This window comes from Cupriavidus sp. DL-D2 (assembly GCF_039710735.1).
Classification (GTDB): domain Bacteria; phylum Pseudomonadota; class Gammaproteobacteria; order Burkholderiales; family Burkholderiaceae; genus Cupriavidus.
In genome coordinates, this window is sequence record NZ_JBDKXK010000021.1 from 1 (window position 1) to 56,858 (window position 56,858).

The following is a 56,858-nucleotide window of genomic DNA, read 5'->3' on the forward strand; positions in this document are numbered from 1 at the left end:
GTTTGCAGCGCGGTTTGTGTTGCGAGGGGGCGAATATTAGATGCGTTCCGGAGATTGCGCAAGCCCTTGTTCGCAAAAAATTTAACTGACATGAAAAGATGTTTATGAGGCACTCGCAAGCCTGTATTTGCACATGCTGTATAGAATCATCTGTCCGGCCTGGGCTGCAGGCTACCTACAGAGGAAGACTCCATGACAATCGAAGCGACCTGGCGGGCCGATTCCGGCTCTAGTGTTTGTGACCTGGCCAATGGCCATGCGCGCTGGCAAGCCGACCTGGATGCCCCGATGGGGAATCCGGAGATTCCGAATCCGCACGACCTCCTCGATTCGGCATTGGCTGCCTGCACGACACTCACCGTTCAGATCTATGCGAAGCGCAAAGGCTACGCCGTCGAGGGTGTGCGGGTGACGGTAAAGCATGAGGAAACGCCGGGGTCGTACAAGCTGGTCCGTACTGTGGAACTCCAGGGTGACTTGCCCTCCGACGTGCGGGAGGATCTCCTTCGGGTAGCCAACAAGTGCCCGGTGCACAAGGCGCTGTCTGCAACGATCACTATCGAGACCACGTTGGAAGGTTGAACTGCAAAGATCTCGATTGACGCCTCAAATGATAATGGTTATCATTTTGTTTCTCCGGTTTTGACACGACCAGAGTCAGCAAATGGGTTACCGGACACTTATGTGTCCGGCCTTTTTTCCTCCAGACCCAAACCTTGGCGCGCAGTTCTTGCACGTCATCTTCCTGCCCTGAACCCTCAGCAAGATGAACCATCCTTAAGCGATGGCCTGTAAGCGCTTTGGCGAAATTCCATCGCCTGTGTTCGATGTCCCACGAATCCGTCGATTCCAGGCGACCGATAGATCGCTCGCATGTTTTGTCGCCGGGTAGCCGAGGCTTAAGATGAACCCAAACGAAAAGATTGGCGTGACGCGACAGGGAAGCATCGAGGGCGGGGAAATCTTGGCGAATTACATGGAAGAGTATTGTTCGCGCATCCGACGCGACGGGGTGCGCGGCATTGGGTCGAAGCCGGTCGTTGTCGATCAGGATGGGACGTATGTCATGACTTACGTCCCATCCGAGCATCGTAACGACGAGGCACGGTTGATCCTGGTAAGCACGACGCCAGGCCACACCCATGTGCGGCTGGCAGCAACCGTCACCGAGGAGTTACTCCGGCTTCATACACCGGGGCGCGTCATCCAACGCGAACACAAGCGCCGCGTGGAACTTGGGGGCAGGATGGTCAGACCCAACCTGATCCGCATGCTCGATCATTTCCGGGTGCCCGACCTGATTGCGCAATCCAGCGCGGAATCGCTCTGGAAAGAGGCTTTTCCCAGCCTCCAGCCCCTCGCCGTCCTCCCGTACGCCACCACACGTCGCGGCCTGACGTTCGACGGCGCGCTCGACGACATCCTGGACACGCCCATGCTTCGTCTCGTCTTCGAACGCCTGTTCCTGGACCGGCTCGGACAGTTGCGCGACAACGCCCTCTATATAGGACTTGGCCGCACGGCATGGTCGGCGCTGCAGCATTCCGTGTCCCTCGGGTTGATCGGCCGCGAGCAACTTCTGGGGATGATGCCCGTGCCTACCCGCGCCGGCAGCATGGTGCGTTATTTCCTCCGCGAGATGACAGAAGCCGACCTGTCGCCTAACGATCCTGTGCGACATCGCATTGGATGGCTGGACGCCGCGCATGCAGAGATGGAGGCAGGCGTGCGTCGGATCCGGGCCGCAGCCGCGCCAGCCAGCCAACCCGATCGATTGATCGCCTGATCGAAGTGTGGCATCCCCCACTACGGTAGGGGTCAACAGTCTTCAGAAGTGCCGATAACACTCCTTGAGGAATCTGACCTCCTCGCATTCCCGATTCGCGACCCCCGTGTGCATACGGTGGGTCGCAATTTTTTTGCCCAGATGACGTGAAGATTCGATCTGGCTCAGAAATCGGTCAAGTGGGGAAATTTCCGCCAGCAATTGCAGAATCGTCGCATTTTCTGCGGCGCGCGCACTCCTATACTGCCTCGTCTGTGAAACGCCCTCGCCACGGTGTGGCAATGCGAACGAGGCATGACAACCATTTTGATCGTTGACGATCACCCCGCCCTGCGGATGGCCCTCCGCGCCCATCTGTCCCAACTGACAGGCGTCAAGCGAATGTACGAAGCCGACAATGGACAGGCGGCTGTCGATTCCGTTCGCCAACACAAACCAGACCTCGTCGTGCTGGATCTCGATATCCCGAGAATGAGCGGACTCGACGCAATGCCGCGCATGCTGGCCGTGCACCCCCAAGTGCGCGTGCTGGTACTCACCGCCCAGGATCCGATACCGTTTGCCACGCGTGCGCGACATGCCGGCGCTCAGGGCTTCGTCAGCAAAACAGAAGACATGGAGGCCATCGCCCGTTGCGTCGAGACCGTACGTAGCGGCTTCACGGTGTTCCCCACCAGCGATCCCTGTGACATATCGTATGAAGGGCGGATCGTCACGGACGACGAAGGCCTCCGCAAGCTTTCCGACAAGGAAATGAAAATCTTGCGCATGCTCTCGCGCGGGATGAGCAACAAGGCGATTGGCAACGCCCTCTTCATCAGCAACAAGACCGTCAGCAGCTACAAGAGCCAGATCATGGACAAACTCGGCGCCGAATCCCTGGTCGACCTCGTCGACTTTGCACGCCGCTGCCGACTGACTCCATGACATCCGTCGGTGCCCGGCACCGATTGCCTCCCGACGAGCGCGACATCATCGGCGCCGCAGTGGCCCATGCAGCGCGACAAGACCCCACGATGCAGGCGATGCTGGTGGCGCGGCTGATCGAAACCAATGCGACCGATCTGCAAGATCTGCGGCACGCGGTAACCCGGCGCGACTGGCCCGGTGTGCGCCGCACGGTCCACCGGATCAAGGGAGCCGCCGCGCTGGCACGCTGCGCATCGGTGATCGCCGCCGGCAAGTCTATCGAATCCGCTGCGGGGCAAGGCAACGCTGCGGTGGTCAACACACTGTTGCCGCGTTACGTCGCCATCTTGGGCGCGTTCAATGACACACTGGCGGCGTTGGAGTCGAATGGCCTGTCCCAAATGGTGGAGACAGGGACCATGAGGATGCCATTCGACGCATTTGACGTACGCCAGCCCGAATTGCCGATGCAGACGGCCCGCCGCGCTGGCACACTATCATCCGGAACCGACGGCGCCCCCCGGATTTCAATCGCCGCCGGCCAAGACTAATTTGGCGGAGACATGTCGTGGGTGATTTGCAGTCCTTGCTCGATGGCCACGGGCTGACGCTGGTATTCCTGAGCGTGCTGGCCGAGCAGGCGGGGCTTCCAGTGCCCGCCTATCCGATGCTGTTCGTGGCTGGCGCCCTGTCCATGCAGGAGACCGGGCCGTCAATCGGCGCCGTGCTGTTTGCCGTGGTCGCCGCATGCCTGATCGCCGACACCGCCTGGTATTTCGCTGGCAAGCGCCTGGGGCAGCCGATGCTCCGCACGATCTGCCGCGTATCGATCTCGCCGGACACATGCATCCGCCAGACACAATCCCTCTATATTCGTGTGGGGCCGCGCTCTCTGGTCTTTGCGAAGCTGCTCCCCGGTGCCGGCGCACTCTCCACGGCCATGGCGGGCATGACCGCCACGCCCTTCCTGACATTCCTGTTCTACGATGCGCTCGGTGCGCTGGTCTGGGCGGGCGGTGCGCTGCTGGCCGGCGTGGTATTCAGCGATTTCGTCGATGACATCCTCGCCGCCTTCAGCGCCTACGGCCATATCGCATTCATGGTCATTGTGGGCGCGTTCGCATTGTTCATCGCCTGGCGCTTCTGGCAGCGCTGGCGCCTACTGCGCCGCACGGGACGGATTCCCCGCATGACCGTGATGGAACTCGAGCAGCGGCGGCGAGAGAGCGAGCGCGGCCTGGTGGTGCTCGATGTCCGGGCCAATGGCGTCGCGCCAATCGAGCGCATTCCCGGTGCCATGGTCATGGAGTTGCACGCGCCCATCGACACGCTGGCGAACCAGCGCAACGACAGCGATTTCGTGGTGTACTGCGCCTGTCCCAACGAGATGTCCGCTGCCGTGCTGGCGGAGCGGCTGCGTGCGGCGGGTTATCCCAACACGTGGGCACTCGCGGGAGGATTCGACGAGTGGAAGCGTCTGCAAACCCCGCTTGGGGCTACGTCCGTCGAACCGGATGCCGCGCCTCGGCCGGCTGGTCACTAGCTTACACAAGGCACCGCATGCCCGCCGTCGTGATTCCCCACAGGCGGCAGGGCTTCTATCTGGCGGCCAGCAGGATCTGGCCGGGGTGACTACCATAGCCCGTCCCCCGAATTGAACGCGTGCGGCCCGAGCCGCCCGCGGCACGCCATGCTTCCCTATTCCCTGCTTGACCTTTCGCCCATTGCGGAAGGCAGTGACGCCGCGCAGGCCATGCGCAACTCCCTCGACCTCGCCCAACATGCGGAGCGGCTCGGCTATCGCCGCTTCTGGCTGGCGGAGCACCACAACATGCCCGGCATCGCCAGCGCCGCCACGGCGGTGCTGCTGGGCTTCGTGGCGCAGGGCACCTCGACGATCCGCGTGGGGTCGGGCGGCATCATGCTGCCCAACCACTCGCCGCTGGTGGTAGCCGAACAATTTGGCACGCTCGCCGCGCTGTACCCCGGCCGTATAGACCTGGGGCTGGGCCGCGCACCCGGCACCGATCAGGCGACGGCGCGTGCGCTGCGGCGCCATCTCGGCCACGACACTGCCGACTCCTTTCCGCAGGATGTGGAGGAACTTCAAGCCTACTTCGACGAAGTGAGGCCAGGCCAGCGGGTACGCGCCGTGCCGGGTGCCGGACTCAAAGTGCCACTGTGGCTGCTCGGCTCCAGCCTGTTCAGCGCGCAACTGTCGGCCGCGATGGGATTGCCGTTTGCGTTTGCCTCGCACTTCGCGCCGGGTTTCATGCGCCAGGCCGTCGATCTATACCGGCGCACGTTCCGCCCTTCCGAACAGCTCGACCGTCCGCACGTGATGCTGGGGTTGAACGTGTTCGCCGCCGAGACCGATGACGCGGCGCGCCGCCTGTTCAGTTCGCTGCAACAGCAATTCCTGGCGCTGGTGCGCGGCACCCCCGGGCAACTGAAGGCGCCGGTCGATGACATCAGCCGCCTCTGGGATGCCAGCGAGGCCGATCACATCAACCGTTCGCTGTCTTGCTCGGTCGTGGGCTGCCGTGCAGGCGGGCATCCAGCGCTTTGTCGACGACCTGCGGCCCGACGAACTGATGCTGACCGGTCAGATCTACGACCATCGGGCTCGGCTACGCTCGTTCGAGATTGCTGCCGAGGCGATTCGCGCCTTGAAGCTGGGTTCGACGATCTAATCACGCAACAACAAAAAAAGCCGCGGGAATTCCGCGGCTTTTTTTCTTCGAAGATCGGAAATCCGTCACACGTGCGCGAGACGGAACGTCGATACGGCGCGCAGCATCGACTCTGCCTGCTCTGCCAGGGACTGGGCTGCCGCAGCGGCTTCCTCCACCAGCGCCGCGTTCTGCTGGGTGACCGAATCCATCTGCGTGACGGCTTGGCCAACCTGCTCGATGCCGGTGCTTTGTTCGGCGGAAGCCGCGCTGATCTCGCCCATGATGTCGGTCACGCGCTTCACCGCCTGCACAATTTCTTCCATCGTCGTGCCGGCCTGGCCCACCAGCGTCGCGCCGGTATCCACCTGCGCCACCGAGTTGTCGATCAGCGTCTTGATCTCCTTGGCCGCGTTGGCGCTGCGTTGTGCCAGGCTGCGCACCTCGCCGGCCACCACTGCAAAGCCACGGCCCTGCTCGCCGGCGCGTGCCGCTTCCACCGCAGCGTTCAGCGCCAGGATGTTGGTCTGGAACGCAATGCCCTCGATCACGCCAATGATGTCGACGATCTTGCGCGAGGCGCCGTTGATCTCGCCCATCGTCGTCACGACCTCGCTGACCACGCGTCCACCACGGTTGGCAATCTCGGAGGCATTGACGGCGAGCGCGCTTGCCTGACGTGCGTTGTCGGCATTCTGGCGCACGATACCGGTCAGTTCTTCCATGCTCGAAGCGGTCTGCTCCAGTGCCGAAGCTTGTTCCTCGGTCCGTTGCGACAGGTCATGGTTGCCCGCCGAAATCTGGTTAGTCGCCGTGGCGATGGAACCCGCCGCGCCGCGGATATCGCCCATCGTCGCGGCCAGGCGCTGCTGCATCGCCTGCATGGCCGCCAGCACGCTGTGCTGGTCGTTGGCGCGCACTTGCACCGGCACGGTCAGGTCGCCGCCCGCGATGCGCGTCACGGCTTCCACCGCGTAGGCCGGCTCGCCGCCCAGGCTACGCTTCACGGTACGCATGATCACGCCCATTACGCCGGCAATCAGTGCGCCAATCAGCAGCGTACTCAGCAGCGCGTTGATCAGATTGGCACGGAAGGCGTCCTCGATGTCGATCAGGAACACGCCGGTGGCCACGAACCAGTCCCAGTCCGGCACGTAGCGGCCATAGGTCAGCTTGCGCTGCGGGTTCTCGGTGCCAGGCAGCCGGCCGCGATACATGGAGAAGCCGGCGTCGTCGCCAGTGGTACGGCGCGCGCCTTCCAGGATGGCGCGGTAGACATAGACGCCATCGGGGTCCTTGAAGTCGCCAACCATATTGCCTTCGGTCTGCGGCAGGCCGGGGTTCAGAATGACCTGCGGCTTGGAATCGACGATGAACAGATAGCCGTTCTGGCCAAAGCGCATGGCACGCAGCGCATCCTTGGCGGCCTTCTGTGCGTCTTCCTTCGACATCGTGCCCTTGGCCGCGCGCTCGGCGAACAGCTTGACGATGCCTTCGCCTGTCTGCACCAGCGACTTCAGCCCCTCGCGGCGTTCGGCCATCATGACCGATTTGGCGTGAAAGGCGTTCCAGGTGCCAAGCGCGAGCAGCAGCACCCACATGACGGCAAGCGCCGCCCAGAGTTTGGAGTTGAGCGTGAGACGGTTCATGATCCGACAGGCAGAAGTATTCAAGGAACGCGCGAACAGCCGCGCAGAGGTCCTCAGGGATAACGGTCACCCCTGCCTGTTTTTTTAGCACCAACGTGGCGCACGCCCCGTTAGCCGTGGAAAAATGCACCATCCGCCGCGTGCGCATCACTGGCGGCAACCTGCCTGCGAGGAAGCGACATGAACATCGCGCCGACACCCCGGACTTTCTCCTTCATCGATCCCGACCCTGCCGAGGCCGACCCGGTACAGGGCGAACTGTCCCTGCTCGACCACGCGGCACGGAAAGGCCCCGTGGCACAGCTTTGGGAGGCGCCACTGTCCTTGGTCATTCCACGCAGTTACCTGCGCCAGCCCGGCATCGAAGCCGCTCGAGCCGACTTCGCGGCAAAGGGATGCCCAGTCTGGCTGCGCATGTCGGGCGGCGGACTCGTGCCGCAGGGTCCGGGCATCCTCAATGTCAGCCTGGCCTACGCGCTCCCACGCGGCGCAGCCTCATGGATGGAGCCCGTCTACCTGCATCTGTGCGAGGTCATTGCGGCCGGCTTGCGCGAACTCGGCGTGGAGACGCACTGGCAAGCCGTGGAAGGATCGTTCTGCGACGGCCGCTACAACCTCGCCTGGGGTCCGGGCGACCGCGCGCGAAAGATCGCCGGCACCGCTCAGTACTGGCGGCGCGCACCTGCCGACGCGCAGTCGCCGGATGGGCAGCGGCACCTGGTGCTCGCCCACGCCATCCTGCTGGTGGATGCTGACCCGGAGGAGATCAACGCGCGCGCCAATGCGTTCGAAGCAGCCATCCAGAGCGGGCGCCACTACGATCCCGCAAAGGTGGTAAGCGTGAGGGAGGCAAGCGGTGCGGAGGCCGGCGGCCTGACGACCCGTGTGTCGGCCGCGATCCAGGCTGCAATCCTCTCGACGCCGGTGCCGGGGCACTAGCAGCTTCGCTATTTGGCAGCGCCGAACTTGATGTCGCCGTACCACGCGCGAGCGGTGGCGCCAGTGTTGTCCGTATCGGTCAGGATGCCGTAGGCGGTCAGCTTGCCCGGCACCTCCTTGAAGACCTTCTGGAAATCGCTCGCCACATTGCGGCGCACGGTTTGCCATTTGCCAGCCTCACCGCCCACCACGATCATCTGCACGCGGCTGGTGTGTGGATTGGCGATGACGGTACCTACCGGTGCGCTGTTGGTCCAGATATACATCAGCGTGGCGTAGGGCAACTTGTCTCCCGCCGCGCTGGCCGCGAGCATTTCGGCACGATCACCAATCGACAGCTTGTTGCTCGCGCCATCGAAGAAGAACACGAGGCGCGCGGGCGCATCCTCGCGATCGCCCACACTGTTATCTGCATTCGGGATCGGTCCCGCCACCTTCCAGCGCCAACTGACCACCGGGGTCCTGGCAAGGTCCACATCGCCTTCATGCACCAGGCCGGAGGCCGAGCCGCTGGCGTCGGCCTGCAGCACCGTGGTACCTTGCTCGGCCACCAGCGCGTAACGCGTAAGCTTCTTCCCAGACACCACGGGCTTGTTCTGCCAGCCATCCGGCAGCGACGCGCCCGGCTTGACGGCGGAAAACGCCGCCCCGGGTTCGGCACCCTGCGCCAGCGCGCCGCAGGTCAATGTCAGGGGAACCAGTAGCAGGCTCGAGGCCAGGGTGCGGAACGTGGGCATGGTCTTCTTGTTGTAAGCGGTTCAAGAGATTTCATCATTCTAGAAACGAGACCCGCAGTCTGCCGTGAGGCGCTGGCTGAATGGCAGATCGGACGGGCGCTGACAAACTCTTGCGGGGAACAGGCGGATGGCGGAACTGCTGCTCGGGGCGATTGGCTGGATCTTCGTGGAACTGATTGTTTCCACCGTGTTCTATGGAATCGGCTGGGTTGTCATCAGCATCGTCACATTCGGCAAGCATCCCGGGCCGTGGCGAGGGCTGGAGAACCTGGTCGGTGTTCAGCTAGTGGCCTTTGTCGGATTGCTGACCACCGTGGTAACTATCGCTTCCTATTTCACTTTCGTGCGCTAAGCATCACCCATTGAGCCGCCCCTACATAGTTTTCCTGCTCACCGCCGTGCTGACGTTGGCCGGCTGCGCCCTGGGTCCCGTGACGCCGCTCGCGCCCGACACCGCCGCGAAGCTCGCACCTGTGCGATTCCTGCTGACGTTCGACGATGGCCCAGATACCGGCCCCTATGGCGGCACGCCGTTCATCCTCAGGCAGTTGGCGGACAACCCGGTCACACCAGGCATCAAGGCGCTCTTTTTCGTCCAGACCGAGCACCCCTTGCGTGGCGGCGGCCCGGAAGGACGCGTCCAGATGCACGATACTTGCGCACAGGGACAACTGATGGCCGTACACAGCGGCATGGTCGAAGGCCATACCTCGCACACCCGCCTGCCGTCCGACGTACTGGCCGCCTCGCTGCGCCGGGGGGCCGCCGATATCGCCCTGCAATGCGGCACGGCGTTGCCTGTGGTGCGGCCGCCCACATGGCGCCACGACACGCGCACGATGGATGTCTATCATCAGGTTGGCATGGAAATGATGATGGCCGACGCCAACGCGCGCGACGGCAAGATCTATGGCTGGAATATCAGCCTGCGCCGACGCCCGCACATGCGCCACGAACTGGAACGCGTGGGCCAGGCCATGGTGGCGCAGCGGCTGCAGCCGGTGGAAGGCGTGACACCGATCATCGTCGCCTTCCACGATCCGAACGGTTTCACAGCCATGCACATGACCGACTACCTGCAGATCCTGGTGGATACGGCACGCGACAACGGCTTGCCATTGGCCGACCCGCCGTTCTATACCGATACACAGGCGGCCGGGCGCGCGGCGCTGGCACGTGCCCGGGCCGGCGTCTACGCACGCGAAAGCTGGCCCTGAACGACGATCGTTCTCCTGCGAAGCCATATGCAGCGCGGGGAAATACGGAAGATTGGCGAAAGTGCTACGCTTTACGCCCCGTGGTGCCCTAACCAGGAGAATCACCGTGCCCCGCAAGACCCCCATCGAACGCTATCGGAATATCGGCATCAGCGCGCATATCGACGCTGGCAAGACCACGACCACCGAGCGCATCCTGTTCTACACCGGCGTGAACCACAAGCTGGGCGAGGTGCACGACGGCGCAGCCACCATGGACTGGATGGAACAGGAGCAGGAGCGCGGCATCACGATCACGTCCGCCGCCACCACTGCGTTCTGGAAGGGGATGGCCAACAACTATCCCGAGCACCGCATCAACATCATCGACACGCCGGGCCACGTCGACTTCACGATCGAAGTCGAACGGTCCATGCGCGTGCTGGACGGCGCCTGCATGGTCTACGACGCCGTAGGCGGTGTGCAGCCACAATCCGAAACCGTCTGGCGCCAGGCCAACAAGTACCGCGTGCCACGCATCGCGTTCGTCAACAAGATGGACCGCGTGGGCGCGGACTTCCTGCGCGTGCGTGAACAGATCCAGAGCCGCCTGAAAGGCAATCCCATCCCGATCCAGATTCCGGTCGGCGCCGAAGATCATTTTCTCGGCGTGGTCGATCTGGTCAAGATGCGCGCAATTGTCTGGGACGATGCGAGCCAGGGCGTGAATTTCGAATACGTGGATATTCCGGCCGATCTCAAGGACGTTGCGCAGGAATGGCACGACAAGATGATCGAGGCGGCCGCCGAAGCCAGCGAGGAACTGCTGGAGAAATACCTGGGCGGCGAGACGCTGACCGAGGACGAGATCAAGACCGCGCTGCGCAAGCGTACGGTAGCGGGCGAGATCGTGCCGATGCTGTGTGGCAGCGCGTTCAAGAACAAGGGCGTGCAGGCGATGCTCGACGCGGTGATCGACTACCTGCCGTCGCCGGTGGACGTGCCCGCCATCCTGGGCCACACCGAGGACGACAAGGAAGCGGAGCGCCATCCGAGCGATGACGAACCGTTCTCTGCACTGGCGTTCAAGATCATGACCGACCCGTTCGTGGGCCAGTTGATCTTCTTCCGCGTCTACTCGGGCGTGGTGAACTCGGGCGACACCGTCTACAACCCGGTGAAGGCCAAGCGCGAACGGCTGGGCCGCATCCTGCAGATGCACGCCAACGTGCGCAACGAGATCAAGGAAGTGCGCGCCGGTGACATCGCCGCCGCCGTGGGTCTCAAGGAAGCCACCACCGGCGACACGCTGTGCGACCCTGCCAAGGTCATCATCCTGGAGCGGATGACGTTCCCCGAGCCCGTGATTTCGCAGGCCGTGGAGCCGAAGACCAAGGCCGACCAGGAGAAGATGGGTATCGCCCTGAACCGCCTGGCGCAGGAAGATCCGTCTTTCCGTGTGGCCACCGACGAGGAATCGGGACAAACCATCATCTCGGGCATGGGCGAACTCCACCTGGAAATTCTGGTGGATCGCATGAAGCGCGAGTTCGGCGTGGAGGCATCGGTCGGCAAGCCGCAGGTAGCGTACCGCGAAACCATCAAGACCGCCGCCAAGGATGTGGAAGGCAAGTTCGTCAAGCAGTCGGGCGGGCGCGGTCAGTACGGCCACGTCGTGCTGAACGTGGAGCCGTTGCAGCAAGGCGGCGGCTATGAATTCGTCGATGCCATCAAGGGTGGCGTGGTGCCGCGCGAGTTCATTCCCGCAGTGGACAAGGGCATTCGTGAGACGCTGGAGAACGGCGTGCTGGCCGGCTACCCCGTGGTGGACGTCAAGGCCACGCTGGTCTTCGGTTCCTACCACGACGTGGACTCCAACGAAAACGCGTTCCGCATGGCTGGGTCGATGGCTTTCAAGGAAGGCATGCGCCGCGCCAAGCCGGTGCTGCTGGAGCCGATGATGGCCGTCGAGGTGGAAACGCCCGAGGAATTCACCGGCAACGTGATGGGTGACCTGTCGTCGCGCCGGGGTATCGTCCATGGGATGGAAGACATTGCCGGGGGCGGCGGCAAGATCGTGCGTGCCGAGGTGCCGCTGGCGACGATGTTCGGCTACTCCACGTCGTTGCGCTCACTGACGCAAGGCCGCGCCACGTTCACGATGGAGTTCAAGCACTACGCGGAAGCACCGGCCAACGTTGCCGAAGCCGTCATTACCGCGCGCAAGCATTGATCCCGACTGCCAGTTGCCGGGCATCGCTTGACCGCGTTCAAGCGGCGATCTGAAAATTTTCAGATCGCCGCCGACACGCTGCCGGCAGCCTGGCATGGCATGATCGTGTCGTCAGTCTTTGTTCCGTCTCCGTCCTTTTTTCGGCCAGCAAGGAGCGCATCATGATGGCATTTCTCGGCACGATTCTCGTGGGGTTGATCGTCGGACTCATCGCACGGGCCATCAAGCCCGGCGACGACAAGATGGGCTGGATCATGACCATCCTGCTCGGTGTACTCGGCGCGCTGGCGGCTGGCTACGTGGGCCGCGCGATGGGGTTCTACCAACCGGGCGAGGCCGTGGGCTGGATTGCTTCGATCATTGGCGCGCTGGTGCTGCTATTCATCTACGACGCTGTGCGGCGCAAGCGTTGATACGGCGGCTCCTGACGGGGCATTGAGCACCGTCAGGGTCGGCGCGGCCGTGTCGCGGCAGCGCAGCAGCGTGGCTTCGCTGCCCGGTGCCGCCATGGCCGTGATCTGCGGCGCCAGCGCCCGCAGTACACGCACGGCAATCGCACTCGTGAACACGTAGCGTGCCGCGTAGGGTTCTCCCACATGCACGGTCACCGTGCCGAAGTAGCGCTCCCCAATGACAAACACGAACGTCGCTGACCGGTTCACCGCGCGCGACGCAATCACGCGCCCGCCCGACCCATAGGTCTGATAACGCTGGTCGCCTGTTCCTGTCTTGCCGCCCACCGCCAGCGGCGCGCCTTGCGGCTGTCCCTTGCGATTCACGGGCACGAACGCCCCGTTGATCGACTTGGCCGTGCCCGCCTGCACCACGTCCAGCATCGACCGCCGCACAAGCACGGCGATCTCTGGCGCGACCAGCGGCTTGCCCGGTTGCGGATGCAGGCCGTAGGTGGTGGCATACGGCGTGTTGCTCGCGAAGGCCAGCGTGCGGACGGCAGACGGTTGTGCATCCACCCCATTGCCGAGGAGGATGCCAGCCAACTCGGCCAGTGCCGCGGGCCGGTCGCCCGATGCGCCCACCGCCGTGGCATACGACGGGGTCAGCGAATCGAACGGATAGCCGAGCCGCTGCCACCGCACCGCAATCTTGCCGAACGCCTCGCGCTCCAGCAGCGTGCGGATGCGCGCATCCTGACCCAGTTTGCTGCGCGTCTTGAACAGCCACGCGTACACGGTCTGGCGATCAGGCTCGCTGGCTTGCAGGATTTCCTTGAGCGTCGCATCGGGATGCTTGCCGAGGTATTCCACCATCCACAGTTCGAGCGGGTGGATGCGCGACAGGTAACCGCGATCGTTGAGACTGAACTTGTCGTGGCCGTACTTCACAAACAGGGCCTGCAAATCCTCATCCGACAACTTCGGCATCTGCTTGGGCATGCGCGCGCGCAGCGTACGGGCGAAGGTATCGAAATCCGTATCGGGACGCGCGCTGAGCAGCGTCACGGACAACCGCACCGCCGCCAGCCTTGCCGTGGGCAACTTCACGCGATCAAGCAGTGTGTCGATGCGCTGCGCGTCGGTCTTGCCCCGGTAGCGTTGCCAGAACGTGGTCATGAAGGCCGAGCCTTCCTCGTTGGCGAACTGCACAAGGTAGGCGCGGCGGCGAGGCTCGTCGCGATCCTCGAAGATCTGCGACGCATCGGGGTGCGCCTGCCAGACCTCGTAACGCACGATGTCGCGCATCATGCGGATGAACACCAGGTTGACGGAGTGCTGGAACGCCACGCGCACCGTCATCTGCCGCTCGCCTTCCCATTTCTCGAAGTTCGTGAACGCCTGCATGCCACCGCCGGTGAAGAAGGCTTCCCCGGCATTGCCCGAGTACTTGCGTTCCATCGCGGCATCGAGCACGGCCTTGCGCTCGCGCTCGGCGGGCGTCTTCGCCTTGATCAGGTAATCCACGGTCCAGCGGGTCAGCGCATCCTGGCGCGGCACCTGCAGCGCGGTCAGCTCGGCGCGGCTCGCATCCTTGTAGCGATCGTAGATCTCGTTGATGACTTCGAGGTACGTCACCATCGTGCGCAGCTTGGCCGTCGACCCCAGATTGATGCGCGCGCCATTGTTGATATCGAAAGGCTTGTCCACGTTGTCGGCCTGCACGCGCACCACGCTGGCATTGCCCGACCGTTCGAACAATGTGAAGCTGGCCACGAGCCGCGACGGGTCATCGCCATCACGCAGCAGGTTCTTGCCGTAGAGACCCATCTGCCGCGCGTCGTCCTTGTTGCGGATGCGTTGCAGCGTTTCCGTCACCACGCGCTGTGCCTCGCGATTGATCGTGCTGTCGACCGTCAGGTCGAGGCGATCCAGGTCATAGCGGCTATCGACATGGAGCAGCCGCGAGACATCGTTGCGCACCTGGTTGATGGCCTTGCGCGTGACCCATGGCTCTGGCTGCGGCCGTGGCGGCGGCGGCGCCTTGTCCAGCGATTGCGCCAGCGCCGCGTCGCGCAGTTCGGACGTGATCGCATTGGCCGAGGCCAACAGGCGCAGATAGCTGGCCGTCAGGGCATCGAGGTTTGTATCGTCGCGACGCAGATGGTACGAGGGCCGCCGCTGCGAGATGATCAGCGACAACGCGCGCTTGTACGCCTGTGCCTGGCGCGGCGTGGGGTTGCGCGGGTCCATGCTGCGCAACAGCCCGTTGATCTCGGCAAAGTCCTCGCCATACCAGACGTAGAGCGCGTCGCCCAACCCGTCGATCTCACCGTGGCCGGCCCGTGCAGACATCGGCACGGTATTGAGATAGTCGACGACGATGTTCTCGCGTGCCCGCAGCGTGTCAGGTCCATCGCGATAGGCGCGCAGTGAAGCGGAGGTCATCTGCCGCAGCTTGTCGGGAATCGACTGCGTCTTGCCTTCCGGCGAATGGCGATACTTCTCGATCTGCGTGGCCAGCGTGCTGCCGCCCGGCGTGCCGTGGCTGCGGTCCGCCAGCCTGATACCCTGGTCGAGCACGGCACGCGACAGCCGGCGCCAGTCCAGCGCCGGATTCATCATCGGGTATTCGGGATTGAGAAGGTTCTGATTCTCGACGAACAGCAGCGAGGTCACCAGCACCTTGGGGATGGCCTCGAAATCGTCATACTGCCGTTGCGGGAAGCGGTCTTGCGACATGGTCATCGCGTTGCAATCCCGCACCAGCAGGCCGGCCTGGCTCTTCTCGCGATAGGGCGGGAAGATACCTTGCTCCATCAACCGCACCATATCGGGCGACATGCGCGACTGCGAGATCGTGAGGTACCCCTCTCTCAGCAAGCGTTCGCCAAACTCGCCCAGCCGTTCATAGCCGAGCCGCAGGTCGTAGGGCCCGGAGTGGGGATAGCGGATGCTGTCGCTGGCGCCGGGCTGGATTTCATACGTCAACGTGCTGCCCAGCCGGCTCATGTAGCGAGCCTGCCATTGGGAGGTGCGAGCCTCGCTAGCGACGACGCTCACGACGATGTAAGCACCACCGCATACGACCACCGCCATCCCTGCGAGAATCCAGCCACGACGTGACACGTTTCGCATCCGGTTGCGCCGGCCCCGCCGTTTCGGCAGGCGTCGCCGACTCCAAGCCCACGTCCGGCGACCGTCATCCAACAGCCGCCGCGTGTTTTTATATTACGCGTATCGGCAGCCGTTTGTGGGGGAGAAGTTGGCTGCCGCACGCATTCAAACATACCCGCGTGGGCATCCGCGCAACAGGTGCGGCTCAGGCCGACCGGGCGTCACACTTGCGGTGTCAACACCGCGTGTAAATGTCGCACCGGTTTGTCATCGTTACGCGTCCTGCACAGGCCGGCCACCGAACGGGTAGTTCGGATCGCTATAGCCGTGCGTGGACGCATGCCCGCGCGGCACGAGGTCATCGACCATCGTCTCTTCCTGCGCCGAGATGGCCGCCCCGACTGCACCAAAATAGTCCTCGAACTGCGCCAGCGTACGCGGCCCCGCGATCACCGAGCTGATGATGGGATTCGCCAGTACCCAGGCGGTGGCGAACTGGCCTGCGCTCAGGCCGCGCGCTTCCGCATGGGCCTTCAGCGTCTGGGCGATCACCAGCGACTCCTCGCGGAATTCGGTTTCCATCATGCGACGGTCGGCACGTCCCGCGCGCGTGCCTTCGGCGGGCGCCTGGCCGGGCAAGTATTTCCCGGTGAGCACGCCGCGCGCAATCGGGCTGTAGGGCACCACGCCCAGGCCGAAATGCTGGCACGCGGGCAGGATCTCCACCTCGGGCATGCGGTTCAGCAGGTTGTAATACGGCTGGCAGGCCACCGGACGCGGCACGCCGAGCTTGTCGCACAACCCGGCGATCTCGGCGATGCGCCAGCCCCGGAAATTGGAGACGGCCCAGTAACGGATCTTGCCCGCGCGAATCAGGTCGCCCATCGCGCGCACGGGCTCCTCGAGGTTGGCGCCAGCAAAATCGCGATGCAGGTAGAGGATGTCCACATAGTCCGTGGCCAGGCGGCGCAGGCTGTCTTCCACTTCGCGCATGATCCACGTGCGCGAGTAGTGCTGCTGGTTCGGCCCCTTGCCCATGACGTTGCCCAGCTTGGTGGCCAACACCCAGTCGGCCCGGTCGCCCTTCAGCAAGCGGCCCACCATCTCCTCGGAGGCGCCTTTTGTGTAGACATCCGCCGTGTCGATGAAGTTGACGCCGTGCGCGCGGGCGCTATCGACGATGCGGCCGGCTTCGGCATCATCGGTCTGGTCCCCGAACATCATCGTGCCCAGGCACAGGGTGGAGACGTTCAGGTTGCTGGCGCCGAGGCGGCGGTACTGCATCGCGAAATCTGGCATGGTGATCCCCGTTTGACTGAGCCAGCATTGTGCCGCGATGCGGCGATGCGTGCTGGCACGCCACTGGCTTGCGCAGGACGAAAAAAAACCGGCACGATCGCTCGTGCCGGTTTCTTGTTTCAGGCCGATGCCGCTCAGTCTTCGAGCTTCGGCAGCGCGGCGCTGGTCTGCGTCGACAGCAGGCCGGTCTTGGCATACGTCTGCAGCTTTTCGCGCGTATCGACGATGTCCAGCGTGCGCATCGTCAGTTGGCCGATACGATCCAGCGGCGTGAACATCGACTCGCCCTTTTCCATCGTCAGCCGTTCCGGCTTGTAGGTCAGGTTGTCCGAGGTCGTGTTCAGGATCGAGTAGTCGTTGCCACGACGCAGTTCGATGGTCACTTCGCCGGTGATGGCACCAGCCACCCAGCGCTGGGCGGTTTCGCGCAGCATGATGGCCTGCGGATCGAACCAGCGGCCCTGGTACAGCAGGCGACCCAGGCGGCGGCCGTTGTCGCGGTACTGCTCGATCGTGTCTTCGTTGTGGATACCGGTGATCAGGCGCTCGTAGGCGATGAACAGCAGCGCCAGGCCCGGAGCTTCGTAGATGCCGCGGCTCTTGGCTTCGATGATGCGGTTCTCGATCTGGTCGCTCATGCCCAGGCCATGGCGGCCACCGATGACATTGGCTTCCATGAACAGGTCCACGGCGTTGGCGAACGTCTTGCCGTTCAGCGCCACCGGCTGGCCTTCCTCGAAGCGCACGGTCACTTCCTCGCGCTTCACTTCCACTTCATCGCGCCAGAACTGCACGCCCATGATCGGCTGGACGATGCGGATACCGGAGTTCAGGTGCTCCAGGTCCTTGGCCTCGTGCGTGGCGCCGAGCATGTTGGAGTCGGTCGAATACGCCTTTTCCGACGACATCTTGTAGTCATGGCCGTTCTGGCGCATGAACTCGGACATCTCCGTGCGGCCGCCCAGTTCGTCGATGAACTGCTGGTCCAGCCACGGCTTGTAGATCTGCAGGCCCGGGTTGGTCAGCAGGCCGTAGCGGTAGAAGCGCTCGATGTCATTGCCCTTGAACGTGCTGCCATCGCCCCAGATGTTGACGCCGTCTTCCTTCATCGCGGCCACCAGCATCGTGCCGGTCACGGCGCGGCCAATAGGCGTGGTGTTGAAGTACGTCACGCCAGCGGTGGAGATATGGAACGCACCGCATTGCAGCGCGGCGATACCTTCGGCCACCAGTTGCGTGCGGCAGTCCACCAGGCGGGCAGCCTCGGCACCGTAAGCCATGGCACGGCGCGGGATGTCGTCGTAGTCCGGCTCGTCCGGCTGGCCCAGGTTGGCCGTGTAGGCGTAGGGAATGGCGCCTTTCTGGCGCATCCAGAGAAGCGCGGCGCTGGTGTCGAGTCCGCCCGAGAAGGCGATTCCGACGCGCTGGCCGGAAGGAATGTGCTGCAGGATGGTAGTCATCGCCAGAAACCAGGTGAATTTGTCGGCTCTTGGGGCGCCCCCGCATCGATCGATCGTGCGGCGAGCCGGTCCGGCGCCCGAAACTCGTAACCGTGAATTGTGACATGTCGCGGCGCCAGCGCCAAACCGGCGGCGGTCCAAAATATATGTGGACATGCCCGGGACCCTCGACTAGTCTTTTGTGGACGGCGTACACAAACGCCGGTCCAGCACACCTCCCGACCCCCGGGACCCACCCCAAGGAGAGTTGTCGATGTCTTCGAAGATCGAGTCGTACCTGTTTTTTGACGGTCGCGCAGAAGAAGCGGCCGAGTTCTACAAGACCGCCCTTGGCGCCCAGGTGCAAGGGTTGATGCGTTTCAAGGACGCGCCTCCGGGAGCCGGCGAAGGCTGCACGCCTGCGGCACAGAACGGTGACAAGGTGATGCACATGGCGCTGAAGATCGGCGACACCATCGTCATGGCCTCTGACGGCGAGTGCAAGGGCCAGACCGACTTCAAGGGCTTCTCGCTGGCCTACAACGCCGTGGACGCCGCCGAGGTGGATCGCACGATGCAAGCGCTGTCGCAGGGCGGCAAGGTCATGATGCCGGCTGACAAGACCTTCTTCAGCGAGCGCTTTGGCATGGTGGTCGACAAGTTCGGCATTACCTGGATGGTGCTGGTCTACAAGGCCTGACCCGCGCGACCATCCATCGGCCCGGTTGGCCGCATCCCGTACAATGCGCGGCCAACCGGAGAAACGCTGATGGAATCCCGCCTGACCGATCTCGAAATCAAGGTCGCCTTCCAGGAGGACCTGATCGAGACCCTGAACCTGACTGTCGCGCGCCAACAGCAGCAGATCGACCTGCTGCAGGCCCAGTTCCGCGCGCTTTACCAGCAGGTCCGCGCCAGTGCGTCGAGCGCCGCCGAAGCCGGTCCGCAGCACGAAATCCCTCCGCACTACTGAACGCTGAAGCATTGGAACGTCTGGATCACATGCCGGAACGATCGCCGCGCGCTGTCTGTCAGACGGTGATCGATCACCTGCTCCGGAGCGCCATGCCCCTGACCGCCACGACCGCACGGCGACTCGCCGCCACCTTGCTCGCCATCGCTTCGCTGAGTGCCCACGCTGGCTACAACGTCTGGACCGGCGAATACACCTTCAGCAAGGCCGAACTGCAGAGCGCCGTGGAGAAGAGGTTCCCCGCCACGCTGCGTTACGGCGAACTGGTCAGCGTGAAGCTGTCGCACCCCCGCCTCGTACTCGATCCGACGGCAAACCGCGTCACCACGCAGGTGGATGCGGTCATGACGAATACCGTGCTGCCTACGCCGCCGGTCAACGGCACGATGTCGCTGAACAGCGGCGTGCGGTACGACGCCACGCAGCGCGCCGTGCTGCTCGACAAGCCCACTGTCCAGGATGTGCAGGTACAGGGCATGGCGCAATATGGCCAGCAACTCAATGCCATCGGCGCCGTGGTGGCCGAGCAGTTACTCAAGGACTATCCGCTCCACACCTTCAAGCCGGACGAACTCCGCTTCAATGGCAAGGAAGTGGTGCCGGGCGCGATTACCGTGGCGCCAGAGGAAGTACGGGTGCAGTTGAACTTGAAATGAGGCCCGTCAGCCGGCATCGAGGCCAAGCTCTCCACCCAACACGGCCAGCGTTGGCCCGATGGGCGCCGACACCTTGAGTGCCAGCAGCGGATCGGCGCGCGTGGTGCCTAGGTTGAGTGCCGCAAGCGGCAACCCGCGCTCCTTCGCCCAGAGGCAGAAACGGTAGCCCGAAAAGACGGTCAGCGATGAGCCGATGACCAGCACCGCATCGGATTCGTCGAGCGCCGCACGACCCGCGTCCACCCGCTCGCGCGGGACCGATTCGCCGAAGAACACCACATCCGGCTTAAGCACGCCTTCGCAGCGTTCGCACACTGGCACCGTAAAGTTGTCGAACAGCGGCGACTCCAGATGCGCATCCCCATCGGCGGCAGGCAGCGCCGTGATGTCATGGAACTCGGGATTGTGTTGCCACAGCCAGCGCTGCAAGTCTGCCCGTGCATAGCGCGTGGCGCATGACAGGCAGATGACATGGCCGATGCTGCCGTGAAGTTCGATCACATGATGGCTGCCAGCGCGCTGGTGCAGGCCGTCCACGTTCTGCGTGACCAGCGCCGACACGCGCCCGGCGTGCTGAAGCTGCGCCACTACGCGATGGCTCACATTGGGAATGGCCGAGGCCGCCACGGGCCATCCCAGCAAGCTGCGCGCCCAGTAGCGTTGCCGCGCGGCGTGGCCGCTCATGAACTTGCTGATCGTCATCGGCGCGGAACGCTGCCAGCGGCCCTCCTCGTCGCGATAACCGGGGATGCCCGAATCGGTACTGATGCCGGCGCCGGTCAGCACGAACAGGCGGCGGTGCTGCCGCACAAAATCGAGCAATGCCGGGGGCGCGGTGTCGCTCACGAGTCGATCTTCACGCGTCCGGCCTGCCGTGCTTCCCAGGCCCTGAGTTCCTGCCGATAGCGCTCCATCTCGTCGTTGTAGAAATCGAACACGCAGGGATCGCAGCCGCTCTGGCAGCACTCGTTGTCGCCGGGACGGTCCGGTGGCAACGGCTTGGAGTCATCGGGAAGGGAAAAGGAGTCGTCGGCAGACACGATGCGGCAGAAAAAAGAGTACCGCGCCAGTATATGCCGCCCGCGTCATTGCGGTCCCGGCAGGCCGGACCGGGACCTTGGGCCAATGTGGCCCCGATCAAACTCTGTTATGCAGGAATCCATGCCCGTGATGAATTGTTTTGTCGGCACGGCGCGGCACACGGCACTGCTGCTAGTGTTGCGCGGAGTCGAATACCGGTGGACTGCATCGAGCCATGGTCCCAGCTTCACGTGTCCTTTCCATCCTGCACCGGGCTGCACGCATGCTCGCCTGCCTGGCGATGATGGCTGCCGTCATGCCCGCCGCCGCGGCCTCCGAGGCGGGCGGCCAGTTGCTGCCCCCGCCAAACCCCGCACCTGTCGCTCCGTCACCGCTGACGCCCGCCGATCCGGCCAAGCCCGTGCCATCCACCGTGCCGCCGCCACCGGGCCGGCCCAAGGTCTGTCTGGTGCTGTCCGGCGGCGGCGCCCGTGGCGCGGCGCACATCGGCGTGCTCAAGGTGCTGGAGGCACTACGGGTGCCGGTAGACTGCATCGCCGGGACGAGCATGGGCTCCCTGGTGGGCGGGGCGTATGCCACCGGCATGAGCACGGCCAATATGGAGAAACTGGTTGGCGGACTCAGCACGGAATCGCTGTTCAAGGAAAGGCCACCGCGCCAGGACCTGGCGATCCGCCGCAAGATCGAGGACCACACCAACCTCGTCACACCCGAGATCGGCGTGCGCGCGGACGGTCTGTTGCTGCCGAAAGGCGTGGTGTCGGGCGTGCAGTTGGAAACCGTGCTGCGGCAACTGGCCAATGCGCCGGGCTACCGCGATTTCGACGACCTGCCGATTCCTTACCGCGCAGTGGCCACGGACCTGGTGGCCGGCACACCCGTCGTGTTCAGCCAGGGCGAACTGGCCAACGTCATGCGCGCCAGCATGTCGGTGCCCGGCGCCGTGGCGCCCACCGAATACCAGGGCAAGCTGCTGGTCGATGGCGGCCTGACCGACAACCTGCCCGTAGACGTGGCGCGCAAGATGGGTGCCGATATCGTCATCGCCGTGAACCTGGGCACCCCGCTGATGAAGCGAGAGGAATTGACGTCGCTGATCGGCGTGACCGGGCAGATGCTCAACATCCTGACCGAGCAGAACGTGCGCACGTCGCTGGCGTCGCTGCAGCCCACCGACATCCTGATCCTGCCCGAACTCGGCGATTTCTCTGCCGGCGACTTCAATCACCTGCTGAAGACCATTCCGATTGGCGAGGCCGCCGCGCAGCGCCAGGCAGAGCGGCTATCGGCACTCTCCCTGCCGCCTGAGCAGTACGCCGCGCTGCGTACCGCCCAGCGCGCGCTGCCGCCCAGCAATCCGGCGCCCGTCGATGAAATCCGCTTCGCGCCGCTCGAACGCGTTAACCCAGCCTTCGCGGCAGCCACCATGGAAACCAAGCCGGGCCAGCCAATCACGCAGGCCACGCTGGACCGCGACATGCGGCGCCTGTTCGGCACGGGCGATTTCGAGCATGTGAACTATCGTTTCCTGGAAGAACCCGGCAAACGCATCATGGCCGTGGATGCCATCGAGAAAACCTACGGCCCCGACTATCTGCGCTTCGGGTTGGGCCTGAGTTCGGATTTCCGTGGCAACGCCTACTTCAACCTGCTGGCCAGCTACCGCCGCACGTGGCTCAACCAGCTTGGCGCGGAATGGCGCACGGACGTGCAGGTAGGGCAGACGTCGAGCCTGGTCAGCGAGTTCTACCAGCCGCTCGATACGCGCCAGTTTTTCTTCGTGGCGCCCCGCATCGAACTGGAGCGCCGGCCCGTGAACGTGTTCAGCGGCGATTCGAAGATTGCCGAGTACGACCTGCGCCGCACCGATTTCGGGTTCGATATCGGCAGCCAGTTCACCAAGTACGGCGAGGCGCGGCTGGGCGTGGTGATCGGGCATCAGAACGTGTCGCTCTCCACCGGACCGGAAACACTGACGCCAGCCACCGCCAGCAGCGTGGACCGTCGTGCAATCACCGGCCGCCTGCTCCTGGACCAACTCGACAACACCCACTTCCCGCGCTACGGGTATGGGGGCGTGCTGAACATCTATTCCTCCCAAGCGGGCATGGGTGCCACCAATACCTACACGAAGGGTGAATTCAACGCCTCGGGCGCGTATTCGGTCGGCAACCACACACTCAGCGTGGGAGTACGGGCTGGCAGCAATCTCGGCGGGCCGGGGCTGCCGCGCTACGACCTCTTCCAGTGGGGCGGCTTCCTGCAGCAATCGGGCTACAGCACCGGACAACTGATTGGCGGCAACCTGCAGTTCGCGCGGCTGGTCTATTACAACAAGCTCGTCCACCAGACCTTCCTGGATGGCGTCTACGCTGGCGCGTCATTCGAGGCCGGCCGCGTCGGGGCGCCGCTGGTGCCAGGCAGCCCGACCGGCCTGCTCAAATCGGGATCGATCTTCCTGGGCGTGGATAGCCCCGTGGGTCCGCTCTATCTGGCCTATGGACGCGCGGCCGCCGGCCAGTACGCGATCTACCTTTTCCTGGGCAAGCCATGAGGCAACCAGGCAAGGATTGCATTCGATAAGTACACCACTCGTTACCCCACCGAAGTTGTATGTAATGTCTCTGTGCACATCTCTATACTTGGCGGGTCGCCACGACCCCTGGCTGACAACCCCCTTGCCCAATCGCCGCCCCGAGCGGCGATATTTTTTTGTCCGGAGTTCGCCTTTGTGGAGCCGGAGCGTTAAGATGCGCGATTATCGAACGCGCAACGCCCCAACGCCCCCTACCGCCTTCATGGACGCCCCCAGCCCCATCACGCTCAAGCCGGCCCAGGCCGATACCGTACGCGCCGCCCACCCGCCGGCCGACATCCTCAACAGCTTCGCGGGCGATCCCAATTTCATGCTGTCGCTGGCCCGGGGTCTGACAGTGCTCGAGGCATTCTCCGAGCGTAAGCGCCCGCTCACCATTTCGCAGGTCGCGCAGCGCACGCAGTTGTCGCGCGCCTCCGTGCGCCGCTGTCTCTATACGCTGGAGCAGCTTGGCTATGTGAGCCAGCAGGACGGGCACTTTGCGCTGCGTCCGCGCGTGCTGCATCTGGGGCATGCGTATTTCTCGTCGACCTCGCTGGTGTCGCTGGCCCAGCCGATCCTGGATACGCTCAGCAACCGCGTGCACGAAACGTCGGCGCTGGCCATTCTCGACGGCATCGACATCCTCTATCTGGTGCGCTCGGAGGTGCAGCGAGTGCTGACCCATGCGCTGGGCATGGGTAGCCGGCTGCCGGCCTACTGCACCTCCACGGGCCGTCTGTTGCTGGCCCACCAGCCGGACGCCGTGCTCGAAGCGTTTTTCGAACACGCCGAACTGCGCCCGCGCACACTGCTGACCAAGGTGTCGCGGCCGGAGCTGGAAACCGCATTCCAGCGCGCGCGTGAACTTGACTATGTGTTGATCGACGAGGAACTCGAGCCCGGCCTCCGCGCGATTGCGGTGCCGGTGCGCTCGCAGGCGGGCGCGGTCGTGGCGGCCATCAGCGTGAGCGTGAAGGCCAACAAGGTGTCTGAATCGGAAATGATCGCGCGGCTGCTCAGTCCCATGCGCGAGGCGGCAACCGCGATCGGCAAGCTCGTCGGCACCTGAGGTCCCGAGCCGGGGCGTCTGGCCCCGGTATTTGCCTCGGTACTAGCCCCGGTGCGCCAGTTCCAGCTGGAACACTAGGCGCTGCAGGAAGTTTTCCATGCGGCCATCCGGGTTCAGGAAGGCGCAGCCGTAGTGGTGGACGGTGTTGTCATCGAAACCCACCAGCCAGTGGCCCACCACCTGCATATCCACTTCCAGACGCCCCAGTTCCCCGAAATCGAGCCGGCATCGCTTGATGGTGGTGCCCACCGGCAGCTTGTCGGCACCCACCGCACGGGAGCGCAACCCCACGCCCGACAGCGAAAGGTCGGCGATATCGAGTTGCAGCGCGGTCTTGTCGGCTGAGTCCGGCAACTGGATCTCGCAGCGATAACCCTTGGTCAGCAGGGTGCGCGCGCGGAAATGACGGCGGCGCTGGAAGTGATAAAGCTTTTCCGGGAAGTCCGCGATGAATGCCGGGCCGCCTTCGAAGCGCGTGGCACCGGGAGCGCCGATGGTGAAATTCACCGGCACCCCGCGCAGCAGACCCGAAAACGCGTTCTGCTCTGACGACATCAGCGCCTGGCGGTCGCCATCGACGCGGCACCAGTCGAAGATGAAGGTCCGGTTGGCCGGGTCCACGTGCAGGATCGACGTCACGATTTCCGACCCCTTCCTGGAACGCACGTTCAGCAGGCACTTCTGCCAGGCCATGTCGCGCAGCACGGTGCCGATCTGCGAGCTGTGCGTCAGCCGATAGCGCTCGTCCGAATGCGTCGAGCCATGATCGTCCGGCTCGCCCTCGGCCTGGGATGGGAATTGGCCTGCCTGCGGCCCGCGGGGATCTTGAAGACTCATGGAAATACGCACTTCAAATGGTGGTTACGTCGCCGGCGACCTGGATTGGGGTGAACGACGCAACTCGCTGATATAGGGTCGGGCGGCCAGCGCCGCATGGTAAGCGCGCCCTCTTAGAGGCGCAAGCTCATGGGAAGGCCTTCGGCAAAATAATACGCAACTTTAGCGACAGACTTCCGAGGGGTAGCTTCCGCTACGCTTTCCGCGCCGAAAAACCACTACGTGCAAGGGGAGGCGGAAAGCTCGCCACGCAGCCATTCGAGCAACGCCCGGCGGCGGGCATCGCGGGCAAATGGTACTGGCGAAATCAGATGATAGGCCGAGCCATCGGCCACGAAGCCAGCCGGCGCCACCAGCCGCCCATCGGCCAGTTCGTCGGCCACCATCAGCTCGGACGCCACCGCCCAGCCCTGGCCTGCGGCGGCAGCCTGCAGGCTCAGGTAAAAGTGCTCGTACCAGACGTCGTTCAACCGGTTCGGCTGTGCGAGGTGCCCCTCGGCACTCCGCGCCCAGCGCTGCCAGGCGTCAGGCCGCGTGCGCGTGTGCAACCTGACCATCTGGGCGGGCGAGACATCCGCCTGATCCGGACGACAGACCGGCCCCACTTTTTCCGGCAGCAATTCGCGCGTATGCCAGCGGGGATCGAAGGGGAAATCGTTACGCCGCAGTGCAACATCGATGCCGCTGGTGGCGAAAGCCACCGACCCGCCCGCTGCCATCAGATGTAGCGGGATATCCGGATGCGCAGCGGAGAATCCGCCGAGGCGGGGAATCAGCCAGCGCATGGCGATGGTGGGCTCGCAGGACAGCACCAGCGCGGCAGCCGGGGCAGGCGCACGAATCTTTTCCACGGTGGTGGCCAGCAACTCCATGGACTGCGTGGCCGCCTCGTGCAGCGTCCGGCCCGCGTCCGTCAGGAAGACCGCCCGGTTGCGGCGCTCGAACAGCTCAACGCCTAGGGCCTCCTCCAGTTGGCGAATCTGGCGGCTGATCGCGCCGTGCGTCAGGTGGAGTTCCTCGGCGGCCCGCGCGAAGTTCTGATGGCGCGCAGCGGCCTCGAAGAAGCGAATCCATCCCAGCCAGTGCATCGCAGTCATGCCAATCAGTCAGTTTTTCTCACGGAATCCGGCGAGTATATATCGCTTTGCGTACCCAATTCTGCGAGACAAAATGCCAGCCTGAACCTCGACCATCTCTCACGAAAACTGACTGAAATGCTCCCCTCCACTGAATTGCTGGCCGTTGCCACGATCACCATCCTCGCCGTCATCAGTCCGGGCCCGGACTTCGCGATGGTCACGCGCAACAGCTACATCTCAGGCCGACGCACGGGCCTGCTCTGCGCACTGGGTATCGCGCTTGGCGTGCAGGTGCATGTGGCGTACACGATGTTCGGTGTCACGCTGCTGATCGCCCATGCCCATGCGCTGCTGGGGGCGATCAAGTTGCTGGGGGCGGGCTATCTGATCTGGATCGGCTTCCAGACGCTGCGCAACCGGACGCCGCTGACGGTGGACACGTCGGCCGCGCCCGCCATCTCCGGCGCGGCGGCGCTGCGCATGGGATTCCTGACCAATGCGCTGAACCCGAAGACCACGTTGTTCGTGGTCAGCACCTACACGCAGGTGGTGAACGTCCATACGCCGCTGCCAGTGCAATTCGGCTACGGCCTGTTCATGTCGGTGGCGCACTGGGCGTGGTTCAGCCTCGTCGCCTGGGCCTTCGGTTCAGCCGCGTTGCGCACAGCCATGCTGCGGCGTCAGCGGTTACTGGATCGGCTGATCGGCTCGACGCTGTGCGGACTGGGCGTCGCGCTCGGGGTCAGCAATCTGGGATAAGGGCGAGCGAAGCCTGGCGCATGGCAGGCCGATGCAGCGTGCCTTCCAGCGACAGCAGCGCACGTTTGCGATCCACACCGCCCGCGTAACCGGTCAGGTCACCCGACGCGCCCACAATGCGATGGCACGGCACGATGACCGACAGCGGGTTGCGCCCCACCGCGCCGCCCACGGCCCGCGAATGGCTGGGCGGTAGGCCGATGCCCGCCGCAAGCTGCCCGTAGGTCGACATCTCGCCAAAGCCGATGTCGCAGAGCGCCTGCCAGATCCTTTGCTGGAACGGGCTGCCGGCGAACCGGATCGGCACCGTGAAGACCTGCAGAGATCCGTCGAAGTACGCCTGCAGTTCCTCCTCGGCCTGCGCCAGCACGCGTGCATCGGCACCGGACACCACACCTTCCTGCGCGGAGTGCTCGGGATAATATTTCTGGCCCGAGAAGAACAAGCCCGTCAGCGCACCGGCTTCGGCGCGCAGCAGGATATGGCCCAGGGGGCTGTCGATGATGCGGTGGTGTTTCATGCTGCCTGCTCCTCCTGTTCGATTGCGCCACCTTGCTTGAGCACTTCGTATCGGTGCCACAGGTGGATTGCCGCATAGGCACGCCATGGCGCCCAGTGCACGGTCATGTTCTGCATCGCGCGGACAGTGCTGACGCCCAGCACCTTGCGCAACGCGTAGTCGGTGCCCGGAAATGCATCGGGCCAGCCCAATGCACGCATTGCCACGTACTGCGCCGTCCAGTCGCCAATGCCTTCGATCTCGCGCAGCCGCGCCACGGTATCGTCGGGGGCCGCGTGCGGGTCCAGCCGGATCTCGCCCGCTGCCACCTTGCGCGCCAGCGCGCGGATCGAGCGGATCTTGCCCATTGCCACGCCAGCCGCCTGATAGTCCGCATCGGGCAACGCGGCCAGGGCCTGCGCGGTGGGAAAGGCGTGGGTCAATGGGGCGGCGTGCGGTACGGAGATCAAGCCCGCCCGCGCGTCCTCGGGCAGGGCATCGCCTGCGATCTGCACCAGCCGCACGAGGATGCGCCGTGCCTGCACCACCGAAATGATCTGGCCGATGATGGCCCGCACGGCAATCTCCAGTCCATCGAACGTGCCGGGCAGCCGCATGCCGGGCGTGCCGGCCGCGAGGTCGCCTAGATGGGCATCGACGATATCGGGCCGGCATCCCAGATCGCACAGCCGGCGGACCTTGCCCAATGCCTGTGGAATCACCCGGGCCAGCGATACGGACAAGGTCACGCGCACCACAGTCCGCTTCGGCACATGTTCGAGCCGCACCCAGCCCAGATGCCGCTGGCCGTCGGCGTCGATTGCGATCGTCCGCGTGTAGACCCCGCCGTGCGACTGTTCGACACCATCCACGATTCGCACATTCAGGAATTCAAGCCACTCGGCCCATGCCAGCGGCGGACGGTATCCCAGTTCGAACACCAGTCGATCCGCCATGCCGTCAGCGGCGCGGCGGCGCATGGCCAGCGGCGTCAGCCCGTAGCGTTCCTTGAGCACATCATTGAAGCGCCGCACACTGCCGAAACCCGCCGCCAGCGCCACTTGCGTAACCGGCAGCGTGGTATCGGTCAGCAGCCGCTTGGCCAGCAGCAGCTTTTGCGTCTGGGCGTACTCATGCACGGACACGCCGAACTCGGTGTCGAACAGGCGCCGCAAATGCCGCTCGGTCACGCCGATGCGCGCGGACAGTTGCGCCACGCCCGCCTCGGCCATGAATCCTTCGTCGATCAGCGTGGCGGCGGCTTGCGCCAGCCGCCCCGAGATGTCGGCCAGGCCATGGCCGGGCGCCAGTTCGGGCCGGCAGCGCAAGCACGGCCGGAAGCCATGCTTCTCCGCTGCCGCCGCCGATTCGTAGAACGTGCAGTTCTCGCGTTTGGGCGTGCGCACGGCGCAGATCGGCCGGCAATACACGCCCGTGGACGACACGCCGACGAAAAAGCGTCCGTCAAAGCGCCGGTCATGCGAGGCGATGGCCTTGTAGCAGGTGTCGGGATCGAGTTCCATGCCGTGCATCGTACGCCTTTGGTGTCGATCGAATGCGCTGGAATCGGACATTCGCCTCGGGCTCTTCCTGCGCCGCGCCATGCGCTGGATCATGGGCGAAATGTCCCCGATTCTGAAAGTGCGTTGGGCCGCGTTCCGCAGTACCCGGCAGCGGCTAGAATCTGCTCACTTGCGGCGTCAGGCGCCGCGTTCGGAGTTTTCATGGTCCGTCGTTGTTCCGTTGTCCGCATCGTCACCATCGCCGGCCTCGCCTGCGCACTGCTGGCCGCTCCTGTTTCTGCCGCAAAGATTGCCGGGAAGCCGGCGTCTACCGCTGCGGCGGCCGCGCCCGTCGCACGCGCCACGCCGGTGACAACCGTCGAAGGCATCACCGAATACCGCCTGCCCAACGGCCTGCGCATCCTGCTCGCCCCCGACGACGCCCAGCCCACCACCACCGTCAACATGACGTATCTGGTGGGCAGCCGCCACGAGAACTATGGCGAAACCGGCATGGCGCACCTGCTAGAACATCTGCTGTTCAAGGGCACGCCGTCACTGCCCGGTCGGACGATTCCCACCGAGTTCGCGCGGCGCGGCATGCAGTACAACGGCACGACCAATCAGGACCGCACTAATTACTTCCAGACCTTCGCGGCCAGCGACGACAACCTCGACTGGGCGCTGCGCATGGAAGCCGACCGCATGGTCAACAGCTTCGTGGCGCGAGCCGATCTGGACAGCGAGATGAGCGTGGTCCGCAACGAGATGGAGATCGGTGAGAACAATCCCATGCGGATGCTGCAGCAGCAGATGTATGCCGCCGCCTACCGCTGGCATAACTACGGCAAGGCCGTGATCGGTGCGCGCAGCGATGTGGAGCGCGTGGGGATCGAGAACCTGCAGGCGTTCTATCGGCGCTATTACCAGCCCGACAACGCCGTGCTCGTCGTGACCGGCCAGTTCGATCCGGCCCGCACGCTCGCGCGGATCGAGCAGGCGTTCGGACCGATTCCACGCCCCACGCGCGTGCTGCCGCCCGAATACACCGTGGAGCCCCCGCAGGAGGGTTTGCGCGAGGTCACGCTGACACGCTCCGGCGACAGCCGCATCGTGGCGACCATGTACCACGTGGCACCCGGCGCCCATGCCGATAGCACGGCACTGGACCTGCTGTCGGTGATCCTGGCCGATACCCCGGGAGGCCGCCTGGAGCGCGCGCTCGTGGATACGCGCAAGGCAGCCTGGCAGGGCTCGTACTTCACGACGATGAAAGACCCCGGCGTGATCGGATTTGCCGCAGGGACCAGCAAGGATCGCCCCATCGAACCGGTGCGCGACGCCCTGGTCGCCACCGTGGAAAGTCTCGCAACGCACCCGGTCACGCAGGAGGAACTGGAACGCGCACGCGTTCGCCTGCGCAACGCATTCGAGAAGACGCTGAATGATCCAGCCGCCTATGGCATTGCATTGTCCGGCGCCATTGCCAAGGGCGACTGGCGTCTGTTCTTCATCGCGCGCGACCGCGTGGAATCCACCACGCTTGCCGATGTGCAGCGCGTGGCCGAGAACTACTTCCGGCCCGCCAATCGCACGGTCGGCGAGTTCATTCCCGGTGACCGGCCGCAACTCGCTTCCATTCCCGCTTCGCCGGACGTGGCCGCGCTGACGCAGGGTTACGCCGGCAAGCCGGCCGCTGCGGCGGTGGCGGCTTTCGACCCCGCGCCCGCCAACATCGACGCCCACACGCTGCGCGAGACGCTGCCAAACGGCATGCAACTGGCCCTGCTACCCAAGCCCACGCGGGGTGGCGCGGTCCACGGCACGTTGATCCTGCGCATCGGCAGCCTGGAGACGCTACAGGGCAAGGTATCGACAGGAGCGATGACGGCGGCCATGCTCGATCGCGGCGCGGGCGGGTTCGCCCGTCAGCAGATCGCCGATCGCTTCGAGGCACTGAAAGCCAATGTGTCGGTGTCTGGCAGCGCCGAGCGGGTGACCGTGCGTTTCGAGACGCGCCGCGAGTACCTGCCGGACCTCATGGCGTTGTTGCGGACGGTACTGCGCATGCCCACCTTCCCCGGCAACGAGCTGGAAACGCTGCGCGCCAGCAGCATCGCCGGCATCGAGAGCCAGCGCAGCCAGCCGGGTTCGCTGGCGCCCATCGTGCTGGGGCGGCACGGCAACCCCTATCGTCTGGGCGATCCGCGCTACACGCCAACCTTCGACGAGAGCCTGGCCGAACTGCGCGCGGTGACGCTCGATGACCTGCGCGATTTCCACGCAAAGTACTACGGTGCCGAACACGCGCAATTGGCCATCGTTGGCGATTTCGATGCGGCGGATGCCTCGCGCCAGGCCGCATTGCTGTTTGGTGACTGGCGCGCGCAGGTGCCTTTCGAACGTGTGGATCGTCCCTTCATCGACATTCCGGCCTCGCAGTTCACGCTCCAGACAGCAGGCAAGGCAAACGCCGTGTTCGCCGCGTCGCAACCTATCGATCTGGTCAGCGATTCCCCCGACTACCCCCTGATGCTGATCGCCAGCCGCGTGCTCGGCGGCACCGGCATGCGCAGCCGTCTGGCTGACCGCCTGCGCCAACGCGATGGCATCAGCTACGGTGTATCGAGTTCGATCAACATTGGCGCGCTGGACCGTGCGGGACGCTTCGGACTCTGGGCCATGTATGCGCCGCAGAACCTTCCCCGCCTGCGCAAGGCCGTGGACGAGGAAATGGCGCGATTCGTACGAGAGGGCATTACGGCGGAAGAACTATCGGAAGCGTCCAACGGCTTGCTGGAGCAAGGCAAGATCAGCCGCACACGCGACGGTGCACTCGCCGGCGCTCTGGCTAACCAGGCTTATCTGGGCCGCACGATGGCGCACACCGCCGAGATCGAAATGCGGATCCGCACCGCCACGCCTGGGGCAGTCAACGACGCGATCCGTCGCTACCTGGGGTCTGCGACGCTGTCGCAAGCCTTTGCCGGAGATTTCGGCGCGGCGCCCGGCAATGCCGCGGGCGCTTCTGCCGCACCCGCCGCGTCGGGCGGCGGCGCCCCGGCTACCGAAGCCGGAGCGCCGGGCAATCCTTGAGCGCGGGAGACGTTACGTCAGCCTTGAGACGCGCCACCGAACACTGTATATTCATACAGTGTTTTTCAGACTAGAGGTTTGGATGTCCATCGAACGAGCTGGCAGCAAGGCAGAAGCGCTGAGGCTTCTGGATGCGAATCGAGTGTTTGCGCTTGAGCTGGATTACGAAACGGGATGGCAGGATGCCGTGGAGCTCGGCCGGCTTGGAGACAAGCGCGGCATCAAGGTGCAGTATCGCGGACAGGAAAGCGTGGCTGTCCGTTCCCGCGACGCCCTGCTGGCAGGCCTTGGCAAACCCAAGACCACATTCCGGCAGCGGAATCTCTATTGCCAGTTCGATCTCGGGCTGCTGGCCGATCACGAACTGGAACAACTCGAAGCCAAGGCGACCCGCCTGGGTGACTACATCCTGGCTGGTCACCTGCTGCGCGAGGCCGACAGTATCTGGTCCTGAATCGGGGATTACTGCCAGACCCGCGTGGCACCGGCCCAACGCGCTGCGGCCGACGTATGCATGACCGCGCAGCCGGCCTCGGTGGCAGCCGACGACGCATGGTCGGTGCCATCGATCGACGTCGCACACAGCACGGCGGTAACCAGGGTCTTGATGTCGCCTCGCCCGGAAGCCGCCAGCGCGGCGAGCCGCTCGTGGCCGTCCAGCACGATCAGGCTGTCACCGGAGCCGGGGCGCAGTTCCAGCGCATAGAGATGGTCGCATTCGCAGCGCATACGGCCCCCTGACACCGCCACGACAATCGCACTGGGCAACGCCAGGCCGGACTCGCGCACCGTATCGCGCAGTCGATCCAGATGGGCCTGGGCGCGATAGTCGCGCGCCGAATGCGCAGGCTCCGGCCCGTTCGTGAGCGCGATCAGTTCGTCGGCCGACACCACCAGCGTGTATGCCTGCACCGTCGTGCGATACGTCGCCACCACGGCGCGCAGGCGATGCACGGCTTCGGTATTCGCAGCGATCAGCCCTTGCGGGGCCTTCACCTGGATATTGCTCATCCTGTCTCCTGCCTCTTGTGCCCGGCCCGGTGCGTCCGGGCTGGCCAACCGGGCGCCAGACGGCGCCCGCCCCGAAATCAGTCGCGCAGCAGTTGCTTGGCGATGATCAGTTGCTGGATCTGGGTGGTGCCCTCGTACAGGCGCAGCAGGCGCACGTCACGATAGAACCGTTCGGCCTTGTATTCGGCGATGTAGCCGGCACCGCCGTGGATCTGCACGGCACGGTCGGCGACGCGACCCACCATTTCCGTACAGAACATCTTCGTGCAGGACGCCAGCATGCTGACTTCCGGATCGCTCTTGCCGGCCGGCTTGGCGTCGTAGCGCTGCGCGCAGTCGCGCACCATCGACAGACCCGCGTACAGTTCGGCCTGGCTGTCGGCCAGCATCGCCTGGATCAACTGGAAATCGCCGATGGGCTTGCCGAACTGCTTGCGTTCCTTCGCGTATTCGACGGCATCGGTAATCAGGCGGTGCGCCATGCCGCATGCCAGCGCCGAGATATGCAGGCGACCGCGGTCCAGCACCTTCATGGCCGTCTTGAAGCCCACGCCCGGCACGCCGCCGATGATGTTGGCGGCGGGCACGCGTACGTTCTCCAGCACCACGTCGCAGGTCTTGGTGCCGCGCTGGCCCATCTTCTTGTCGGGTTTGCCCAGCGAGATGCCCGGCGTATCGGCCGGAATGATGAACGACGAGATACCCGATGCGCCCTGGCCGCCCGTGCGGGCCATCAGCGTGAACGCACCCGCGCGCGGGGCATTCGTGATGAAGCGCTTGGTGCCGTTGATGATGTAGTGATCGCCGTCGAGTTCGGCGCGGGTTTGCAGCGAGGCGGCGTCGGAACCGGCATTCGGTTCGGTCAGCGCAAACGAGATGACCAGTTCGCCGCTGGCGATCTTCGGCAGGTAGTTCTGCTTCTGTTCCTCGGTACCGTCCATCAGGATGCCCTGCGAACCGATGCCGACGTTCGTGCCGAACACCGAGCGGAACGCAAATGCCGTGTGACCGAGGTCATAGACCACATCGCATTCCTGCGACATCGACAGGCCGATGCCACCGTATTCCTCCGGAATCGAGATCCCGAACAAACCCATTTCCTTCATGTCGGCCACGATGTCGGCCGGCACATCGTCGATTTCCTCGAGCGTGTCTTCGGCGGGCTTCAGGCGTTCATCGATGAAACGCTGCACGGAAGCGCGCAGCAACGAAAAGGATTCGGCGTCGAGGGCCATGGCAAATCTCCGGATAAGTCAGTACACCTGCAATGGCCGCCCATACTACGCCGGCCAATAATTTTGACAATCCTCGCCAACTTGGACAGAACCGACAGGAATATTTGACAATACTCTTCGGACTGTCTATTCGTCACATTTGCGGCGTGCCAGCGCTTCCCGCGTATAGCCGAACATCACGCGCAACTGATGCTCGATGGCATCGGCCTGGTCGAGGCAGGCAAACACCAGATCGTCCTTGAATTTCTGCGTCACACCTTTCAGGCGCGGGGCTTCGTACGAAATCCGGCGTGCGCGGCAACGCATCTCCAGCAAGTCTGCTTCGGAGGCAGTGCGCAGGCTTGCCTGATGGACGCGATCGCATTGCACGAGATCGGGCTCGGCGCAGACAAGCGCCGGCGCCAGCAGCAATGGGAAAAGAAAAAATCGGACCGGAATCATGGAACAAGGAGATTGAAAGGCTCGCCATGCAGAATCGCTCTGCATCATTGCGCAGCCCGCGGCACCGTGCAAGCTAACCGCATGACGTTATGCAGACCAGTGAAATTTTTCGTCGACGCACGGCGCAATAGGAAACTCTTTCCACCTGGCGGAACAATCCCCTGCAAACCCGCTACTGGCAAGGGCTATGCTGGAGGTCTCTCCGGAGTCAGACGCTGCCCCCATGGGCGATCGGCGGATTCCACGATAGGCTAACCACGCAAACGGGCATCCCGGGATGCGTCCCCCGCCGGATTCCATGCCGGACACGCACCCTCGCCCAGTTCCCATTCAGCGGTGCCAGCACGCCGCCAAGACCACAAGCACCTATGACAGACATCGCCTCTCCCGCCAACGTCGGCTCGCCACCCACCGCTGAAGAAACCAGAAAACGCGTCTTCGCGATCGTCGCCGCGTCGTCAGGCAATCTGGTCGAGTGGTTCGACTTCTATATCTACGCGTTCTGCGCGATCTACTTTGCGCCGTCGTTCTTTCCGAAGGCCGACCCGACCGCACAGTTGCTGAACACCGCCGGCGTCTTCGCGGCCGGCTTCCTGATGCGTCCGATCGGCGGCTGGCTGTTTGGCCGCATCGCCGACCGCAACGGCCGCAAGAACTCGATGCTGATCTCCGTGATCATGATGTGCTTCGGCTCGCTGCTGATTGCGTGCCTGCCCACGTATGCCGCCATCGGCAACTGGGCACCGGCACTGCTGCTGGCGGCGCGTCTGCTGCAAGGCTTGTCCGTGGGCGGGGAGTACGGCACCACCGCCACCTACATGAGCGAAGTGGCGCTCAAGGGTCGGCGTGGTTTCTTCTCGTCGTTCCAGTATGTGACGCTGATCGGCGGCCAGTTGCTGGCCGTGCTGGTCGTGGTGATCCTGGAGCAACTGCTGACCGAAGCCGACCTGAAGGCCTGGGGCTGGCGCATTCCGTTCGTGGTAGGCGCCATCACGGCAGTTGTGGCCCTGCTGCTGCGCCGCACGCTGCATGAGACCAGCACGGCCCAACAACGCAACAGCAAGGAAGCCGGCAGCGTGACCGAACTGTTCCGTCACCACAAGGCCGCGTTCTTCACGGTGCTCGGCTATACGGCAGGCGGCTCCCTGATCTTCTACACGTTCACCACGTACATGCAGAAGTTCCTGGTCAACACGGCGGGCATGCCGATCAAGACCACGAGCTACGTGATGACAGGCTGCCTCTTCCTCTACATGTGCATGCAGCCGATCTTCGGCGCGTTGTCGGACCGCATCGGCCGCCGCAACAACATGCTGCTGTTCGGTGCACTGGGCGCACTGGCCACGGTGCCGATCCTGACCGCACTCAAGACCGTGTCGAGCCCCGAACTGGCCGGCCTGCTGATCTGCATCGCGCTGGCTATCGTCAGCTTCTACACGTCGATCAGCGGCATCGTGAAAGCCGAGATGTTCCCGCCCGAAGTGCGTGCGCTGGGCGTGGGCCTGGCCTACGCCGTGGCCAACGCCATCTTCGGCGGCACCGCCGAATACGTGGCACTGGGCCTGAAGTCCATCGGCCACGAAAACACGTTCTACTGGTACGTCACCGGCATGATGGTCCTGGCCTTCCTGGTCAGCCTGCGCCTGCCACGCCAGGCGAAGTATCTGCATCACGAGCATTGAGACCTGGCCCTGCGCCAGTTCTACGCATCGCATCACGGCCCGCCTTTCAGGCGGGCCGTTTGTTTTTGCGGCGATTGACCGACAGGACCAAACCCTATAATTTGGACCTGTTTCTCAACTCCCTCGATCCGCAATGGGACAACTTCGGGCTCCAAAGACGCTTCCCGCAGAGCTTGATGCACTGCCGGTGGAACACGTCAGCGAATACGTTCTCGAATTCGCCCGCGCTCACCACATCGAGTTCTCCCGCTCAGGTGTGGACGACTGGTCCGAGGCCGTCACCCGGGCGGCCGGCGACGACGTGGCGCTCGATGCCACCGAAAAGCTCCTGGTGACGCTCAAGAAGCAGCAGTTGATCAGCGGTCGCCAGATGGCACGGCTGATGACGAACCATATGCGTGAGCGCAAGCATGTTCGACCCGTTCAGTGATTTCGAGACTGCGGGTTATCTCAGAAATTTTGAAGGACTCAAGGACCCCGACGAGATCAAGGTTCAGGAGCATGCATTCTTCGAGGCCAACCTTGAGGAAGCGCTGGATCGCCTGAGCAATCATAACGGCCCACTGGCATACCAGCATTTCCTTGAAGTGCACGCGATTCTCTTCCAGGACTTTTACCCTTGGGCCGGACAGGACCGCCACATGCTGGACGTGGGCCGCCTCGTCGAGAAAGGCGATGTGCAGTTCGAAGTTGCGGAACGCAGCCGCCAGGCAGTGGAATGGGGACTGCGCATGGGCAACGATACCCGGACCATTCGGCTGAAGCCAGGTGCAGTCATGGGAGCGTTTGCCTGGGGCCATCCGTTTCTCGATGGCAATGGCCGTACGATGCTGCTGGTACATACCGCGCTCTGCGCACGCGCGGGATTCTCGATCGCCTGGCAGCTGACGCGCAAGAATGAGTACTTGCGGGCTTTGACGGCCGAGATCAGGACACCGGACCAAGGTGCACTCGATGAATATTTCAGGCCGTTGATTTCGCCGATGTCGTCCAGAGACGACTGGTTGTCACAGATCATCGCACTGCCCGGCCTTGATGGCAGCCAGATGGATGAAAACGTTGCTTATCAGGCAAACGACGCTGATGCTGTCGAGCGATATACCGAAGCTGCCCGAACTCGGGCACAAAGCCTCGATCCATCCAACAGCCAACCGTGAACTCCATGGCAAACTAAGGGGCCTTCGGGCCCCTTACTCTTTTCCAGCCCCGCAACCCGCCGCGTCCGCCTCATGGATCTCAATGCCCTGCGCCTGTTCGTCGATATTGTCGACGCCGGGAATCTCAGCGCCGCTGCGCGCAAGCTCAAGATGACGCGTGCCAATGTCAGCTATCACCTGAAGGCGCTGGAAGAGGAGCTTGGGGTGCAGTTGCTGCGCCGGACCACGCGTCATGTGGAACCCACGCCGGTGGGTGCCGGACTCTACGAGCATGGGCGCAACATCCTGGGCGAGGTGGCCGCCGCGAATGCGCTCATCAGCAGCATGGGCAAGAGCCTGCAGGGCCATGTGCGATTGTCCGTACCAACGGGGTTGGGTCATGCGATGCTCTCGCCGCTACTGGTGCAGTTCAAGCAGCGCTATCCCGACATCGTGCTCGATGTGGTCTTCGACAACCGCATCCACAACCTGGTCTCCGAGGATGTGGAGGTGGCGCTGCGCATCATCTCCACGCCGCCGGACTCCGTGGTGGCGACCGAGATCGGCACGGTGGACTGGGTGGTATGCGCCGCACCGTCCTATCTGGAGGGGCGCACGCAGCCCGCGCTACTGGCCGATCTGACCACGCATGCCATCGTCTGCGCCTCGCCGATCGGGCAGAAGCTCAAGATTGCGGGCGTGCGCGATGAAAGCGGTGGCAACAATGGCGGCGAACGCGAGCAGGTGGTGCTCGATCCGACGCTCAGTTCCGAGAACTTCGCGTTCCTGAAGGATGCCGTGGTCAGCGGCCTCGGCATCGGCATCTTTCCGCTCTATGCCGTGGCGGGTGATCTGGAGACTGGCACGCTGGTGCCGTTGCTCGACCACTATCGCATCAGTGTCTTCGGCAGCAAGCTGTTCATGCTGACGATGCCCAACCGCTATCAGACCATGGCCACGCGCTATCTGCTTACGTTCCTGAAGACGGAGTTGCAGGCAATCTGGCCTCGCGTCCGTGGCGCCAGTGCCTATAGTGAGAGCACCGAGGACTAGACGGCGCGGTGCGCCGAAGGAAGGCGAATCATGGCAATGGCAGGCACGCTGGCCGGCCGGCTCAGCCGGATGAACAGCCAGTTCGATATCGTGCATCACCCTTACAGCCTCAGCAGCATGGCCACTGCACAGGCTGCCCACGTTCCCGGCCACCGGCTCGCGAAAACCCTGCTGCTTGAAGACGAGAGCGGTTACGTGACTGCCGTGATCCCCTCGAATCATCATCTGCAGATGATGGCCATTCGCGACCTTTCGGGCCGAGATCTCGTGCTGGCACATGAAGACGACATTCGCGAAGTCTTCAAGGATTGCGAGCTTGGCGCGATCCCGCCCTGCGGCATGTCATACGGCATGCAGACCTATGTGGATGAGAGCCTGTTCGACGAACCGGAAGTCTGGTTCGAAGCGGGCGATCATATGGAACTGGTGCACATGGCGCGCGATCAGTTCATGACGTTGATGGGCGACGCGCAACGCGGCCGCTTCTCGCACGTCATGATGTAGGGCCGTCGATCCCGCGTCACGCTACCCCCCATCCGACAGCGCCGCCCCCGCAGCGGCGCTGTCGTCTTTCAGATCCACGCCCGAGCGACCCAGCGCCACCGCACCGCGCAGCAGGAAGACCAACCGATCGGCCGCCTGCGCGTACGGCAACCCTTCCGGTCGCACGTTCGAGATGCAGTTGCGCTGCGCATCGGTGCGCCCCACGCGCGGATCGTAGGTCAGGTAGATGCCGAGGCTATCCGGCGAACTGAGTCCAGGCCGCTCGCCAATGAGCATCACCACTTGCCGCGCGCGCATGCATTCGCCGATGTCATCGCCCAGCGCCACGCGCGCCTGTTGCGCCACCACCACCGGGCCGATGTGCCATTGCCTCAATCTTGCAAGCACCGCCTGCAACATCGGCACGCCATGCCGCTGCGCGGCCAGCGCAGACAGACCATCGGCAATCACGAACACCACGTCGAATGGCGGCGTGCCCGGCTGCAAGGCTGCGGCCCCGGCATCGTCAAGTCGCCGTCCCAGATCCGGGCGGCGCAGATACGTTTCGCGATCCGGCGCAGCGCTGTGCACCTGCAGCACGTCCTGCCCGGCCTCGCGCAATGCGGCATCCATCGCACGGACATCGAGCGGCAGATGCACCGCATCGCGCGCCTGGGCATGGGCCAGCCCGAAGGCAAGCACGGCGTCCGTGGTCTGCGCATGGCCCGTGCGTCCGATACCCACCCGGGCGCGCGTGAACTGGCGCAGGCGGCTCCACGGGTCGGCGGTCGTGATATCCGCTGGCGTGTCAGGCATTACAGTCTCCCGGCTTCAAAGGGATCAGATCGATGCCGCCATCGCCAGCAGTGGCTGCCGCGCGGCGGGTTCCAGCAGACGCCCTGCGTCGTCGAGGATGCCCATGTGTTGCAGCCACGTCTCGAATTCCGGCGCTGGACGCAAACCCATCGTCTCGCGCAGGTAAAGCGCGTCATGGAACGCCGTGCTCTGGTAGTTCAGCATGATGTCGTCGGCGCCCGGCACGCCCATGATGAAGTTGATACCCGCCACGCCGAACAGCGTCAGCAGGTTATCCATGTCGTCCTGATCCGCCTCGGCGTGATTCGTGTAGCAGACATCGCAACCCATCGGCACGCCCATCAACTTGCCGCAGAAATGGTCTTCGAGCCCCGCGCGGATGATCTGCTTGCCGTCGTAGAGATACTCAGGGCCGATGAAACCCACCACGGTATTCACAAGCAGCGGTTCGAATCGGCGCGCCACGGCATAGGCGCGTGCCTCCATCGTCTGCTGATCCACGCCGTGATGCGCGTTGGCCGATAGCGCACTGCCCTGCCCTGTTTCGAAATACATGACGTTGTGCCCGACCGTGCCGCGCCGCAGCGACAACGCCGCCTGGCGCGCCTCGTCGAGCAAGGCCAGCGAGATCCCGAAAGCCTCGTTGGCCGCCTGACTGCCGGCCACGGACTGGAAGACGAGGTCCACGGGCGCACCCTGCCCGATGGCACGCAGCGTGTTGGTGACATGCGTGAGCACGCACGACTGCGTGGGCACCGCGTACCGTTCGCGAATATCGTCGACCAGTTTGAGTAGCGCAACGATGGCACCGAGGTTGTCGCTGGCGGGGTTGATGCCGATGGTGGCATCGCCACAGCCATACAACAACCCATCGACGATGGAAGCGGCGATGCCGCGCGGGTCATCGGTCGGATGGTTGGGTTGCAATCGCACCGAGAGTCGGCCCGGCAGACCAATGGTGTTGCGCAAGCGCGTGACGACGCGGCATTTGCGCGCCACCGCAATCAAGTCCTGGTTGCGCATCAGCTTGCTGACGGCGGCGGCCATCTCCGGCGTGATGCCGGGCGCTACGCGAGCGAGCGTGGCGGTATCGGTCTCGTGGCGCAGCAGCCAGTCGCGGAAATCGCCCACGGTCAGGCTGGCCAGTTCGGCAAACGCCGTGGGGTCGTGGCTGTCGACGATCAGTCGCGTGACCTCGTCGTCCTCATACGGCACCACGGCTTCGTTTAGGCACTGCACGAGCGGCATCTCCGCCAACGCCATGCGCGCAGCCATGCGCTCCTCCTCGCTGCCTGCCGCCACGCCAGCCAGCGCGTCACCCGAGCGGGCCGGGCTGGCGCGCGCCAGCAACGTGCGCAGGTCGGCAAAGACGTGCCGGCGGGCGCCGACGGTGTGGGTAAATGCCATGGCGGTCGGTCTCCCGGCTGGTTTGCGCCGTCCGTTGCACTTCTTTCCAATATAGGCGACGAGGCGATGCAAGGTTCGCGCCCAAGCGCTGCCGCCGGGCAGGCCGGCAGTTGTCCGGTCATACTGACTTGCCATTGTTACGCGCCACATCGACAATCAGCGCCTGCCGTACCCTTTTCCCTTCTGCGCAACGCTTTCAGCAAGAACCTCAGCGAAAACATGTCCCGGCTGGATCCAGAACATCCGCAAGACCGCCTTGAAACAGGCGCCCCCTCCTTCTCCGCCGCCCCGCCGAGGCGTTGGTTCACCGTCACGGTCGCTTCCTACCTTGTTGTGGCTGGCGCGCTGCTGCTGGTGATGCAGGCCAATCTGGTGGCTGCGCTGCTGTCGGGCCTGCTGCTGTATTCGCTCGTAGATGTGCTGGCCCCCCGCCTGACGCATTCGCGCCGGGACGCCATTGCCGTAGCCATTTTGTCAGCCATCATCCTGCTGGCGCTGACCGGGGGGATCTGGGCGTTGATCCGCTTCCTCGACATCGACAGCGCCACCATCAACCGGCTGCTCGACCACGCCGCCGACATCATCGACCAGTCTCGCGCGCAGCTGCCGGCCTGGATCAGTGATTACCTCCCGAATGGCGTGGAGGAACTGGGCACCACGTTGATCTCCGCGCTGCGCGCCCACGCGCAGATGGCACAGAAGCTGGGCACCGACATCCTGCGCACGCTGCTGCATATCGTGCTGGGCCTGGTCATTGGCGCGATGGTGGCGCTCTACCGCGCCATCGCCCGACCCAACCGTCGCCCGCTGGCGGCGGCGCTCATCGACCGCGCGCGCACGCTGCAGCAATCGTTTGCGCAGTTCATCTTTGCGCAGATCCAGATCTCGCTGATCAATACGTCGCTGACCGCGGCCTACCTGCTGATCGTGATGCCGTTGTTCGGCCAGCACCTGCCGCTGTCGAAGACGCTGGTCGTCATCACGTTCGTTGCCGGGCTGCTGCCGGTGCTGGGCAACCTGATCTCGAATACGGCCATTGTGATTGCGTCGCTGTCGGTGTCGCTGCCGATCGCCATCGTCTCGCTGCTTTACCTCGTGGTCATCCACAAGCTCGAATACTTCCTGAATGCGCGGATCATCGGCGCGCGTATACAGGCCGCCGCGTGGGAACTGCTGACCGTGATGCTGGTGATGGAAACGATCTACGGCATCCCGGGCGTGATCGCCGGCCCCATCTTCTACGCCTACCTGAAGCGCGAACTGGTGAACGCCGAGCTGGTATAGCCGCAACGGCGATTTGTTAACTCGTTGATTCCATAGGGATGTCGTACGCAGAAATTGGTACGACCAATCTCGTTACGATTGGTCGCTTTCCACGCGACTACGCACGAAATCGATATGAGTCTGCATCGCCGTGCGGGCTTCTTCGGGCCGGCGTGACAGGATGGCGTCGCACAGCGTGCGGTGCTGAAGCAGCAGCAGGTCCGATGAATCGGCATCCGATTCGCGCAATCCAGTGCCATTGATGGTGATGTGCTCCCGCAACATGCCGATCACGCTGGTGTGCAGGTGCAGGAACATCGTGTTGTGTGAAGCCAGCGCAATGGCGTCGTGCAGTTTTGCATCGGCATCGGCCTCGGCGGCCTTGTCGTCGTCCGCGCGCGATGTCTCCAGCGCCTTCATCAACCCCCGTATACGTTTGAGGTCCGACGCGTCCGCGCGCAGCGCGGCGAAGTACGCCGTCGCGCCTTCCAGCACGCGCCGGAATTCGAGGATGTCGTCACGCAGCGCAGGATGGTCGGCTACCAACTGGCCCCAGGGCGACGCGATACCCGTGCGCAACTGATCGGTCACGTACACACCCGCCCCGCGTCGGCTTTGCAGCAGGCCCCGCGCCGCCAGGCGCTGAATGGCCTCGCGGATGGTGTTGCGCGATACACCATATTGCTCCGCCAGCAGACGCTCCGCAGGCAGGCGCGCGTTGACCGGCCACGTGCCGTCCAGCAACGCGGTCTCCATCCTGCGCATGATGTCTTCCACGCGGTTGCGCACCCCTCCCATCGCTCCTTCCTTTCTGTCTGCCAACGCGTCAAGACAAAATTGGCCCAACCAATTTGTACTCCGGCGCGAGAGCGGGAATTATGCGCTCAAAAATGTTGCCGCGCCCGCCCCAGACCGGAATGCGCAGCGGCGCCATCCGGAGGCAGACAATGCAATCCAGGCAATACCCCACAACCGCCCCGTCGCAGGTGTATCTGTTCGGCACCTGTCTCGTCGACCTGTTCGTCCCGCAAGCCGGCCTCGACGCCGTGCGCCTGCTGGAGCGCGAAGGGCTGACCGTCCACTTCCCGCGCGGCCAGAGTTGCTGCGGCCAGCCCGCTTACAGCAGCGGCAACCCAGAGCAGGCGCGCAAGGTGGCACGCGCCCAACTGGACCTGTTCCGCGAGCCATGGCCGATCATCGTGCCGTCCGGCTCGTGCGGCGGCATGATGCGCCACCACTGGCCCACGCTATTCGCGGATGACCCCGAGACGGCTGCGCTGGCCAGCGATATCGCCAGTCGCACCTACGAACTTGCCGAATTCCTGCTCAACGTGCTGCATGTGCGCTTCGACGATCTGCCCGCTGGCGATCACGAGCGCGTGGTGCTGCACACCTCCTGCGCGGCGCGGCGAGAAATGGGGACACGTGTGCATGGCGTGGCGCTGGTCGATGCACTGCCCGGCGTGACGCGCGTGGAGCACGAGCGCGAATCCGAATGCTGCGGCTTTGGCGGCACGTTCTCGCTCAAGCACGCCGATATCTCCGGCGCGATGGTGCGCGACAAGGTGGCCTCCGCCTGCGCCACCGGTTGCGACCGGCTGGTCTCCGCCGATTGCGGCTGCCTGCTCAACATCGGCCACGCCGCCGCGCATGCTGGCGCACCGCTGCCCGTGGAGCATCTGGCGTCGTTCCTGTGGCGCCGGACCGGAGGTGCCGCATGACCGCGATGAGCGCACGCGAACGCATGCTCGGCCGCCTGCGGGCCGCCGTGCCGACATCGGGCCAATCGCTGGCCGCCGATACCGCCGCGCTTGATCGTCGCATCGATCAGCACTTCGATACGCGTCGCGGCGAGCGACCCTCCCTTTCCACGATGATGGTGTCGATGCAGGCCGCGCTCTCGGCCTCGCATGCGGATGTGATCTGTGCCGATGCCACAAGCTGGCCCGCGCGCGTTGCGCAACGTCTCGCTGACGCTGGCGTGCGCCGCCTGTTGCTCGACACACAGCGACCCGAAGGTGCAGCACTGGTAGCCGCGCTGCCCGCAAGCACATCCGCCGTGACCTTCGACTGCCCCATCGATACGTGGAAAGCCGAACTGTTCGACACCATCGATGCAGGCTTCACCGTCGCACGTTCCGGACTGGCCGCTACCGGCACGCTCATCGTGACGCCCGACAGTGGCTCGCCGCGCACGATGTCTCTTGTGCCGCCGATTCACATTGCGCTGGTGTATGCCTCCACGCTACATCCCGACCTGCATGGCGCGGTGCGCGCCGAAAACTGGGGCGCTGGGTTGCCAACCAATCTGGTGATGATCTCCGGTCCGTCGAAGACTTCCGATATCCAGCAGACGCTGGCCTACGGCGCGCATGGTCCGCGCCAGCTATGGGTGGTGATCGTCAACGACGTGGATGTCGCCCTGCAACCGGAGGCCGCGCAATGAGCCAGCAAACCCTGCACTTCGTGCCTTCGGCCGATTTCCGCGCACGCGCCCGCGAGGCGCTCGACGATCCCAAGCTGCGCAAGAGCTTTCGCGGTGCGATGGACTTCCTGCAGCAGAAGCGCGCCGTACAGTTTCCCGATGGCGATGAACTCGAACACCTGCGCGATCTCGGTGAAGCCATTCGCCAGCACGCGCTCGCCAATCTGCCTGACCTGCTGACGCAACTCGAAACCAACCTCACGCGCGCTGGCGTGCAAGTGCATTGGGCCGAGACTGCCGAGGAAGCAAACGCGATCATCCACGGTATTGCCCAGCGGCACGCCGCGAAACGCGTGATCAAAGGCAAGTCGATGGCCAGCGAGGAAATGGAGCTGAACCATTACCTCGCCGAGCGTGGCATCGACTGCATCGAGTCGGACATGGGCGAGTACATCGTGCAGATGGCTGGCGAAAAGCCATCGCATATCGTGATGCCGGCGATCCACAAGACCAAGGCCGATATCGCCGCGCTGTTCGAGCAGAACATCCCCGACACGCCCTACACCGAAGACGTTGACGACCTGATTCAGACGGGTCGCCGCGCGCTGCGGCAGGCATTCGTGCAAGCCGATATCGGCCTGTCAGGTGTCAACTTCGCCGCTGCCGATACGGGCACGCTGTGGCTCGTGGAAAACGAGGGCAATGGCCGGCTCTCCACCACGGTGCCCGATGTACATGTGGCCGTGATGGGCATGGAAAAGGTTGTAGCGAAGCTTGCCCACATCGTGCCGCTCTCGAGCCTGCTGACGCGTTCCGCTACGGGCCAGCCGATCACCACGTACTTCAACCTGATCTCCAGCCCGCGCAAACCGGGCGAGCAGGATGGCCCGCGTGAAGTGCACCTCGTGCTGCTCGATAACGGTCGCAGCCAGGCGTATGCCGACGCGCAGTTGCGCGCCACGCTGCAATGCATCCGCTGCGGCGCGTGCATGAATCATTGCCCGGTCTATACGCGCATTGGCGGCCACGCTTACGGCACCACGTATCCAGGCCCTATCGGCAAGATCATCTCGCCGCATCTGCTGGGTCTCGACGCCACGGCGGATCTCGCCACGGCATCGAGCCTGTGCGGCGCGTGCGGCGAAGTGTGCCCCGTGCGCATTCCGATTCCGCAATTGCTGGTGCGCCTACGCACCGAATCGAATCGCAATCCCGACGAGGCCGTGCCGCATCCGCTGAAGGGACAAGGCGCGAAGTTCAGCCGACGCGAGCATCTGGTCTGGCGCTTCTGGAGCGGCGCGTTCGCGCATCCTGCTGCGTATCGCGTGTTCCGCTGGGCCGCCACGCGCCTGCGCGCGCTGACGCCGTCTGCGCAGATGGGATGGACGCAGCATCGCAAGCCGCTCACGCCCGCGCCAAAGAGCCTCTCGGATCTGCTGGCCGAACGCGACCAACCCGAGTAGCGGCACGCCACGCGCGCAGCCGCCGCACAAGAGTTCAAAGAACCGACACACCACCAAGGAGACCACCAGTGCAAGCCTGGACCCAGATCTATACGCCGCTCGGCAGCCTGTGGCTGTCCGCGCTCGCGGCGGCCATCCCCATCATCTTCTTCTTTGTCGCGCTGGCCATCCTGCGCATGAAGGGCCATGTGGCCGCCGCCATCACGCTGGCGTTGGCACTGGCCGTGGCGATCCTCGCCTATGGCATGCCCGCACCGCAGGCGCTGGCCGCCGCCGGTTTCGGCTTTGCGTACGGTCTGTGGCCGATTGCGTGGATCATCATCACCGCAGTGTTCCTCTACAAGATCGTCGTCAAGACCGGCCAGTTCGATGTCATCCGCGCATCGGTGCTGTCGATCACCGATGACCAGCGACTGCAGATGCTGCTGATCGGCTTTGCATTCGGCGCGTTTCTCGAAGGTGCGGCAGGCTTCGGCGCGCCGGTGGCGATCACCGCTGCGCTGCTCGTCGGCCTGGGTTTCAATCCGCTCTATGCCGCCGGCCTTTGCCTGATCGCGAACACGGCACCCGTGGCGTTCGGCGCGATGGGTATTCCGATCATCGTCGCCGGGCAGGTGACCGGGATCGATCCGATGCATATCGGCGCGATGGCAGGCCGTCAGTTGCCACTGCTCTCGCTGGCTGTGCCGTTCTGGCTCGTTTTCATGATGGATGGGTGGAAAGGCGTGCGCGAGACGTGGCCCGCTGCGTTCGTGGTGGGTGGCAGCTTTGCCGTGACGCAATACTTCACGTCGAACCATATCGGGCCGGAACTGCCGGACATCACCTCTGCACTGGTGAGCCTGATTTCGCTGGCCGCGTTCCTGCGTATCTGGCAACCGCGTTCGGCATCGCAAACGGCTGGCGGTTCCGTCGGTGCGGGCGGCACGATTGCGATGGCTGGCATGGGTGGCGGAATGAGTGGCGGCATGGGGACACCGTCGCACCGCAAGGCGTCGCCGTACACGTTCGGGCAGACCGTGCGCGCCTGGGCGCCGTTCGGCATCCTGACCGCCATCGTTACGGTGTGGAGCCTGCCGTCCTTCAAGGCACTTTTCGCCGCCAACGGCGCGCTGGCCGGCACGGTGCTGAAGTTCAAGGTGCCGATGCTCGATCAGCTCGTCATCAAGACCGCACCGATCGTCGCTTCGCCCAAGCCTTACGAAGCCGTGATGAAGCTCGATCTGCTGTCGGCGGTGGGCACCGCGATCCTGCTGACGTCGATCATCTCGGTGATCCTGCTCCGCATGAAGCCACGCGACGCCATCACCACGTTCTTCGAAACGCTGCTCGAACTGCGCCGCCCGATTCTCTCGATTGGACTGGTGCTCGCGTTTGCATTCGTGGCGAACTACTCGGGAATGTCTTCGACGCTGGCGCTGCTGCTGGCCGGCACGGGCGCGGCCTTCCCGTTCTTCTCGCCGCTGCTGGGCTGGCTCGGTGTGTTCCTGACCGGCTCCGATACGTCTTCAAACGCGCTGTTCTGCTCGCTGCAACACACCACCGCGCATCAGATCGGCGTCTCGGACACGCTGCTTGTTGCAGCCAACACCACGGGCGGCGTCACCGGCAAGATGATCTCGCCGCAATCCATTGCCGTGGCCTGCGCGGCAACGGGACTGGTGGGCAAGGAATCGGAACTGTTCCGCTTCACCGTGAAGCACAGCCTGCTGTTTGCGTTCATCGTGGGGGTGATCACGATGGTGCAGGCGTATTGGTTGACGGGGATGATTCCGGGGTAAATCAGCTCCCCTCTCCCGCAAGCGGGAGAGGGGAGCAAACCAACAGCAACTAGTTAGTCATTCGCCGCCGCCCTCGGCAAAAACTCATTCCCTTCCGTCAACGGCGCATACCGGTACGTCGCCGGTGTCCGGCTCAGTTTGATGGGCGCACCCAGTCCCTTGTAGCCGCCTTCCATCTCCACCACCATCTCGCGATGCGCGGTGTGCGGATGGTTCAATGCATCGGGCACCGATAGTACCGGCGCGCACGGCACGCCTGCTGCGGCGAGTTCATCGGCCAGTGCCTTGCCGTCCCACGTCGCCATCTGCGATTCCAGCGTGCCTTTCAGCATCGCGCGATTCACCGAACGGGCACCTGCCGTGGCAAAGCGTTCGTCGTCGGCCAGTTCGGGCACGCCGATATGTGCGCAAAGGAGGCGGAACTGGCGATCGTTGCCTACTGCCAGGAAGACCGGATCGGTGGCCGTCGCCACGGTGTCGTACGGATAGATGTTCGGGTGTGCATTGCCGGTACGGCCCGGTGTCTTGCCGCTCATGAACCAGTTGGCCGCGTGCGGATGCAGCAGCGACAAACCCGAGTCATAGAGCGCGGCTTCGACGAACTGTCCGCGTCCGCTGCGCTCGCGCTCTTGCAGTGCCAGCAGCACGCCAAGTGCCGCGTTGAGACCCGTGACCATATCGACCACCGGCAGTCCCACACGCAACGGTTCGCCATCGGGTTCGCCGTTGATGCTCATGATGCCGGCCATCGCCTGAATCGCTGCGTCGTAGCCGGGCAAACCTCCAAGCGGACCATCGGCGCCGAAGCCCGACACGCGGCAATGCACCAGGCGCGGAAAGCGCTGCGACAACGCATCGAAGCCGATACCCCACTTCTCCATCGTGCCGGTCTTGAAGTTCTCGACGAGCACATCGGCTTCGGCCAGCAACGCCATCAACACTTCGCGATCAGCATCGGCGGTGAGGTCGAGCTTCATCACGCGCTTGTTGCGGTTCAGCCCGAAATAGTAGGACGCCACGCCATCGCGGAACGGCGGCCCCCAGGTGCGCGTGTCATCGCCCTGCGGCGGTTCGATCTTGAGCACGTCGGCGCCGTGATCGCCCAGGATCTGTCCGCAGAACGGACCGCCCAGGATGCGCGACAGATCGACTACGCGGATGCCGGCCAGCGCGCCGGTACGGGATGGCGTCATGTCTCTTCCTTGTATTTTTTAGCGATGCATCAGTCGAGCTGTGCACCGGATTTCTGCACCACGCCCCGCCACTTGCTCACTTCCGATTTCACGAATGTGCCAAGCTGCTCGGGCGATGTGGACGGCGCCAGTTCCAGCCCCTGCGCCAGCAATGTCTTGCGGACTTCGGGCTGTTGCAGGGCATCGGCAAACGCATGGTTGAGCTTGCCGATCACTTGTGCAGGCGTGCCCGTCGGTGCCACCACGCCAAAGAATACCGAAACATCGAAGCCGGCAACACCCTGCTCGGCAACGGTGGGCACATCGGGCAATGCCTGCGAGCGGCCCTTGGTGGTCACGCCCAACGCGCGCACCTTGCCGCTCTTGATGAACGGCAGCGCGGTCAGTACATCGGTGAACGTCATGCTGACCTGTCCGCCGAGCAGATCGTTCAGCGCCGGACCCGTGCCCTTGTATGGCACATGCTGGAAGTCCGTGCCGGCCAGGTTGTTGAACAGCACGCCTGCCAGATGCGACGACGCGCCATTCCCCGACGATGCATACGTCAGCTTGCCCGGATGCGCCTTGCCATACGCGATCAGTTCCTGCACGTTCTTCGCGGGCACGTTCGCGTTGACCACCAGCACGTTCGGCAACTGGCCGATCTGGATGACCGGTGCGAAGCTCTTCACCGGGTCGTAGTTGATCTTGCGATACAGGCTCACGTTGATCGCGAGCGGCGCGGACGTGCCAAACATCAGCGTGTAGCCATCCGGCTCCGCGCGCGCCACCATCTCTGCGCCGATGTTGCCGCCAGCGCCTGCACGGTTCTCCACGATCACCGGCTGGCCCAGACTGTTTTTCAGCGCGGCAGCCAGCGTGCGGGCCATCGCATCGGTGGGACCACCGGGTGGGTAGGTCACCACGAGCATGATCGGCTTGCTCGGAAAATCCTTTTGTGCAAAAGCAGGCGTGACGGTTGCGCAGAACGCGCAGGCGGCAAGCGCGGCGAGCGCCGCGCGGCGGTGCCATTGGGGCATGGTTGTCTCCGGATGAATCTAGTTATTGGGTATTGCGTGCGGAATGTCAGAACACGTTGATCTGGTCGACGCGCTCCGCTGCGCGCACCGCGCCATCGGCGGGCGGTGCCACGGTATCGGCCAGCCAGTCCGGTTCGATTCCACCGGCCAGTGGGTCTTGCGGCAATACGCGATGCACGAGCACCAGTTGCGCCAGCCGCATGCGGCGTGCCGAGCCGATACGTCCCGCTTCCCAAGCCATGGCCACGGCGCTGGTCACGTGATAGAGCGCCGACCCCGCCTGCCGCGCGAGCACGTCGCCATCGGCGCCCGCATCGGCTGCACGCGATGCCAGTGCGGCAGCATTGGCGATGGCGCGTTCGAATGTGGCGCGTGCTTCGGCATGAAGCGGGGTGTCCTTCAACAGCGTGGCCAGATGGGCCTGCAGCACGGGCAGCGAGCCTTCGCGGCGAATCGCGCGCAGCACGTCGAGTGCGACGATATTGCTCGTACCTTCCCAGATCGACCCGAGGTGCGCGTCACGCACGAGTCGCGGATCGCTCCATTCCTCGATATAGCCGCAGCCGCCGCGAATTTCCATCGCATCGCCGGTCACCTTGCGCGCATCTCGGCAAGCGCGGAACTTGATCAGCGGCGTCAGGATGCGCATCAGCGGATACGCATCGGCTTCGCCTGCATCGGCACGGCGCAATGCCTCGGCGGTCTGGAACACCATCGTGCGCGCCTGCTCGGTGGGCAGCGTGAGCTTGAGCAACTGGCGGCGCATCAGCGGCATGTCAGTAAGCCGCTTGCCGAACGCGCGACGCTCGCGAGCGATGAACTGGCCTTCGGTCAGCGCACGACGCATCAGCCCCGCCGCGCGCACACCGTTCGACAACCGCGAGTTGTTGATCATGTCGGCCATCTGCACAAAGCCCCGGCCCGGCTCGCCCACCAGATGTGCGTGTGCCCCTTCCAGACGGATTTCGCCGCTGGCCATCGATCGCGTGCCGAGCTTGTCCTTGAGACGGATGATGCGATAGTGGTTCGTACTGCCATCGGTCAACGTACGCGGCAGCAGGAACAGCGACACGCCCTTGATGCCATCGACGCTCGACCCATCGGCCTCTTCCATGCGCGCCAGCACCATGGCGAGTGCCGCGTCGGGATTCGAGCAGAACCACTTGTCGCCCACCAGTCGCCAGCCGCCTTCGGCCTGCGGATCGCGGATGGCGCGCGTGGCGGTGGCCGCAACATCGGAGCCGGCGCCCTGCTCGGTCATGAACATCGCGCCCTGATACAGATCGTCGAAGACCTGCGTGGTCAGGCTCGGCAGGAAGCGCTCAACGAGTTCAGGATCGCCGAACTTTCGCAGCGTGCGCGTCAGCGAATCGGTCATCGACAGCGGGCAGCACAGGCCGAACTCCGCCTGCACGAAGAGGTACGTCAGCGCGTACTTGGCTGCGGGCGGCATCGGCTTGTCCCAGCCCAGCACGCCGCCACGATGCGATGCCGCGGCCAGCCCGAACTCGGCAAACGCCACACGCTCCAGCTCGATATACGACGGATGCTTGTGGATCTGCTGCGCATCCATGCCGCTACGTGTGCGGTGAGAGAGGGTCGGCGGCGCGTGGTCCGCTTCGTTGGCCAGCGTGTCGAGCACGCCACCGGCCAGCGCACCCATGCGCTCCAGATGCGGCAGCAGGTGGTTGAACAGATCTGCGGGCAGGTAGAGCGGCAGCAGCGCGCGCAGGTCAGGGTCGGCGGTGAACAGGCTGGCGCCGTGGCGATCCGGTACGGGGTGCGCCGCTTCGGGGACAGCGAGAACGGCGGCAGGGGCGACGGCAGGGGCGGCGCTGGTCATGAATATCGTCTCCGGAAGGTCCCTGCCCTGCAGAACGCGTTCGACGAATGCTTTCTAACGCAGCGGGCGGGATGGTTTGGGACCATTATTCGATCGGCAACGATTCGCGTCCAATTCTAAAATTGGCTTGATCCATACAAAATTCATATCGCCATGGAATTCCGCCACCTCCGCTATTTCCTCGTGCTGGCCGAGGAACTGCACTTCGGACGCGCCGCCCGGCGGCTATCGATCTCCCAGCCGCCGCTGTCGCTGAACATCCAGCAACTGGAGGCGTCGGTGGGCGCCCGGCTATTCGAGCGCGACAGCCGGGGCGTGCGGCTCACGGCGGCGGGGCGGGCATTTCGGGAATCGGCGTCGGCCTTGCTTGCGCAGGCGGAGTCGGCCCGGCTACTGGCACGCGAGATCGAGGCGGGGGCGGTGGGCAGGCTACGCATCGGCTTTGTGGGGTCGATGCTGTATCGCGGGCTTCCGCAGTGGCTCCAGGATTTCCAGGCGCGCTACCCCGGCATCCACGTGGCGCTGACGGAACTCAACTCGCAGGAGCAGATCGACGCGCTGCTGCATGGCGAACTCGACGCGGGCTTCGTCCACACCAGCCGTGTACCCGACGAACTGGCTGCCACACTGGCCCATACCGAGCCGTTTGTCTGCTGCATGCCGGCCGATCATCCGCTGGCCGCGCAGGATACCGTGGCGTTCGCGGAGCTGCGGGGCGAACCGTTCGTGCTGTTCTCGCGCAAGGCGTCGCCTGACTACTACACCCGCATTTTCGACATGTGTGCCGCGCACGGCTTCTCTCCGCGCATCCGGCACGAGGTGCGGCACTGGCTCTCGGTGGTCTCCCTCGTCTCGCAGGGCATGGGCGTGGCATTGGTCCCGGCTGCAATGGAACGCTCGGGCATGGCCGGGGCGGCATTCCGGCCCCTGCGTGAGGCCACGGTGCCGTCTGAAGTCTTTTGTGTGTGGAAAAAGACACCTGACCACCCTGCGCGCGATCATTTCGTCGCCACGATCCAGGTGGCCGCCGGGCATCCCGGGCACTAGAATGGCCAGCCAAAGAAAAAAGCCACCGGCCCAAAGGCCAGTGGCTGTGAAGTACGCGTGGAACGGGGTGTTCAGCGTGCTGGTAGCTTATTCCGGCCGGTACGGCGGACCAATACCACAAATGTGGTATTCGGAAGGATCGCGGGCCGGAGCGTGCCGATTAGTGCATCGGACGATGGGAATCCACCCGTTTGGATGTTTCTTGTTCCATTCATCCTGCCACCACCGTTCGAACATGAAATTTCTGTCATCTGCGCGCAAGGGATGGCTTACGAACGGCTTTCGGCGCGGAAATCGTACGGATGCTATACAATCGAGAACGATTTTTATTTACCTGCGCAACAGGATTCCCCTGTTTTTTCCTCTGCGTGCGGCGGTCACTTCCGCCCCCTCTGGACTGGAACCCCACAATGCGGTTGTCTGAATTGCCCCGGCGAACTGTCGCCACAGTGAAATCGGTGGATGACACCACCCCGAACGATCCCGTGGCGCGACGTCTGCGCGATCTGGGATTCGTACCGGGCGAAACCGTGCAGATCATCGCCTTCGGTCCTTTCGGCAAGGACCCGATGGTGGCCCAGGTGGGCTACACCCGGTTTGCCCTGCGCCGTATCGAAGCCGCGCGCATTACGGTGGAAGTGGCCAGCGCCTCGGTCTCCAGCATCGCCCCTGCCAGCCAGGAAGCTTCCGACGCGGCCCAGCGCATCGCCTGACCGCCCGAACGCCCGAAACGCCAGACCGTCCGATCACCTGCACAGCCCGTCCGCCGCCAGGATCTCTCGCCCATCATGTCAGCAGCTCCGAATTCGTCCGCCCTGCGCATTGCGCTGGTCGGCAACCCCAATTGCGGCAAGACCGCACTGTTCAACCGCCTGACCGGTAGCCGCCAGAAGGTAGCCAACTACGCTGGCGTCACGGTGGAGCGCAAGGAAGGCTTCTTCACGTCGCCGGCCGGCCGCACCGTCCGCATCCTTGACCTGCCGGGCGCCTACAGCTTGCATTCCGCCAGCCTCGACGAAGCCATCACCCGTGAGGTCTGCATGGGCCAGCGGGCCGACGAGCCGCGTCCGGACCTGCTGGTCTCGGTGGTGGATGCCACCAACCTGCGCCTGCACCTGCGGTTCGTGCTCGAACTGCGCCGCCTGGGCCTGCCCATGGTGGTGGTGCTCAACATGAGCGACTCCGCCGCACGCCGTGGCATCCTGATCGACCGCGAAGCGCTGTCTCAGGCGCTGGGCGTGCCTGTGGTGCAGACCGTCGCGGTCAAACGCGACGGCGCCGCCGCGCTGGTGGGGCTGTTCGACGAAACGCTGCCGCCGGCCCTGCCCGCCCAACCTCTCGATAGCGTGTCCGAACTCGACACCCACGCCGAGGTGAAGCGCCTGCTGGACGCCGCCGTGACGATGCCCGCGCGCACCGCACGCATCGACGATGCGGTGGACCGTGTGGTCCTGCATCCCGTGTTCGGCCTCGTCATCCTGGCCGTGCTGCTGTTCTTCATGTTCCAGGCCGTGTTCTCGTGGGCCGAGCCGATGATGGACGGTATCGAGGGCGGTGTGCACTGGCTGGGCGAAGTCGTGGGCGCGATGATGCCCGACGGCATGCTCAAGAGCCTGCTCGTGGACGGCATGATCGCGGGCCTGGGCAGCGTGATCGTGTTCCTGCCGCAGATTCTGATCCTCTTCCTGTTCATCCTCACGCTGGAAGAGTCGGGCTACCTGCCGCGCGCCGCGTTCCTGCTGGACCGCCTGATGATGGGAGCCGGCCTGTCGGGCCGCTCGTTCATTCCGCTACTGTCAAGCTTCGCCTGCGCGATCCCCGGCATCATGGCCACGCGCACGATCCAGGACCCGCGCGACCGCCTGACCACGATCCTCGTTGCGCCGCTGATGACCTGCTCGGCGCGGCTGCCGGTGTACGCGCTGCTGATCGGCGCCTTCATTCCGGAACGCACCGTGGCCGGCCTGTTCAACCTGCAGGGTCTGGTCCTGTTCGCCCTGTACGTGGCCGGTATCGTCAGCGCGCTGGTGGTGGCCTACGTGCTCAAGTGGTTCCGCCGCGACCGCACCGACCATCCGCTGCTGATGGAGCTGCCGTCGTACCGCGTGCCGAATCCGCGCGATATCGCCATCGGCCTGTGGGAGCGCGCCCGGATCTTCCTGTCGCGCGTGGGCAAGGTGATCCTGACGCTGACGGTTCTGCTGTGGTTCCTGGCCACGTTCCCGTCGCCGCCGGACGGCGCCACCCAGCCTGCGATCGACTACAGCTTCGCCGGCATGATCGGCCGTGCGCTGGAGTATGTGTTCGCGCCGATCGGCTTCAACTGGCAGATCTGTATTGCACTGGTGCCGGGACTGGCTGCACGCGAAGTGGCAGTTGGCGCGCTGGCGACGGTATATGCGCTGTCAGGTAGCGACGAGGTCGTGTCCGTTCAACTGGCCCCGATGATCGCCGCGCAATGGTCGCTGGCCACGGCGCTGTCGCTGCTGGCGTGGTACGTATTCGCCCCGCAATGCATCTCCACGCTGGCCGTGATCAAGCGCGAGACCAACTCCTGGAAGGTGATGGCCGTCTCGGCCGCCTATCTGACCGGACTGGCCTACTTTGCCTCGTTCGTCACGTACCGCGTGGCGCTGGCATTCAGCTAGATCGACGGAAACTGGCAACACGCAACCGGGTCAAACGGCCATGACGCTCTATCACGCCTTTGAAACCATCGTGGTCCCCCTGATCGTGCTGGCCTGTGCCGTGCATGTGGCGGGCCGATACATGCCCCGCACGCGCGAGCGCACCAAGGCCAGCCTGGCGGCCACGCTAGGCGGCGCCTCGGCCCCCGGCTGGCGCGGCTGGCTGGCCCGCCGGCTCTCTCCCACCCAGGCGGCGGGCTGTGCCTCGGGATGCGAGACGAACAGCGGGTGCGGCACCTGCGGGTCGAATACATCAGGCGGCGCGGGTTCATCGGACAGCGGTAAGGCCAGTGACGAACAGGTCATACGATTTGTGCGAAAGACCTGATCCGATATCCAAACGGAAAACAAGAACGGCGACCTCGGGGTCGCCGTTTTGGTTTGGATCGCCGAGAAAATCCGGCACGCAGAAACGG

At 64.3% G+C, this 56,858-nt stretch carries 52 protein-coding genes and 1 pseudogene; 33 read left to right on the plus strand and 20 right to left on the minus strand.

Translation table 11 applies throughout. The annotated features are described in order from the left end of the window. Window positions 1–192 precede the first annotated feature (192 nt). From ABDB81_RS13955 to ABDB81_RS13980, 6 genes and pseudogenes are all read left to right on the plus strand, one after another. Window positions 193–582 (plus strand): OsmC family protein, encoded by a 390-nt coding sequence (locus ABDB81_RS13955; RefSeq protein WP_137928186.1) that lies wholly within the window; start codon window positions 193–195, stop codon window positions 580–582. Between the two features lie 382 nt (window positions 583–964). Further along, on the plus strand, window positions 965–1,786 hold the full coding sequence (locus tag ABDB81_RS13960; protein ID WP_346811765.1) for a hypothetical protein: 822 nt from the start codon (window positions 965–967) through the stop codon (window positions 1,784–1,786). Window positions 1,787–2,080: 294 nt separating this feature from the next. Next, window positions 2,081–2,713: a response regulator transcription factor gene (locus ABDB81_RS13965; RefSeq protein WP_346811678.1), complete on the plus strand. Its 633-nt coding sequence runs from the start codon at window positions 2,081–2,083 to the stop codon at window positions 2,711–2,713. A gap of 89 nt (window positions 2,714–2,802) precedes the next feature. Next, window positions 2,803–3,246, plus strand: a complete 444-nt coding sequence (locus ABDB81_RS13970; RefSeq protein ID WP_346811680.1) for an Hpt domain-containing protein — start codon at window positions 2,803–2,805, stop codon at window positions 3,244–3,246. Between the two features lie 17 nt (window positions 3,247–3,263). After that, window positions 3,264–4,238 (plus strand): DedA family protein/thiosulfate sulfurtransferase GlpE, encoded by a 975-nt coding sequence (locus ABDB81_RS13975; RefSeq protein ID WP_346811682.1) that lies wholly within the window; start codon window positions 3,264–3,266, stop codon window positions 4,236–4,238. Window positions 4,239–4,385: 147 nt separating this feature from the next. After that, window positions 4,386–5,388: pseudogene (locus tag ABDB81_RS13980) on the plus strand (LLM class flavin-dependent oxidoreductase). A gap of 65 nt (window positions 5,389–5,453) precedes the next feature. On the opposite strand, the gene ABDB81_RS13985 reads toward ABDB81_RS13980, so the two are convergent. Continuing rightward, complete coding sequence (locus tag ABDB81_RS13985) at window positions 5,454–7,016, minus strand: methyl-accepting chemotaxis protein (RefSeq protein ID WP_137928181.1); 1,563 nt, start codon at window positions 7,014–7,016, stop codon at window positions 5,454–5,456. Between the two features lie 180 nt (window positions 7,017–7,196). On the opposite strand from ABDB81_RS13985, the gene ABDB81_RS13990 reads away from it, so the two are divergent. Next, window positions 7,197–7,955 carry a lipoate--protein ligase family protein gene (locus ABDB81_RS13990; protein ID WP_137928180.1) on the plus strand — a complete coding sequence of 253 codons (759 nt, stop codon included), beginning with the start codon at window positions 7,197–7,199 and terminating at the stop codon, window positions 7,953–7,955. An 8-nt stretch (window positions 7,956–7,963) separates the two neighbouring features. On the opposite strand, the gene ABDB81_RS13995 is transcribed toward ABDB81_RS13990, so the two are convergent. Further along, window positions 7,964–8,692, minus strand: a complete 729-nt coding sequence (locus ABDB81_RS13995; RefSeq protein WP_346811684.1) for a DUF3047 domain-containing protein — start codon at window positions 8,690–8,692, stop codon at window positions 7,964–7,966. Between the two features lie 127 nt (window positions 8,693–8,819). Here ABDB81_RS13995 and ABDB81_RS14000 point away from each other — a divergent pair, with 127 nt between their 5' ends. The 4 genes from ABDB81_RS14000 to ABDB81_RS14015 all read left to right on the plus strand — a co-directional run bounded on the left by ABDB81_RS14000 (window position 8,820) and on the right by ABDB81_RS14015 (window position 12,534). Beyond that, a complete protein-coding gene (locus ABDB81_RS14000) occupies window positions 8,820–9,044 on the plus strand; it encodes a hypothetical protein (RefSeq protein WP_160474327.1) in 225 nt (74 codons plus the stop codon). Window positions 9,045–9,054: 10 nt separating this feature from the next. Further along, window positions 9,055–9,909: a polysaccharide deacetylase family protein gene (locus tag ABDB81_RS14005; RefSeq protein ID WP_346811687.1), complete on the plus strand. Its 855-nt coding sequence runs from the start codon at window positions 9,055–9,057 to the stop codon at window positions 9,907–9,909. Between the two features lie 106 nt (window positions 9,910–10,015). Further along, window positions 10,016–12,121: an elongation factor G gene (gene fusA, locus ABDB81_RS14010; protein ID WP_346811689.1), complete on the plus strand. Its 2,106-nt coding sequence runs from the start codon at window positions 10,016–10,018 to the stop codon at window positions 12,119–12,121. Window positions 12,122–12,282: 161 nt separating this feature from the next. Further along, window positions 12,283–12,534, plus strand: coding sequence for a GlsB/YeaQ/YmgE family stress response membrane protein (locus tag ABDB81_RS14015; protein WP_137928176.1), 252 nt, complete (start codon window positions 12,283–12,285; stop codon window positions 12,532–12,534). On the opposite strand, the gene ABDB81_RS14020 is transcribed toward ABDB81_RS14015, so the two are convergent. The 3 genes from ABDB81_RS14020 to argG all read right to left on the minus strand — a co-directional run bounded on the left by ABDB81_RS14020 (window position 12,499) and on the right by argG (window position 18,389). Then, on the minus strand, window positions 12,499–15,651 hold the full coding sequence (locus ABDB81_RS14020; RefSeq protein ID WP_346811691.1) for a transglycosylase domain-containing protein: 3,153 nt from the start codon (window positions 15,649–15,651) through the stop codon (window positions 12,499–12,501). The genes ABDB81_RS14015 and ABDB81_RS14020 overlap by 36 nt on opposite strands. A gap of 252 nt (window positions 15,652–15,903) precedes the next feature. Further along, complete coding sequence (locus ABDB81_RS14025; RefSeq protein WP_137928175.1) at window positions 15,904–16,929, minus strand: aldo/keto reductase; 1,026 nt, start codon at window positions 16,927–16,929, stop codon at window positions 15,904–15,906. A gap of 134 nt (window positions 16,930–17,063) precedes the next feature. Continuing rightward, window positions 17,064–18,389, minus strand: coding sequence for an argininosuccinate synthase (gene argG, locus ABDB81_RS14030; protein ID WP_137928174.1), 1,326 nt, complete (start codon window positions 18,387–18,389; stop codon window positions 17,064–17,066). 253 nt (window positions 18,390–18,642) lie between these two features. Between argG and ABDB81_RS14035 the strand changes: the two genes are divergently transcribed. The 3 genes from ABDB81_RS14035 to ABDB81_RS14045 all read left to right on the plus strand — a co-directional run bounded on the left by ABDB81_RS14035 (window position 18,643) and on the right by ABDB81_RS14045 (window position 19,997). After that, window positions 18,643–19,068, plus strand: coding sequence for a VOC family protein (locus ABDB81_RS14035; protein ID WP_346811694.1), 426 nt, complete (start codon window positions 18,643–18,645; stop codon window positions 19,066–19,068). A gap of 69 nt (window positions 19,069–19,137) precedes the next feature. After that, window positions 19,138–19,341: a SlyX family protein gene (locus ABDB81_RS14040; protein WP_137927598.1), complete on the plus strand. Its 204-nt coding sequence runs from the start codon at window positions 19,138–19,140 to the stop codon at window positions 19,339–19,341. A 92-nt stretch (window positions 19,342–19,433) separates the two neighbouring features. Then, window positions 19,434–19,997 carry a DUF1439 domain-containing protein gene (locus tag ABDB81_RS14045; RefSeq protein ID WP_202126866.1) on the plus strand — a complete coding sequence of 188 codons (564 nt, stop codon included), beginning with the start codon at window positions 19,434–19,436 and terminating at the stop codon, window positions 19,995–19,997. Window positions 19,998–20,003: 6 nt separating this feature from the next. Here the strand turns inward: ABDB81_RS14045 and ABDB81_RS14050 are convergent, their stop codons facing one another. Together ABDB81_RS14050 and ABDB81_RS14055 are read right to left on the minus strand one after the other, a co-directional pair. Then, window positions 20,004–20,843: an NAD-dependent protein deacetylase gene (locus ABDB81_RS14050; protein WP_137927596.1), complete on the minus strand. Its 840-nt coding sequence runs from the start codon at window positions 20,841–20,843 to the stop codon at window positions 20,004–20,006. Then, a complete protein-coding gene (locus ABDB81_RS14055) occupies window positions 20,840–21,037 on the minus strand; it encodes an oxidoreductase-like domain-containing protein (RefSeq protein ID WP_346811696.1) in 198 nt (65 codons plus the stop codon). The genes ABDB81_RS14050 and ABDB81_RS14055 overlap by 4 nt, the downstream gene beginning before the upstream one ends. A 215-nt stretch (window positions 21,038–21,252) precedes the next feature. Here ABDB81_RS14055 and ABDB81_RS14060 point away from each other — a divergent pair, with 215 nt between their 5' ends. After that, entirely contained in the window at window positions 21,253–23,592 is a 2,340-nt protein-coding gene (locus ABDB81_RS14060) for a patatin-like phospholipase family protein (RefSeq protein ID WP_346811698.1), read from the plus strand. A gap of 244 nt (window positions 23,593–23,836) precedes the next feature. Beyond that, complete coding sequence (locus tag ABDB81_RS14065) at window positions 23,837–24,685, plus strand: IclR family transcriptional regulator C-terminal domain-containing protein (RefSeq protein WP_137927603.1); 849 nt, start codon at window positions 23,837–23,839, stop codon at window positions 24,683–24,685. A 42-nt stretch (window positions 24,686–24,727) separates the two neighbouring features. On the opposite strand, the gene ABDB81_RS14070 is transcribed toward ABDB81_RS14065, so the two are convergent. Continuing rightward, on the minus strand, window positions 24,728–25,522 hold the full coding sequence (locus tag ABDB81_RS14070; RefSeq protein ID WP_137927595.1) for a flagellar brake protein: 795 nt from the start codon (window positions 25,520–25,522) through the stop codon (window positions 24,728–24,730). A 218-nt stretch (window positions 25,523–25,740) separates the two neighbouring features. Continuing rightward, window positions 25,741–26,610, minus strand: a complete 870-nt coding sequence (locus ABDB81_RS14075; protein ID WP_346811767.1) for a LysR substrate-binding domain-containing protein — start codon at window positions 26,608–26,610, stop codon at window positions 25,741–25,743. 126 nt (window positions 26,611–26,736) lie between these two features. Here ABDB81_RS14075 and ABDB81_RS14080 point away from each other — a divergent pair, with 126 nt between their 5' ends. Then, a complete protein-coding gene (locus ABDB81_RS14080) occupies window positions 26,737–27,360 on the plus strand; it encodes a LysE family transporter (protein ID WP_137927594.1) in 624 nt (207 codons plus the stop codon). On the opposite strand, the gene ABDB81_RS14085 is transcribed toward ABDB81_RS14080, so the two are convergent. Together ABDB81_RS14085 and ABDB81_RS14090 are read right to left on the minus strand one after the other, a co-directional pair. Beyond that, complete coding sequence (locus tag ABDB81_RS14085) at window positions 27,344–27,880, minus strand: methylated-DNA--[protein]-cysteine S-methyltransferase (protein WP_160474332.1); 537 nt, start codon at window positions 27,878–27,880, stop codon at window positions 27,344–27,346. The genes ABDB81_RS14080 and ABDB81_RS14085 overlap by 17 nt on opposite strands. Further along, window positions 27,877–29,382, minus strand: a complete 1,506-nt coding sequence (locus tag ABDB81_RS14090) for an AlkA N-terminal domain-containing protein (protein WP_160474333.1) — start codon at window positions 29,380–29,382, stop codon at window positions 27,877–27,879. The genes ABDB81_RS14085 and ABDB81_RS14090 overlap by 4 nt, the downstream gene beginning before the upstream one ends. 201 nt (window positions 29,383–29,583) lie before the next feature. Here ABDB81_RS14090 and ABDB81_RS14095 point away from each other — a divergent pair, with 201 nt between their 5' ends. Further along, the gene (locus ABDB81_RS14095) at window positions 29,584–32,457 is read left to right on the plus strand and encodes a pitrilysin family protein (RefSeq protein ID WP_346811701.1); all 2,874 of its coding nucleotides are present in this window, start codon (window positions 29,584–29,586) and stop codon (window positions 32,455–32,457) included. Between the two features lie 82 nt (window positions 32,458–32,539). After that, window positions 32,540–32,911 carry a PHA-granule associated protein 4 gene (locus ABDB81_RS14100; protein WP_137927590.1) on the plus strand — a complete coding sequence of 124 codons (372 nt, stop codon included), beginning with the start codon at window positions 32,540–32,542 and terminating at the stop codon, window positions 32,909–32,911. 8 nt (window positions 32,912–32,919) lie between these two features. Here ABDB81_RS14100 and ABDB81_RS14105 read toward each other — a convergent pair whose 3' ends face one another. The 3 genes from ABDB81_RS14105 to ABDB81_RS14115 form a co-directional block, all read right to left on the minus strand. Next, window positions 32,920–33,468: a hypothetical protein gene (locus ABDB81_RS14105; RefSeq protein WP_346811703.1), complete on the minus strand. Its 549-nt coding sequence runs from the start codon at window positions 33,466–33,468 to the stop codon at window positions 32,920–32,922. A 77-nt stretch (window positions 33,469–33,545) separates the two neighbouring features. Continuing rightward, entirely contained in the window at window positions 33,546–34,703 is a 1,158-nt protein-coding gene (locus ABDB81_RS14110) for an acyl-CoA dehydrogenase family protein (RefSeq protein ID WP_160474335.1), read from the minus strand. 126 nt (window positions 34,704–34,829) lie between these two features. After that, window positions 34,830–35,072, minus strand: coding sequence for a hypothetical protein (locus tag ABDB81_RS14115; protein ID WP_249359653.1), 243 nt, complete (start codon window positions 35,070–35,072; stop codon window positions 34,830–34,832). Window positions 35,073–35,512: 440 nt separating this feature from the next. Here ABDB81_RS14115 and ABDB81_RS14120 point away from each other — a divergent pair, with 440 nt between their 5' ends. From ABDB81_RS14120 to ABDB81_RS14140, 5 genes are all read left to right on the plus strand, one after another. Further along, window positions 35,513–36,826, plus strand: coding sequence for an MFS family transporter (locus ABDB81_RS14120; RefSeq protein ID WP_137927586.1), 1,314 nt, complete (start codon window positions 35,513–35,515; stop codon window positions 36,824–36,826). A 133-nt stretch (window positions 36,827–36,959) separates the two neighbouring features. Then, window positions 36,960–37,256: a hypothetical protein gene (locus ABDB81_RS14125; RefSeq protein WP_137927585.1), complete on the plus strand. Its 297-nt coding sequence runs from the start codon at window positions 36,960–36,962 to the stop codon at window positions 37,254–37,256. Next, on the plus strand, window positions 37,237–37,983 hold the full coding sequence (locus ABDB81_RS14130) for a Fic family protein (RefSeq protein WP_137927584.1): 747 nt from the start codon (window positions 37,237–37,239) through the stop codon (window positions 37,981–37,983). The genes ABDB81_RS14125 and ABDB81_RS14130 overlap by 20 nt, the downstream gene beginning before the upstream one ends. Before the next feature lie 72 nt (window positions 37,984–38,055). Then, complete coding sequence (locus ABDB81_RS14135; RefSeq protein WP_137927583.1) at window positions 38,056–39,015, plus strand: LysR family transcriptional regulator; 960 nt, start codon at window positions 38,056–38,058, stop codon at window positions 39,013–39,015. Between the two features lie 30 nt (window positions 39,016–39,045). Next, window positions 39,046–39,519, plus strand: a complete 474-nt coding sequence (locus ABDB81_RS14140) for a YbaK/EbsC family protein (RefSeq protein WP_137927582.1) — start codon at window positions 39,046–39,048, stop codon at window positions 39,517–39,519. A gap of 21 nt (window positions 39,520–39,540) precedes the next feature. Here ABDB81_RS14140 and eutC read toward each other — a convergent pair whose 3' ends face one another. Continuing rightward, window positions 39,541–40,314: an ethanolamine ammonia-lyase subunit EutC gene (gene eutC / locus ABDB81_RS14145; protein ID WP_346811707.1), complete on the minus strand. Its 774-nt coding sequence runs from the start codon at window positions 40,312–40,314 to the stop codon at window positions 39,541–39,543. A gap of 24 nt (window positions 40,315–40,338) precedes the next feature. After that, complete coding sequence (locus ABDB81_RS14150; protein ID WP_160474339.1) at window positions 40,339–41,721, minus strand: ethanolamine ammonia-lyase subunit EutB; 1,383 nt, start codon at window positions 41,719–41,721, stop codon at window positions 40,339–40,341. 219 nt (window positions 41,722–41,940) lie between these two features. On the opposite strand from ABDB81_RS14150, the gene ABDB81_RS14155 reads away from it, so the two are divergent. Further along, entirely contained in the window at window positions 41,941–43,005 is a 1,065-nt protein-coding gene (locus tag ABDB81_RS14155; RefSeq protein ID WP_160474340.1) for a hypothetical protein, read from the plus strand. A 72-nt stretch (window positions 43,006–43,077) separates the two neighbouring features. Here ABDB81_RS14155 and ABDB81_RS14160 read toward each other — a convergent pair whose 3' ends face one another. Next, window positions 43,078–43,749 carry a FadR/GntR family transcriptional regulator gene (locus tag ABDB81_RS14160; protein WP_346811709.1) on the minus strand — a complete coding sequence of 224 codons (672 nt, stop codon included), beginning with the start codon at window positions 43,747–43,749 and terminating at the stop codon, window positions 43,078–43,080. A gap of 182 nt (window positions 43,750–43,931) precedes the next feature. Here ABDB81_RS14160 and ABDB81_RS14165 point away from each other — a divergent pair, with 182 nt between their 5' ends. The 4 genes from ABDB81_RS14165 (at window position 43,932) to ABDB81_RS14180 (ending at window position 48,653) form a co-directional block, all read left to right on the plus strand. Next, window positions 43,932–44,705 (plus strand): (Fe-S)-binding protein, encoded by a 774-nt coding sequence (locus ABDB81_RS14165; RefSeq protein ID WP_346811711.1) that lies wholly within the window; start codon window positions 43,932–43,934, stop codon window positions 44,703–44,705. A gap of 5 nt (window positions 44,706–44,710) precedes the next feature. Then, a complete protein-coding gene (locus ABDB81_RS14170) occupies window positions 44,711–45,430 on the plus strand; it encodes a lactate utilization protein C (RefSeq protein WP_137927600.1) in 720 nt (239 codons plus the stop codon). Then, window positions 45,427–46,872 carry a LutB/LldF family L-lactate oxidation iron-sulfur protein gene (locus ABDB81_RS14175; RefSeq protein ID WP_346811712.1) on the plus strand — a complete coding sequence of 482 codons (1,446 nt, stop codon included), beginning with the start codon at window positions 45,427–45,429 and terminating at the stop codon, window positions 46,870–46,872. The genes ABDB81_RS14170 and ABDB81_RS14175 overlap by 4 nt, the downstream gene beginning before the upstream one ends. Window positions 46,873–46,940: 68 nt before the next feature. Next, entirely contained in the window at window positions 46,941–48,653 is a 1,713-nt protein-coding gene (locus ABDB81_RS14180) for a lactate permease LctP family transporter (protein ID WP_346811714.1), read from the plus strand. 53 nt (window positions 48,654–48,706) lie between these two features. Here ABDB81_RS14180 and ABDB81_RS14185 read toward each other — a convergent pair whose 3' ends face one another. The 3 genes from ABDB81_RS14185 to ABDB81_RS14195 are packed head-to-tail and all read right to left on the minus strand — an operon-like array spanning window position 48,707 to window position 52,708. Next, complete coding sequence (locus tag ABDB81_RS14185; RefSeq protein WP_137928526.1) at window positions 48,707–49,846, minus strand: CoA transferase; 1,140 nt, start codon at window positions 49,844–49,846, stop codon at window positions 48,707–48,709. A 29-nt stretch (window positions 49,847–49,875) separates the two neighbouring features. Next, window positions 49,876–50,865, minus strand: a complete 990-nt coding sequence (locus ABDB81_RS14190; RefSeq protein ID WP_346811716.1) for a tripartite tricarboxylate transporter substrate binding protein — start codon at window positions 50,863–50,865, stop codon at window positions 49,876–49,878. A gap of 46 nt (window positions 50,866–50,911) precedes the next feature. Further along, window positions 50,912–52,708, minus strand: coding sequence for an acyl-CoA dehydrogenase family protein (locus ABDB81_RS14195; RefSeq protein ID WP_346811718.1), 1,797 nt, complete (start codon window positions 52,706–52,708; stop codon window positions 50,912–50,914). A 153-nt stretch (window positions 52,709–52,861) separates the two neighbouring features. On the opposite strand from ABDB81_RS14195, the gene ABDB81_RS14200 reads away from it, so the two are divergent. The 4 genes from ABDB81_RS14200 to ABDB81_RS14215 all read left to right on the plus strand — a co-directional run bounded on the left by ABDB81_RS14200 (window position 52,862) and on the right by ABDB81_RS14215 (window position 56,770). Beyond that, a complete protein-coding gene (locus ABDB81_RS14200) occupies window positions 52,862–53,755 on the plus strand; it encodes a LysR substrate-binding domain-containing protein (RefSeq protein ID WP_160474347.1) in 894 nt (297 codons plus the stop codon). 410 nt (window positions 53,756–54,165) lie between these two features. Then, window positions 54,166–54,468: a FeoA family protein gene (locus tag ABDB81_RS14205; protein WP_137928522.1), complete on the plus strand. Its 303-nt coding sequence runs from the start codon at window positions 54,166–54,168 to the stop codon at window positions 54,466–54,468. 75 nt (window positions 54,469–54,543) lie between these two features. Then, the gene (gene feoB, locus ABDB81_RS14210; protein ID WP_137928521.1) at window positions 54,544–56,403 is read left to right on the plus strand and encodes a ferrous iron transport protein B; all 1,860 of its coding nucleotides are present in this window, start codon (window positions 54,544–54,546) and stop codon (window positions 56,401–56,403) included. 40 nt (window positions 56,404–56,443) lie between these two features. Further along, window positions 56,444–56,770 carry a DUF6587 family protein gene (locus ABDB81_RS14215; protein WP_346811720.1) on the plus strand — a complete coding sequence of 109 codons (327 nt, stop codon included), beginning with the start codon at window positions 56,444–56,446 and terminating at the stop codon, window positions 56,768–56,770. Window positions 56,771–56,858 lie beyond the last annotated feature (88 nt).

Bases quoted from the DNA above. Each gene is read 5' to 3' on its own strand.
- ABDB81_RS14200 (WP_160474347.1), top strand. From the start codon at position 52,862: ATGGAATTCCGCCACCTCCGCTATTTCCTCGTGCTGGCCGAGGAACTG.
- ABDB81_RS14040 (WP_137927598.1), top strand. From the start codon at position 19,138: ATGGAATCCCGCCTGACCGATCTCGAAATCAAGGTCGCCTTCCAGGAG.
- feoB (WP_137928521.1), top strand. From the start codon at position 54,544: ATGTCAGCAGCTCCGAATTCGTCCGCCCTGCGCATTGCGCTGGTCGGC.
- ABDB81_RS14075 (WP_346811767.1), bottom strand. From the start codon at position 26,610: ATGCACTGGCTGGGATGGATTCGCTTCTTCGAGGCCGCTGCGCGCCAT.
- ABDB81_RS14155 (WP_160474340.1), top strand. From the start codon at position 41,941: ATGTCCCGGCTGGATCCAGAACATCCGCAAGACCGCCTTGAAACAGGC.
- ABDB81_RS13970 (WP_346811680.1), top strand. From the start codon at position 2,803: ATGCAGGCGATGCTGGTGGCGCGGCTGATCGAAACCAATGCGACCGAT.
- ABDB81_RS14165 (WP_346811711.1), top strand. From the start codon at position 43,932: ATGCAATCCAGGCAATACCCCACAACCGCCCCGTCGCAGGTGTATCTG.
- ABDB81_RS14205 (WP_137928522.1), top strand. From the start codon at position 54,166: ATGCGGTTGTCTGAATTGCCCCGGCGAACTGTCGCCACAGTGAAATCG.
- ABDB81_RS14090 (WP_160474333.1), bottom strand. From the start codon at position 29,382: ATGGAACTCGATCCCGACACCTGCTACAAGGCCATCGCCTCGCATGAC.
- ABDB81_RS14095 (WP_346811701.1), top strand. From the start codon at position 29,584: ATGGTCCGTCGTTGTTCCGTTGTCCGCATCGTCACCATCGCCGGCCTC.
- ABDB81_RS14020 (WP_346811691.1), bottom strand. From the start codon at position 15,651: ATGCGAAACGTGTCACGTCGTGGCTGGATTCTCGCAGGGATGGCGGTG.
- ABDB81_RS14045 (WP_202126866.1), top strand. From the start codon at position 19,434: ATGCCCCTGACCGCCACGACCGCACGGCGACTCGCCGCCACCTTGCTC.
- ABDB81_RS13965 (WP_346811678.1), top strand. From the start codon at position 2,081: ATGACAACCATTTTGATCGTTGACGATCACCCCGCCCTGCGGATGGCC.
- ABDB81_RS14170 (WP_137927600.1), top strand. From the start codon at position 44,711: ATGAGCGCACGCGAACGCATGCTCGGCCGCCTGCGGGCCGCCGTGCCG.
- ABDB81_RS14060 (WP_346811698.1), top strand. From the start codon at position 21,253: ATGGTCCCAGCTTCACGTGTCCTTTCCATCCTGCACCGGGCTGCACGC.
- ABDB81_RS14140 (WP_137927582.1), top strand. From the start codon at position 39,046: ATGGCAATGGCAGGCACGCTGGCCGGCCGGCTCAGCCGGATGAACAGC.
- ABDB81_RS14160 (WP_346811709.1), bottom strand. From the start codon at position 43,749: ATGCGCAGGATGGAGACCGCGTTGCTGGACGGCACGTGGCCGGTCAAC.
- ABDB81_RS14100 (WP_137927590.1), top strand. From the start codon at position 32,540: ATGTCCATCGAACGAGCTGGCAGCAAGGCAGAAGCGCTGAGGCTTCTG.
- ABDB81_RS14110 (WP_160474335.1), bottom strand. From the start codon at position 34,703: ATGGCCCTCGACGCCGAATCCTTTTCGTTGCTGCGCGCTTCCGTGCAG.
- ABDB81_RS13985 (WP_137928181.1), bottom strand. From the start codon at position 7,016: ATGAACCGTCTCACGCTCAACTCCAAACTCTGGGCGGCGCTTGCCGTC.
- ABDB81_RS14185 (WP_137928526.1), bottom strand. From the start codon at position 49,846: ATGACGCCATCCCGTACCGGCGCGCTGGCCGGCATCCGCGTAGTCGAT.
- argG (WP_137928174.1), bottom strand. From the start codon at position 18,389: ATGACTACCATCCTGCAGCACATTCCTTCCGGCCAGCGCGTCGGAATC.
- ABDB81_RS14135 (WP_137927583.1), top strand. From the start codon at position 38,056: ATGGATCTCAATGCCCTGCGCCTGTTCGTCGATATTGTCGACGCCGGG.
- ABDB81_RS14080 (WP_137927594.1), top strand. From the start codon at position 26,737: ATGCTCCCCTCCACTGAATTGCTGGCCGTTGCCACGATCACCATCCTC.
- ABDB81_RS14175 (WP_346811712.1), top strand. From the start codon at position 45,427: ATGAGCCAGCAAACCCTGCACTTCGTGCCTTCGGCCGATTTCCGCGCA.
- eutC (WP_346811707.1), bottom strand. From the start codon at position 40,314: ATGCCTGACACGCCAGCGGATATCACGACCGCCGACCCGTGGAGCCGC.
- ABDB81_RS14025 (WP_137928175.1), bottom strand. From the start codon at position 16,929: ATGCCAGATTTCGCGATGCAGTACCGCCGCCTCGGCGCCAGCAACCTG.
- ABDB81_RS14000 (WP_160474327.1), top strand. From the start codon at position 8,820: ATGGCGGAACTGCTGCTCGGGGCGATTGGCTGGATCTTCGTGGAACTG.
- ABDB81_RS14065 (WP_137927603.1), top strand. From the start codon at position 23,837: ATGGACGCCCCCAGCCCCATCACGCTCAAGCCGGCCCAGGCCGATACC.
- ABDB81_RS14190 (WP_346811716.1), bottom strand. From the start codon at position 50,865: ATGCCCCAATGGCACCGCCGCGCGGCGCTCGCCGCGCTTGCCGCCTGC.
- ABDB81_RS14125 (WP_137927585.1), top strand. From the start codon at position 36,960: ATGGGACAACTTCGGGCTCCAAAGACGCTTCCCGCAGAGCTTGATGCA.
- ABDB81_RS14120 (WP_137927586.1), top strand. From the start codon at position 35,513: ATGACAGACATCGCCTCTCCCGCCAACGTCGGCTCGCCACCCACCGCT.
- ABDB81_RS14070 (WP_137927595.1), bottom strand. From the start codon at position 25,522: ATGAGTCTTCAAGATCCCCGCGGGCCGCAGGCAGGCCAATTCCCATCC.
- ABDB81_RS14105 (WP_346811703.1), bottom strand. From the start codon at position 33,468: ATGAGCAATATCCAGGTGAAGGCCCCGCAAGGGCTGATCGCTGCGAAT.
- ABDB81_RS14150 (WP_160474339.1), bottom strand. From the start codon at position 41,721: ATGGCATTTACCCACACCGTCGGCGCCCGCCGGCACGTCTTTGCCGAC.
- ABDB81_RS14195 (WP_346811718.1), bottom strand. From the start codon at position 52,708: ATGACCAGCGCCGCCCCTGCCGTCGCCCCTGCCGCCGTTCTCGCTGTC.
- ABDB81_RS14015 (WP_137928176.1), top strand. From the start codon at position 12,283: ATGATGGCATTTCTCGGCACGATTCTCGTGGGGTTGATCGTCGGACTC.
- ABDB81_RS13955 (WP_137928186.1), top strand. From the start codon at position 193: ATGACAATCGAAGCGACCTGGCGGGCCGATTCCGGCTCTAGTGTTTGT.
- ABDB81_RS13990 (WP_137928180.1), top strand. From the start codon at position 7,197: ATGAACATCGCGCCGACACCCCGGACTTTCTCCTTCATCGATCCCGAC.
- ABDB81_RS14130 (WP_137927584.1), top strand. From the start codon at position 37,237: ATGTTCGACCCGTTCAGTGATTTCGAGACTGCGGGTTATCTCAGAAAT.
- ABDB81_RS14085 (WP_160474332.1), bottom strand. From the start codon at position 27,880: ATGAAACACCACCGCATCATCGACAGCCCCCTGGGCCATATCCTGCTG.
- ABDB81_RS14035 (WP_346811694.1), top strand. From the start codon at position 18,643: ATGTCTTCGAAGATCGAGTCGTACCTGTTTTTTGACGGTCGCGCAGAA.
- ABDB81_RS14215 (WP_346811720.1), top strand. From the start codon at position 56,444: ATGACGCTCTATCACGCCTTTGAAACCATCGTGGTCCCCCTGATCGTG.
- ABDB81_RS13995 (WP_346811684.1), bottom strand. From the start codon at position 8,692: ATGCCCACGTTCCGCACCCTGGCCTCGAGCCTGCTACTGGTTCCCCTG.